General features: G+C 70.0%; 50 protein-coding genes, 4 tRNA genes, 1 other RNA gene and 1 pseudogene (2 of these 56 cut by a window edge). 27 read left to right on the forward strand and 29 right to left on the reverse strand.

Annotation, left to right across the window (positions count from 1 at the left end):
- Nucleotides 1-317, forward strand: partial view of a Leu/Phe/Val dehydrogenase gene (locus ACIPC1_RS36955; protein ID WP_402525378.1) — the final stretch only. It extends 787 nt beyond the left edge of the window; the window shows 317 of its 1,104 coding nt (coding positions 788-1,104); its start codon lies off the left edge, out of view; the stop codon is at nt 315-317.
- 280 nt (nt 318-597) lie between these two features.
- Nucleotides 598-855 (forward strand): DUF3073 domain-containing protein, encoded by a 258-nt coding sequence (locus ACIPC1_RS36960; RefSeq protein ID WP_384378440.1) that lies wholly within the window; start codon nt 598-600, stop codon nt 853-855.
- Between the two features lie 120 nt (nt 856-975).
- On the opposite strand, the gene purM is transcribed toward ACIPC1_RS36960, so the two are convergent.
- The 9 genes from purM to purS form a co-directional block, all read right to left on the reverse strand.
- Nucleotides 976-2,076: a phosphoribosylformylglycinamidine cyclo-ligase gene (gene purM / locus ACIPC1_RS36965; protein ID WP_402525381.1), complete on the reverse strand. Its 1,101-nt coding sequence runs from the start codon at nt 2,074-2,076 to the stop codon at nt 976-978.
- Between the two features lie 34 nt (nt 2,077-2,110).
- On the reverse strand, nt 2,111-3,640 hold the full coding sequence (purF, locus tag ACIPC1_RS36970) for an amidophosphoribosyltransferase (RefSeq protein WP_384378434.1): 1,530 nt from the start codon (nt 3,638-3,640) through the stop codon (nt 2,111-2,113).
- A 61-nt stretch (nt 3,641-3,701) separates the two neighbouring features.
- Nucleotides 3,702-4,505 carry an META domain-containing protein gene (locus ACIPC1_RS36975; protein ID WP_402525383.1) on the reverse strand — a complete coding sequence of 268 codons (804 nt, stop codon included), beginning with the start codon at nt 4,503-4,505 and terminating at the stop codon, nt 3,702-3,704.
- Between the two features lie 71 nt (nt 4,506-4,576).
- Entirely contained in the window at nt 4,577-5,377 is an 801-nt protein-coding gene (locus tag ACIPC1_RS36980; RefSeq protein WP_402525385.1) for a sterol carrier family protein, read from the reverse strand.
- 10 nt (nt 5,378-5,387) lie between these two features.
- Nucleotides 5,388-6,272 carry a M23 family metallopeptidase gene (locus ACIPC1_RS36985; RefSeq protein ID WP_402525388.1) on the reverse strand — a complete coding sequence of 295 codons (885 nt, stop codon included), beginning with the start codon at nt 6,270-6,272 and terminating at the stop codon, nt 5,388-5,390.
- A gap of 35 nt (nt 6,273-6,307) precedes the next feature.
- On the reverse strand, nt 6,308-6,805 hold the full coding sequence (locus tag ACIPC1_RS36990) for an ArsR/SmtB family transcription factor (protein WP_402525390.1): 498 nt from the start codon (nt 6,803-6,805) through the stop codon (nt 6,308-6,310).
- Between the two features lie 110 nt (nt 6,806-6,915).
- Entirely contained in the window at nt 6,916-9,174 is a 2,259-nt protein-coding gene (gene purL, locus ACIPC1_RS36995) for a phosphoribosylformylglycinamidine synthase subunit PurL (RefSeq protein WP_402525392.1), read from the reverse strand.
- Nucleotides 9,171-9,875, reverse strand: a complete 705-nt coding sequence (gene purQ, locus ACIPC1_RS37000) for a phosphoribosylformylglycinamidine synthase subunit PurQ (RefSeq protein ID WP_402525395.1) — start codon at nt 9,873-9,875, stop codon at nt 9,171-9,173. The genes purL and purQ overlap by 4 nt, the downstream gene beginning before the upstream one ends.
- Complete coding sequence (gene purS / locus ACIPC1_RS37005) at nt 9,872-10,135, reverse strand: phosphoribosylformylglycinamidine synthase subunit PurS (RefSeq protein ID WP_005482678.1); 264 nt, start codon at nt 10,133-10,135, stop codon at nt 9,872-9,874. The genes purQ and purS overlap by 4 nt, the downstream gene beginning before the upstream one ends.
- A 361-nt stretch (nt 10,136-10,496) precedes the next feature.
- Here purS and ACIPC1_RS37010 point away from each other — a divergent pair, with 361 nt between their 5' ends.
- From ACIPC1_RS37010 to ACIPC1_RS37045, 8 genes and pseudogenes are all read left to right on the forward strand, one after another.
- The gene (locus ACIPC1_RS37010) at nt 10,497-10,814 is read left to right on the forward strand and encodes an Lsr2 family protein (RefSeq protein WP_384378416.1); all 318 of its coding nucleotides are present in this window, start codon (nt 10,497-10,499) and stop codon (nt 10,812-10,814) included.
- Between the two features lie 224 nt (nt 10,815-11,038).
- Nucleotides 11,039-11,110, forward strand: a tRNA-Gly gene (locus ACIPC1_RS37015).
- Nucleotides 11,111-11,189: 79 nt separating this feature from the next.
- A tRNA-Gly gene (locus ACIPC1_RS37020) sits at nt 11,190-11,265 on the forward strand.
- A 181-nt stretch (nt 11,266-11,446) separates the two neighbouring features.
- A pseudogene (locus ACIPC1_RS37025) lies at nt 11,447-12,415 on the forward strand (ABC transporter ATP-binding protein); the annotation flags it as partial.
- A 323-nt stretch (nt 12,416-12,738) separates the two neighbouring features.
- Nucleotides 12,739-13,482, forward strand: coding sequence for an ABC transporter permease (locus tag ACIPC1_RS37030; RefSeq protein ID WP_402525536.1), 744 nt, complete (start codon nt 12,739-12,741; stop codon nt 13,480-13,482).
- A 23-nt stretch (nt 13,483-13,505) separates the two neighbouring features.
- Entirely contained in the window at nt 13,506-14,933 is a 1,428-nt protein-coding gene (locus tag ACIPC1_RS37035; RefSeq protein WP_402525538.1) for a sensor histidine kinase, read from the forward strand.
- A complete protein-coding gene (locus ACIPC1_RS37040; protein WP_402525399.1) occupies nt 14,930-15,559 on the forward strand; it encodes a response regulator in 630 nt (209 codons plus the stop codon). The genes ACIPC1_RS37035 and ACIPC1_RS37040 overlap by 4 nt, the downstream gene beginning before the upstream one ends.
- 23 nt (nt 15,560-15,582) lie before the next feature.
- Nucleotides 15,583-15,658: transfer RNA gene (locus tag ACIPC1_RS37045), tRNA-Gly, on the forward strand.
- Between the two features lie 57 nt (nt 15,659-15,715).
- Here the strand turns inward: ACIPC1_RS37045 and ACIPC1_RS37050 are convergent.
- The 6 genes from ACIPC1_RS37050 to ffs form a co-directional block, all read right to left on the reverse strand.
- Entirely contained in the window at nt 15,716-16,651 is a 936-nt protein-coding gene (locus tag ACIPC1_RS37050; protein WP_402525401.1) for a phosphoribosylaminoimidazolesuccinocarboxamide synthase, read from the reverse strand.
- 259 nt (nt 16,652-16,910) lie between these two features.
- The gene (locus ACIPC1_RS37055) at nt 16,911-18,506 is read right to left on the reverse strand and encodes a N,N-dimethylformamidase beta subunit family domain-containing protein (RefSeq protein ID WP_402525403.1); all 1,596 of its coding nucleotides are present in this window, start codon (nt 18,504-18,506) and stop codon (nt 16,911-16,913) included.
- 639 nt (nt 18,507-19,145) lie between these two features.
- The gene (locus ACIPC1_RS37060; RefSeq protein WP_402525540.1) at nt 19,146-21,116 is read right to left on the reverse strand and encodes a hypothetical protein; all 1,971 of its coding nucleotides are present in this window, start codon (nt 21,114-21,116) and stop codon (nt 19,146-19,148) included.
- Nucleotides 21,117-21,470: 354 nt separating this feature from the next.
- Nucleotides 21,471-22,724, reverse strand: a complete 1,254-nt coding sequence (gene purD, locus ACIPC1_RS37065; RefSeq protein WP_402525405.1) for a phosphoribosylamine--glycine ligase — start codon at nt 22,722-22,724, stop codon at nt 21,471-21,473.
- A 204-nt stretch (nt 22,725-22,928) separates the two neighbouring features.
- Nucleotides 22,929-25,265: a DNA polymerase III subunit gamma and tau gene (locus tag ACIPC1_RS37070; RefSeq protein ID WP_402525408.1), complete on the reverse strand. Its 2,337-nt coding sequence runs from the start codon at nt 25,263-25,265 to the stop codon at nt 22,929-22,931.
- Nucleotides 25,266-25,362: 97 nt separating this feature from the next.
- Nucleotides 25,363-25,461, reverse strand: an RNA gene (ffs, locus tag ACIPC1_RS37075) — signal recognition particle sRNA small type.
- A gap of 71 nt (nt 25,462-25,532) precedes the next feature.
- On the opposite strand from ffs, the gene ACIPC1_RS37080 reads away from it, so the two are divergent.
- Nucleotides 25,533-25,620: transfer RNA gene (locus tag ACIPC1_RS37080), tRNA-Ser, on the forward strand.
- A gap of 131 nt (nt 25,621-25,751) precedes the next feature.
- Here the strand turns inward: ACIPC1_RS37080 and ACIPC1_RS37085 are convergent.
- Nucleotides 25,752-26,237 carry a DUF5990 family protein gene (locus ACIPC1_RS37085; protein WP_402525411.1) on the reverse strand — a complete coding sequence of 162 codons (486 nt, stop codon included), beginning with the start codon at nt 26,235-26,237 and terminating at the stop codon, nt 25,752-25,754.
- 47 nt (nt 26,238-26,284) lie between these two features.
- Nucleotides 26,285-27,274: an organomercurial lyase gene (merB, locus tag ACIPC1_RS37090; protein ID WP_402525414.1), complete on the reverse strand. Its 990-nt coding sequence runs from the start codon at nt 27,272-27,274 to the stop codon at nt 26,285-26,287.
- Nucleotides 27,275-27,358: 84 nt separating this feature from the next.
- Here merB and ACIPC1_RS37095 point away from each other — a divergent pair, with 84 nt between their 5' ends.
- The 3 genes from ACIPC1_RS37095 to ACIPC1_RS37105 all read left to right on the forward strand — a co-directional run bounded on the left by ACIPC1_RS37095 (nt 27,359) and on the right by ACIPC1_RS37105 (nt 30,318).
- The gene (locus ACIPC1_RS37095; protein WP_402525416.1) at nt 27,359-27,766 is read left to right on the forward strand and encodes a heavy metal-responsive transcriptional regulator; all 408 of its coding nucleotides are present in this window, start codon (nt 27,359-27,361) and stop codon (nt 27,764-27,766) included.
- Nucleotides 27,767-27,812: 46 nt separating this feature from the next.
- A complete protein-coding gene (locus ACIPC1_RS37100; protein ID WP_402525419.1) occupies nt 27,813-28,718 on the forward strand; it encodes a Clp protease N-terminal domain-containing protein in 906 nt (301 codons plus the stop codon).
- A gap of 70 nt (nt 28,719-28,788) precedes the next feature.
- Nucleotides 28,789-30,318, forward strand: a complete 1,530-nt coding sequence (locus ACIPC1_RS37105) for an FAD-dependent monooxygenase (RefSeq protein WP_402525422.1) — start codon at nt 28,789-28,791, stop codon at nt 30,316-30,318.
- Between the two features lie 52 nt (nt 30,319-30,370).
- Here ACIPC1_RS37105 and ACIPC1_RS37110 read toward each other — a convergent pair whose 3' ends face one another.
- Nucleotides 30,371-30,784 (reverse strand): arsenate reductase ArsC, encoded by a 414-nt coding sequence (locus ACIPC1_RS37110; protein WP_402525424.1) that lies wholly within the window; start codon nt 30,782-30,784, stop codon nt 30,371-30,373.
- A 119-nt stretch (nt 30,785-30,903) separates the two neighbouring features.
- Here ACIPC1_RS37110 and ACIPC1_RS37115 point away from each other — a divergent pair, with 119 nt between their 5' ends.
- The 3 genes from ACIPC1_RS37115 (at nt 30,904) to ACIPC1_RS37125 (ending at nt 33,621) form a co-directional block, all read left to right on the forward strand.
- On the forward strand, nt 30,904-31,212 hold the full coding sequence (locus tag ACIPC1_RS37115; RefSeq protein ID WP_402525426.1) for an ArsR/SmtB family transcription factor: 309 nt from the start codon (nt 30,904-30,906) through the stop codon (nt 31,210-31,212).
- Nucleotides 31,209-32,321, forward strand: a complete 1,113-nt coding sequence (gene arsB, locus ACIPC1_RS37120) for an ACR3 family arsenite efflux transporter (RefSeq protein ID WP_402525429.1) — start codon at nt 31,209-31,211, stop codon at nt 32,319-32,321. Before ACIPC1_RS37115 ends, arsB begins: the two co-directional genes overlap by 4 nt.
- A gap of 154 nt (nt 32,322-32,475) precedes the next feature.
- A complete protein-coding gene (locus ACIPC1_RS37125) occupies nt 32,476-33,621 on the forward strand; it encodes a hypothetical protein (protein ID WP_402525431.1) in 1,146 nt (381 codons plus the stop codon).
- Here the strand turns inward: ACIPC1_RS37125 and ACIPC1_RS37130 are convergent.
- Entirely contained in the window at nt 33,552-33,929 is a 378-nt protein-coding gene (locus ACIPC1_RS37130) for an ArsR/SmtB family transcription factor (protein WP_402525434.1), read from the reverse strand. The genes ACIPC1_RS37125 and ACIPC1_RS37130 overlap by 70 nt on opposite strands.
- A 500-nt stretch (nt 33,930-34,429) precedes the next feature.
- Between ACIPC1_RS37130 and ACIPC1_RS37135 the strand changes: the two genes are divergently transcribed.
- The 3 genes from ACIPC1_RS37135 (at nt 34,430) to ACIPC1_RS37145 (ending at nt 36,631) form a co-directional block, all read left to right on the forward strand.
- Nucleotides 34,430-34,711, forward strand: coding sequence for a hypothetical protein (locus tag ACIPC1_RS37135; protein ID WP_402525437.1), 282 nt, complete (start codon nt 34,430-34,432; stop codon nt 34,709-34,711).
- Between the two features lie 368 nt (nt 34,712-35,079).
- Nucleotides 35,080-36,459, forward strand: coding sequence for an NAD(P)-binding domain-containing protein (locus ACIPC1_RS37140; protein ID WP_402525440.1), 1,380 nt, complete (start codon nt 35,080-35,082; stop codon nt 36,457-36,459).
- A gap of 28 nt (nt 36,460-36,487) precedes the next feature.
- Nucleotides 36,488-36,631, forward strand: a complete 144-nt coding sequence (locus ACIPC1_RS37145; protein ID WP_402525442.1) for a hypothetical protein — start codon at nt 36,488-36,490, stop codon at nt 36,629-36,631.
- A gap of 21 nt (nt 36,632-36,652) precedes the next feature.
- On the opposite strand, the gene ACIPC1_RS37150 is transcribed toward ACIPC1_RS37145, so the two are convergent.
- The 3 genes from ACIPC1_RS37150 to ACIPC1_RS37160 all read right to left on the reverse strand — a co-directional run bounded on the left by ACIPC1_RS37150 (nt 36,653) and on the right by ACIPC1_RS37160 (nt 38,481).
- Nucleotides 36,653-36,811, reverse strand: coding sequence for a hypothetical protein (locus ACIPC1_RS37150; RefSeq protein WP_402525444.1), 159 nt, complete (start codon nt 36,809-36,811; stop codon nt 36,653-36,655).
- A gap of 312 nt (nt 36,812-37,123) precedes the next feature.
- Entirely contained in the window at nt 37,124-37,810 is a 687-nt protein-coding gene (locus ACIPC1_RS37155; protein ID WP_402525446.1) for a DUF2218 domain-containing protein, read from the reverse strand.
- Nucleotides 37,811-37,887: 77 nt separating this feature from the next.
- Nucleotides 37,888-38,481 (reverse strand): class I SAM-dependent methyltransferase, encoded by a 594-nt coding sequence (locus ACIPC1_RS37160; RefSeq protein ID WP_402525449.1) that lies wholly within the window; start codon nt 38,479-38,481, stop codon nt 37,888-37,890.
- 204 nt (nt 38,482-38,685) lie between these two features.
- Here ACIPC1_RS37160 and ACIPC1_RS37165 point away from each other — a divergent pair, with 204 nt between their 5' ends.
- A complete protein-coding gene (locus tag ACIPC1_RS37165) occupies nt 38,686-39,321 on the forward strand; it encodes a TetR/AcrR family transcriptional regulator (RefSeq protein ID WP_402525452.1) in 636 nt (211 codons plus the stop codon).
- Nucleotides 39,322-39,343: 22 nt separating this feature from the next.
- Here ACIPC1_RS37165 and ACIPC1_RS37170 read toward each other — a convergent pair whose 3' ends face one another.
- On the reverse strand, nt 39,344-39,769 hold the full coding sequence (locus tag ACIPC1_RS37170; protein WP_402525454.1) for a heavy metal-responsive transcriptional regulator: 426 nt from the start codon (nt 39,767-39,769) through the stop codon (nt 39,344-39,346).
- Between the two features lie 77 nt (nt 39,770-39,846).
- On the opposite strand from ACIPC1_RS37170, the gene ACIPC1_RS37175 reads away from it, so the two are divergent.
- From ACIPC1_RS37175 to ACIPC1_RS37190, 4 genes are all read left to right on the forward strand, one after another.
- Nucleotides 39,847-40,554, forward strand: a complete 708-nt coding sequence (locus tag ACIPC1_RS37175) for a tRNA-dependent cyclodipeptide synthase (RefSeq protein WP_402525457.1) — start codon at nt 39,847-39,849, stop codon at nt 40,552-40,554.
- A 185-nt stretch (nt 40,555-40,739) separates the two neighbouring features.
- Nucleotides 40,740-41,120, forward strand: a complete 381-nt coding sequence (locus ACIPC1_RS37180) for a hypothetical protein (protein ID WP_402525459.1) — start codon at nt 40,740-40,742, stop codon at nt 41,118-41,120.
- 460 nt (nt 41,121-41,580) lie between these two features.
- The gene (locus tag ACIPC1_RS37185; RefSeq protein WP_402525542.1) at nt 41,581-42,354 is read left to right on the forward strand and encodes a polysaccharide deacetylase family protein; all 774 of its coding nucleotides are present in this window, start codon (nt 41,581-41,583) and stop codon (nt 42,352-42,354) included.
- 106 nt (nt 42,355-42,460) lie between these two features.
- Nucleotides 42,461-43,159: a 2-phosphosulfolactate phosphatase gene (locus ACIPC1_RS37190; protein WP_402525461.1), complete on the forward strand. Its 699-nt coding sequence runs from the start codon at nt 42,461-42,463 to the stop codon at nt 43,157-43,159.
- Nucleotides 43,160-43,227: 68 nt separating this feature from the next.
- Here the strand turns inward: ACIPC1_RS37190 and ACIPC1_RS37195 are convergent, their stop codons facing one another.
- From ACIPC1_RS37195 to ACIPC1_RS37210, 4 genes are all read right to left on the reverse strand, one after another.
- Complete coding sequence (locus ACIPC1_RS37195) at nt 43,228-43,482, reverse strand: hypothetical protein (RefSeq protein ID WP_402525463.1); 255 nt, start codon at nt 43,480-43,482, stop codon at nt 43,228-43,230.
- Between the two features lie 201 nt (nt 43,483-43,683).
- Complete coding sequence (locus ACIPC1_RS37200; protein ID WP_402525466.1) at nt 43,684-44,232, reverse strand: hypothetical protein; 549 nt, start codon at nt 44,230-44,232, stop codon at nt 43,684-43,686.
- Between the two features lie 655 nt (nt 44,233-44,887).
- Nucleotides 44,888-45,208, reverse strand: a complete 321-nt coding sequence (locus tag ACIPC1_RS37205) for a hypothetical protein (RefSeq protein WP_402525544.1) — start codon at nt 45,206-45,208, stop codon at nt 44,888-44,890.
- Between the two features lie 355 nt (nt 45,209-45,563).
- Nucleotides 45,564-52,436, reverse strand: a complete 6,873-nt coding sequence (locus ACIPC1_RS37210) for a type I polyketide synthase (RefSeq protein ID WP_402525468.1) — start codon at nt 52,434-52,436, stop codon at nt 45,564-45,566.
- Nucleotides 52,437-52,480: 44 nt separating this feature from the next.
- Here ACIPC1_RS37210 and ACIPC1_RS37215 point away from each other — a divergent pair, with 44 nt between their 5' ends.
- Complete coding sequence (locus ACIPC1_RS37215) at nt 52,481-53,449, forward strand: oxygenase MpaB family protein (RefSeq protein WP_402525471.1); 969 nt, start codon at nt 52,481-52,483, stop codon at nt 53,447-53,449.
- 160 nt (nt 53,450-53,609) lie between these two features.
- On the opposite strand, the gene ACIPC1_RS37220 is transcribed toward ACIPC1_RS37215, so the two are convergent.
- Together ACIPC1_RS37220 and ACIPC1_RS37225 are read right to left on the reverse strand one after the other, a co-directional pair.
- On the reverse strand, nt 53,610-54,806 hold the full coding sequence (locus tag ACIPC1_RS37220; protein WP_402525474.1) for an MFS transporter: 1,197 nt from the start codon (nt 54,804-54,806) through the stop codon (nt 53,610-53,612).
- 421 nt (nt 54,807-55,227) lie between these two features.
- Nucleotides 55,228-55,992 carry a hypothetical protein gene (locus ACIPC1_RS37225; RefSeq protein WP_402525477.1) on the reverse strand — a complete coding sequence of 255 codons (765 nt, stop codon included), beginning with the start codon at nt 55,990-55,992 and terminating at the stop codon, nt 55,228-55,230.
- Nucleotides 55,993-56,249: 257 nt separating this feature from the next.
- On the opposite strand from ACIPC1_RS37225, the gene ACIPC1_RS37230 reads away from it, so the two are divergent.
- A protein-coding gene (locus tag ACIPC1_RS37230; protein ID WP_402525480.1) for an endonuclease/exonuclease/phosphatase family protein crosses the window boundary here: on the forward strand, nt 56,250-56,651 show its 5' end (the start). 2,040 nt of this gene lie beyond the right edge of the window; only the first 402 of its 2,442 coding nucleotides appear in the window; its start codon is at nt 56,250-56,252; the stop codon falls past the right edge of the window.

The raw sequence follows: 56,651 nt of genomic DNA on the forward strand, positions 1-56,651 counted from the left end.
ACCAGTCCGTGCCGGCGCTCACCGCGAAGATCGTGTGCGGCGCCGCCAACAACCAGCTGGCACACCCGGGCGTCGAGAAGGACCTCGCGGACCGCGGGATCCTCTACGCGCCCGACTACGTCGTGAACGCCGGCGGTGTCATCCAGGTCGCCGACGAACTGCACGGTTTCGACTTCGACCGGTGCAAGGCGAAGGCCGCGAAGATCTTCGACACCACGCTGGCGATATTCGCACGTGCGAAGGAAGACGGGATTCCGCCGGCCGCCGCGGCCGACCGGATCGCCGAGCAGCGGATGGCCGAGGCGCGTCGGGGCTGAGCTCCGGGAGGTACCCGTCGGCGGGTGTTGGAGAGAACTCTCACGTCTGTCGGCGGGTCGGCCGCCAAGAAGGGGTTAAAATCGCGGTTGACCAGCGAGGACGGGGCTCCTCGCAGGTTCTGCGCACACGCGCGTCCTGCGGGCGACGTACCGTATGGGCGCGGGAGCAGGTACCGTGGAAGCCCTACGGACCGGTCTCTTCACGGAGAGCCCGTTCCAGATCATGAACGCGTGTCAAGACTCTGGGGCCACCGAGCCCCGTATCCGAGGGGGTCGAGCCATGGGGCGCGGCCGGGCAAAGGCCAAGCAGACGAAGGTCGCCCGCCAGCTGAAGTACAGCAGCGGCGGGACTGACCTCTCGCGTCTGGCCAATGAGCTGGGCGCTTCGACTTCGCAACAGCCGCCGAATGGCGAGCCGTTCGAGGACGACGACGAGGAAGAAGACGACCCGTACGCGCAGTACGCGGATCTCTATAACGACGACGATGATGACGAGGGCGACGAGTCCGGTCCCCAGTCGCAACGTCGCGGCGCGTAGCGTCGGCAGCGGGCTCAGCAGGTTCGGCGTTCTCGTAGAGCCTCACAGCATCTGCACCTCACCCGGTCCGGGGTGGTCTCACACCGGACCGGGTTTTGTGCTGCCCTGAGCCTGAGGGACTTACTTGCTGTAGTCGCCGATCAGGGCGGCGCCCGTGGCGTGCTCACCGCGCTCGGTGATCTCGCCGGCGATCCAGGCCTCCACCCCGCGGTCCGCGAGGGTGGCGAGCGCCGCGTCCGCCGACTCCTCGGGGACGATCGCGATCATGCCGACGCCCATGTTGAGGGTCTTCTCCAGCTCCAGGCGCTCGACGTCGCCGGTCCTGCCGACGAGGTCGAAGACGGGGGCCGGGGTCCAGGTCTCGCGGTCGACGATCGCGTGCAGGCCGTCGGGGATGACGCGGGCCAGGTTGGCCGCGAGACCGCCGCCGGTGACGTGTGAGAAGGCGTGCACCTCGGTGGTGCGGGTGAGGGCCAGGCAGTCCAGCGAGTAGATCTTGGTGGGCTCCAGGAGCTCCGCGCCGAGCGTGCGGCCGAACTCCTCGATGTGCCGGTCGAGCTTGAGCTGTCCGCGGTCGAGGAGGACGTGCCGGACGAGCGAGTACCCGTTCGAGTGAAGACCGGAGGACTCCATGGCGATCACCGCGTCACCCGTACGGATACGGTCCGCGCCGAGCAGCTGATCCGCCTCGACGACGCCCGTACCCGCGCCCGCGACGTCGAAGTCGTCCGGGCCGAGCAGGCCCGGGTGCTCGGCCGTCTCGCCGCCCACGAGGGCGCAGCCCGCCAGCACACAGCCCTCGGCGATGCCCTTGACGATGGCGGCGACGCGCTCGGGGTGGACCTTGCCGACGCAGATGTAGTCGGTCATGAAGAGCGGCTCGGCGCCGCACACCACGATGTCGTCCATGACCATGGCGACCAGGTCGTGGCCGATGGTGTCGTACACGCCTAGCTGCCGGGCGAGGTCGACCTTCGTGCCCACGCCGTCCGTGGCGGAGGCGAGCAGCGGGCGCTCGAAGCGCTTGAGGGCGGAGGCGTCGAAGAGGCCGGCGAAGCCGCCGAGGCCACCGAGGACCTCGGGGCGCTGCGTCTTCTTCACCCACTCCTTCATCAGCTCCACGGCACGGTCGCCGGCTTCGATGTCGACGCCGGCGGACGCGTAGGAGGCACCGGTACGAGGGCCCGCGTGCGGAGCACGCTGATCGGACTCAGCAGACATTGCCTGGGATCTTTCGGGTCGGGATACGGGGCTCTTACGGGCGACGGATCGCGTCGGCCGCGGCCGTGGCGGCAGGACCTGCCGCCAGCTCGGTCTCCAGGAGCTGCTTGCCGAGCAGTTCGGGGTCGGGGAGATCCATCGGGTACTCGCCGTCGAAGCAGGCGCGGCACAGGTTCGGCTTGTCGATGGTGGTGGCGTCGATCATGCCGTCGATGGAGATGTACGAGAGGGAGTCGGCGCCCAGCGAGGTGCCGATCTCCTCGATGGTCATGCCGTTGGCGATCAGCTCGGCGCGGGTCGGGAAGTCGATGCCGAAGAAGCAGGGCCACTTCACGGGCGGCGAGGAGATCCGGATGTGGACCTCCGCCGCGCCGGCCTCCCGGAGCATCCGGACCAGTGCGCGCTGGGTGTTGCCGCGCACGATCGAGTCGTCCACGACGACCAGCCGCTTGCCCTTGATGACTTCCTTCAAGGGGTTGAGCTTCAGACGGATGCCCAGCTGGCGGATGGTCTGCGAGGGCTGGATGAAGGTCCGGCCGACGTAGGCGTTCTTGACGAGGCCCGCGCCGAAGGGGATTCCGCTGGCCTCCGCGTAACCGATCGCGGCCGGGGTGCCCGACTCCGGTGTCGCTATGACCAGATCGGCCTCGACCGGAGCTTCCTTGGCGAGTTTCCGGCCCATTTCGACGCGGGAGAGGTACACGTTCCGACCGGCGATGTCCGTGTCCGGGCGGGCCAGATAGACGTACTCGAAGATGCAGCCCTTGGGCTTTGCCTCAGCGAATCGCGACGTACGCAGGCCGTCCGCGTCGATGGCGACGAACTCGCCCGGTTCGATCTCACGGACGAAGGAGGCGCCACAGATATCGAGGGCGGCGGACTCGGAGGCGACGACCCAGCCGCGCTCCAGGCGGCCGAGGACCAGCGGGCGGACGCCCTGCGGGTCTCGGGCCGCGTACAGGGTGTTCTCGTCCATGAAGACGAGCGAGAAGGCGCCCTGGACCTGCGGGAGGATCCTGGCGGACGCCTCTTCTATGGTCAGCGGCTTGCCGTCGTCGTCGACCTGCGCGGCGAGGAGCGCCGTCAGCAGGTCGGTGTCGTTGGTGGCCGCGACGCGCGGGGAGCGGCCGTCCGGCTGCTTGGGCAGGTCGGCGACCATCTCGGCGAGCTGCGCCGTGTTGACCAGGTTGCCGTTGTGGCCGAGCGCGATGGAACCGTGCGCGGTGGCACGGAACGTCGGCTGGGCGTTCTCCCAGGTGGAGGCTCCGGTGGTCGAGTAGCGGGCGTGACCGACCGCGATATGGCCCTGGAGCGAGCCGAGGGAGGTCTCGTCGAAGACCTGGGACACGAGGCCCATGTCCTTGAAGACGAGGATCTGGGAGCCGTTGCTGACCGCGATTCCCGCGGATTCCTGGCCCCGATGCTGGAGGGCGTAGAGCCCGAAGTAAGTGAGCTTGGCGACCTCTTCGCCCGGAGCCCAGACTCCGAAGACGCCGCAAGCGTCCTGGGGGCCTTTCTCACCGGGGAGCAGATCATGATTGAGTCGACCGTCACCACGTGGCACGGCACCGAGTGTAGGCGAGATCGACCACCGGTCCGAATTGGGGATACGGGACTCTGACGGTTCACTTACCGGCGACAGCCGTCACATTTTCGCCGTTTGCGCTGGTCAGCGTGAGGGATCGGTGATCCAACCCGTAGTCGACCTTGCCGTCGAAGAGGCCCAGCAGGGTCTTCTCGGTCTCCATGAGTGAGCTGTCGCACATCATGCGGGTGGTCTTCGGGGTCCCGAGGGTGATGTGTCCGCCCTGGACGGTGGCCTTCGCGGACACGTCGTTGCAGCCGAGGTGGCCTGTGACCGTGCCCTTCGCCTTGTCGAGGACGAGGTACGGCGCGGCACCCTCCGGGAGGGAGTGGGACACCTCCCCGGCACCAAGTGCCGTGACGTTCCACCTGGTGCCGTAGAGAGGCGCGGCCTGCTCCTTGGTGAGGTGGACGCGGTCGCCGGCGCCGGTGGTGAGGGTGAGCTCGTCGCCCTTGGCCGCCGTGGTGAGGGCGCCGTCGGCGAGCGTGCGCGCGAGGGTCTGCTCGAACTCCATGGGGACGTCCTCGCAGGCCATCTCCGTCATCGACGGGTCACCGAGGTCGATACGGCCGTCCTTGAAGGTCGCGGTCGCGCTGAAGTGGTTGCAACCGTAGTTCCCCTGGACCTTGCCGTCCTCGCCGAACTCGACGTTCGCTCCGTCGGGGGCCGAGTGACTGGTGCCGTCCACGGTGACGCTGTCGATGGTCCAGTGGGCGCCGGTGACATCCGCCTGGGCGCCGGAGCCGACCGAGCTGCCGCCGGTCCCGCCACCGGTTTCATTGCCGCAGGCCACGGCGAGCGGGATGAGGGTCAGGACGGTGAGGGCGAGTCGCTCCCTGTACATGCCGATGTGACGGGGCGGGTGGGGTATTTGGTTCCACCCAGGTCATGACGGGTGGCGGCCTCCCGAGCGGCTCAGCCCATGAGCGGCAGCAGCCCGCCCAGGTCCGCCCGCTCCCCGCTCGCGCTGACCTTGGCGTCCTCCAGCGCCGCCTTCCACTCCGTACGCCCCGTCGCGAGCCGGATCCAGGTCAGCGGGTCGGTCTCCACGACGTTCGGCGGAGTGCCCCGCGTGTGCCGCGGGCCCTCCACGCACTGCACCACCGCGTACGGCGGAATCCGCACCTCCGTCGAGGCGCCGGGCGCCTTCACCGCGAGCGCGTCGGCGAGCAGCCGGGTGCAGGCGGCAAGCGCCTGGCGGTCGCAGGGGATGTCGAGACCCGGCACGGCCCGGTTCAGGTCGTCCGTGTGGACGACGAGCTCGACGGTGCGCGTGACGAGATAGTCACCAAGGGTCATGACACCGGTGCGGGCGGCGACCAGTCGCTCGTCGGAGGCCGTGGCCAGCCGCTCCTTGATCCGTTCCTCGGTACGGGCGTAGAGCGCGTCGAGGTCGGGGTTGCTCCCGGCAAGCTCACGGGTGCCCTCGGCGATGTCACCGGATCGCGCGGCGGTCGCGAACGGCCAGTCGAGCAGGCCGAGTTCCCGCTTCCCGGGCTCCGGCCTGTCGATGTTCCGGCTGACGGACTCCACGGCCATGGCCACGTGCGCGGCCAAGTCCCTCACGGTCCACTCCCCGAGGTCCGTGGGCCGCGCCAACTCCTCGTCACCGAGGCCGCGTACGCCTTCCCTTACGTACCCGAACTGGGCCAGCACCGCGGCGCGGATCCTGGCGGAGTCGTACGTACGGGCGCGTCGTTTTTTGGCCGGGGGCATGACGGTGAGCCTAGTCGGAGAGGGAGACGGGGGCCTCGGACGCGAGGGAGGCGGAGGCCTCGGACGCGAGGGAGGGGGTCGCCGGCGCCGTGAACGTCTCGCCGCTGCCGGGCACCCCGATGCCCCGCCAGGTGAAGGGGATGCCGCGGGCCGCGTCCAGGTCCGGGCCGTCCATCAGCTGGAAGTGCACGTGCGGTTCGGTGGAGTTGCCGGAGTTGCCGCACCGGGCGATCGGCTGACCGGCGCGCACCCGGTCGCCGGGCCCGACGGTGAGGGAGCCGCGGCGCAGATGGCCGTACATCGCGTACACCCCGTCGCCCAGGTCCAGGACCACGTGGTTGCCGACGATCCAACTCGCGCCGCCGGTCTGCCGGACCCAGGCCTCGATCAGCATCAGATAGCCGATCGCCGGCAGGGAGTTGCGGCTGAGATGGTCGCGCATCCAGTTGCCGGCGTGCACCACCGTGGCGTCGGCCACGGCGAACAGCGGCTCGCCGTATGCGGGGAAGGAGCGGTTGCGGCGAGCGATCGGCCATAGCTTGGCGAAGCCAGGGCGGATCCGCGGACCGCCCTCGGGTTCCGCCACGATGTCGATCGCGTACGTCTGCCCGTACGCGTGGGTGCGATGGCTCGGCACTCTGCTGGCCGGGCTGTTCACGGCGGTCCAGCGGCCCCTGACCGGAGGCTCCACCTCCACCGGCGGACGGTCGGCGCGCTTGCGCGGGGGCCCGCTCCGGCTCAGGACCATCTCGAGGGGGACGGACAGCAGGAACGGCAGGAGCGTCCACCGCCCGTCGATCGGGTAGTCGGGCACGAACAGCTCTGCCAGGACCATGGCCATGAAGGTCAGTTGGAGCGACCGGTACACAACCATCGCGGACTTGCGGACTAACACGGTTCCCCCAATGTGCCGGAATGGTCGAAGGTTTCTCAGGCCGGGCGAGCCGTGGCGAGCGCCACGAGGAGAGGGACGACCCGCCCCGCCGGGATCTCGTAACGGCCGCGCCCCGCCTGCCGCAGCCAGCCCGCGGCGGTCAACTGCCGCAGGTGGTGGTAGATCTGACCGCTCGTCCCCACGTCGTCGAGCCCGGCCAGTTCGGTGGCCGTACATCGGCCGCCGAGGATCTCGCGCAGCAGCCGCAGCCGCAGCGGGTGCCCGAGCGCGGCGAACACCTCGGCCGCCTCGCTCCAGTCGGTGTCGAGCAGTTGCTCGGTGAGCAGCTGGTACTGCCACTCGTACCGTTCCTCGGTCGGCAACCGCACCGCACCCGTGAACAGCACTCCGCCGCCCGCCACTTGGGCGAGCTGCTCCTTGATCCCTTCGAGCGCCCAGAAGTCTCCACCGGAGGGAACGGGCACGGCGGGATCCGCACTCTCCAGGGCATCGAGACGCCGCTCCAGATCCGCGACGCGCTGCTCCAGGTCCATGACCAAAGATTACGTAATTACGTATAACCAAGCAAGAGGGTCACGGGCACGTCGAGGGCCCCGTCCGGAAACGGACGGGGCCCTCGATTACCAACAACAGCTGTAGGGCTCTACGCGAGCAGCGCCGGGATCGTCTCCTCGTGTGCCGTGCGCAGTTCGGTCAGGGGGAGGGTGAACTCGCCCTGGACCTCGACGGAGTCGCCGTCGACGACGCCGATGCGGGTGACGGGCAGGCCCCGCGCCCCGCACATGTCGTTGAAGCGGAGCTCCTCCGAGCGCGGGATGGCGACGACCGCGCGGCCCGCGGACTCGGAGAACAGGAAGGTGAAGGCGTCGAGTTCGTCGGGTACGACGAGACGCGCGCCCTTGCCACCCTGGAGCGCCGATTCCACGACCGCCTGGATCAGGCCGCCGTCGGACAGGTCGTGCGCGGAGTCGATCATGCCGTCGCGGGAGGCGGAGATCAGGATCTCGGCGAGCAGGCGTTCACGCTCCAGGTCGACCTTCGGAGGCAGGCCCCCGAGATGGTCGTGGACGACCTGCGACCAGGCCGAACCGCCGAACTCCTCGCGGGTGTCGCCGAGGAGGTAGAGCAGCTGCCCCTCCTCCTGGAAGGCGGCCGGGGTGCGGCGGGCCACGTCGTCGATGACGCCGAGGACGGCGACCACCGGCGTCGGGTGGATGGCCACCTCGCCCGTCTGGTTGTAGAGCGAGACGTTGCCGCCGGTCACCGGGGTGCCCAACTGCTGGCAGGCGTCGGCCAGTCCACGGACGGCCTCCACGAACTGCCACATCACCGCCGGGTCCTCGGGCGAACCGAAGTTCAGGCAGTCGGAGACGGCGAGCGGCTTGGCGCCGGTCGTCGCGACGTTCCGGTACGCCTCCGAGAGCGCGAGCTGGGCGCCCGCGTACGGGTCGAGCTTCGCGAACCGGCCGTTGCCGTCCGTGGCGATGGCGACGCCGAGTCCGGTCTCCTCGTCGATGCGGATCATGCCCGAGTCCTCGGGCTGCGCCAGCACCGTGTTGCCCTGCACGAAGCGGTCGTACTGGGAGGTGATCCAGGACTTGGAGGCCTGGTTGGGCGAGGCCACCAACTTCAGGACCTGGTCCTTGAGTTCAGCACTGGTGGCCGGGCGCGGGAGCTTGTTGGCGTCGTCGGCCTGGAGCGCGTCCTGCCACTCCGGACGGGCGTAGGGCCGCTCGTAGACCGGGCCGTCGTGCGCGACCGTGCGCGGGTCGACGTCGACGATCTTGCCGCCGTGCCAGTAGATCTCCAGGCGGTCGCCGTCGGTCACCTCACCGATGACGGTGGCGATGACATCCCACTTGTCGCAGATCTCCAGGAACCGGTCGACCTTCGCCGGCTCGACGACCGCACACATGCGCTCCTGCGACTCGCTCATGAGGATTTCCTCGGGCGAGAGAGTCGAGTCGCGCAGCGGTACGTCGTCCAGCGTCACGCGCATGCCGCCGGAGCCGTTGGACGCCAACTCGCTGGTGGCGCAGGAGAGTCCGGCCGCGCCGAGGTCCTGGATACCGACGACCAGCTTCTCGGCGAAGGCTTCGAGGGTGCACTCGATGAGGAGCTTCTCCTGGAAGGGGTCGCCGACCTGGACGGCGGGCCGCTTCGAAGGCTTGGCGTCGTCGAAGGTCTCCGACGCGAGGATCGAGGCGCCGCCGATGCCGTCGCCGCCCGTGCGAGCCCCGTACAGGATGACCTTGTTGCCCGATCCCGACGCCTTCGCGAGGTGGATGTCCTCGTGCCGCATGACGCCGATGGCACCGGCGTTGACGAGCGGGTTGCCCTGGTAGCAGGCGTCGAAGACGACCTCGCCGCCGATGTTCGGCAGGCCCAGACAGTTGCCGTAGCCGCCGATGCCGGCGACGACACCGGGCAGCACGCGCTTGGTGTCGGGGTGGTCCGCCGCACCGAAGCGCAACGGGTCGACGACCGCGACGGGCCTGGCCCCCATCGCGATGATGTCGCGCACGATGCCGCCGACGCCCGTGGCCGCGCCCTGGTAAGGCTCCACGTACGAGGGGTGGTTGTGCGACTCGACCTTGAAGGTGACGGCGTACCCCTGGCCGACGTCGACCACGCCCGCGTTCTCGCCGATACCGACGAGGAGGGCGTCCGACTGGGGGGCCTTCTCGCCGAACTGGCGGAGGTGGACCTTCGAGGACTTGTAACTGCAGTGCTCGGACCACATGACCGAGTACATGGCGAGCTCGGCGCCCGTGGGGCGGCGGCCGAGGATCTCCACGACCCGCTCGTACTCGTCCTTCTTCAGGCCGAGTTCGGCCCAGGGCAGCTCGACGTCGGGGGTCGCGGCCGCGTTCTCGACCGTGTCCAGAGGCGTGCGGCTCATGCGTTGACCAGCTTCTTGAGGATCGACGTGAAGAAGGGGAGGCCGTCGGTACGACCGGTACCGACAAGGGGGTCGACGGCGTGCTCGGGGTGCGGCATCAGTCCGACGATGTTCCCGGCCTCGTTCGTGATGCCGGCGATGTCACGGAGCGACCCGTTGGGGTTGCCGTACCCATCAGCGGCCGCGCCGTGGGCCTGGTAGCGGAAGACGACCCGCCCCTCGGCCTCCAGCTCGTCGAGGGTGCGCTCGTCGGCGACGTACCGCCCGTCCATGTTCTTCAACGGGATGTGGATCTCCTGGCCGGCCGTGTAGTCGGCGGTCCAGGCGGTCTCCGCGTTTTCCACCCGCAGCTTCTGGTCGCGGCAGATGAAGTGCAGGTGGTTGTTGCCGAGCATCGCGCCCGGCAGGAGGTGCGCCTCGGTGAGGACCTGGAAGCCGTTGCAGATGCCGAGAACCGGCATTCCGGACTTCGCCTGTCCGATGACGGTCTCCATCACCGGCGAGAAGCGCGAGATGGCACCGGCCCGCAGATAGTCCCCGTACGAGAAACCGCCCGGCAGCACCACGGCGTCGACCTGCTTCAGGTCCTTGTCCTTGTGCCAGAGAGCGACGGGTTCGGCACCGGCGAGCCGGATCGCGCGCTGCGTGTCCCGGTCGTCCAGGCTTCCGGGAAAAGTGACGACTCCAATACGAGCGGTCACTTTCCCGCCTCCGCGACTTCCTCGACCTTGACCGTGAAGTCCTCGATCACGGTGTTGGCGAGGAAGGATTCCGCGAGTTCGTGGATGCGGGCGAGCGCGGCGTCGTCCACCGGTCCGTCCACTTCCAGTTCGAATCGCTTTCCCTGACGTACGTCGGAGACGCCCTCGAAACCAAGACGCGGCAGTGCACGCTGCACCGCCTGGCCCTGGGGGTCGAGGATCTCCGGCTTGAGCATGACGTCGACTACGACGCGTGCCACTGGCACTCCCGGTGTGTGGTGCTGAGCAGGTCGCTTCAGACTACCCGCACAAAATTTCTACTCGCGTAGATTCGTAGAATCCTACGTGAGCCCGATCACGATCTCGCATCGACGCGGGGGCCTCCACGGAAAATCCTGGGAAAAACCGCAGAAGAGCGGCAGGACCCCATTGCCTCCGGACACGCGGAAGGATTTAGTCGGGCTTCACAATGCAATGCCGGGCACTGTACAAAGGAAATCGCAATAGCCGATACTTTGCCCAATAACAGCCGGACAGTCGGCAACTCCCCGACAACTCCGTGACGTCTCCGCACGTCATGACGCTTGATCGCAGGGGTGCCGCACGAAGGGACCGATATTCGTGGCGCAGCGTGTCGTGGTCACTCTCTTTGACGACATCGACGGCTCAGAAGCGGCGGAAACGATCGCCTTCGGACTGGACGGCAAGTCGTACGAGATCGACCTCAATCCAGCCAATGCCAAGAAACTGCGTAAGGTGCTCGCGCCCTACCTGGAGGCCGGCCGCAAGCAATCGAGGTCCGGGAAGGCGTACACCCACACCGCGTTGACCCCCGACCCGGCGGCCGTCCGCGCCTGGGCCCGCTCGAACAAGCTGGAGGTGCCGCCGCGCGGCCGCATCCCCAAGAAGGTCTACGAGGCGTTCGCCGAGGCGCACTGAAACCGGGGCTCCGTGACCGGCGGACGGCCGGTCGTCGGTCGGCCGACGGTCGTCGGCCGACCGACGACTGACCGGCTGCCGACCGGCCGCCGACCGGCCGAGGCCTCCGTCCGGCCGGTCATCCGCCCCTGGGCGAAGCCGACTTGCGCTGACCCCCCGCTGATCAGCTAGAGTCTGGAACACGCCGAGGGGCAAGGCCGAAAAGCCGAACCTCACGGGGTCACGCGGGTGTAGTTCAGTAGCAGAACATCCCCCTTCCAGGGGGAAGGCGCAGTGTGCAATTCCTGTCACCCGCTCTGCATCCCTTACCAACCATCCATTTGGATCAGGTAAGGTGGTGCCCGCGCCGATCGGTGAGAGCCGGTCGGGGGCAATGCGGACGTAGCTCAGTTGGTAGAGCGCAACCTTGCCAAGGTTGAGGTCGCCAGTTCGAACCTGGTCGTCCGCTCCAGAGAAAACAAAGGCTCCGGTCATCGACCGGGGCCTTTGTCGTGTCACCGTTCTCCCCTCGGTGTCGGCGTCCTCCCCTCCGTGTCACCGTCTTCCCCTCCGTGTCGGCGTCTGACATATGTCATGCGGAGTGATGACACCGCGCACTGCTGCCGGGGACCGTCGGCGGGGACGCTGAATCCATGAACACGAATGAGCACAACGAGCACGATGACGTGATCGAGGTCACGGATCTGCGGCGTGTGTACGGGGGCGACTTCGAGGCGGTGCGCGGAGTCACGTTCTCCGTGGGCCGCGGTGAGGTCTTCGCGCTGCTGGGGACGAACGGCGCGGGCAAGACCAGCACGGTCGAGCTTCTCGAGGGCCTCGCGCCCCCGGCGGCCGGCCGGGTGCGGGTCCTGGGACACGATCCCTACGAGGAGCGGGCGGTCGTACGGCCCCGGATCGGCGTGATGCTTCAGGAGGGCGGTTTCCCCTCCGAGCTGACGGTCGCGGAGACCGTACGGATGTGGGCGGGCTGCACCAGTGGTGCGCGCCCCACGGCGGAGGCCCTGGACATGGTCGGGCTCGCACGGCGGTCCGGCGTACGGGTGAAACAGCTGTCCGGGGGCGAGAAGCGACGCCTGGACCTGGCACTCGCACTCCTCGGCCGCCCCGAGGTCCTCTTCCTCGACGAGCCGACGACCGGACTCGACGCCGAAGGACGCCGGAGCACCTGGGAGTTGGTACGGGAACTGCGCGACGGCGGTACGACGGTGCTGCTGACCACCCACTACCTCGAAGAGGCGGAGGAACTGGCCGACCGGCTGGCGATCCTCCACGAGGGAGCCATCGCCACCACCGGCACCCCGGCCCAGGTGACCGCCTCCCAGCCGTCCCGGATCTCCTTCGAACTGCCCGACGGCTACTTCCTCGGAGACCTGCCCCCGCTCGCCACGCTCGGCGTCACCGGGCACGAGACGGCGGGGCGCACGGTCCGGCTGCGCACCCACGAACTCCAGCGGACCGCCACGGCACTGCTGGTGTGGGCGGAGCGGACGCGGGTCGAGCTGCGGGGGCTCGATGTGCGGTCGGCTTCGCTGGAGGAGGCGTTTTTGCGGATCGCTCGGGAGGCGGGGGGTGCTGCGGGAGCGGAATCGGGGAGTGGCTCGGGGGACGGTCGTTCGGGGGCGGGTCGTTCGGGGGCCGGTCGTTCGGGGGCCGGTCGTTCGGGGGCCGGTCGTTCGGGGGCCGGTCGTTCGGGGGCCGGTGGTTCGGGGGCGGGTCGTTCGGGGGTCGGTCGTTCGGGGGCGGGCGAGGGCGCGCGTACGGAAGGTCGCGGAGACGCGTGTACGGAGGCTCGCGGAGACGCGCGTACGGAAGGTCGCGGACACGCGTGTACGGAGGGTCGTACGGACAAGGAGGCGGTGGCGTGAGCGCGGTGGCTGTGACGAGTGCGGAGACGGCGGGGGCTACCACCACTGCCGTGGGGCGGATGAGCGTCCTGGCGCGCGCCGAGCTCACCCTGTTGGGGCGTACGAAGGCGACGCTTCTCGCCGCGCTGTTCGCGCCGATGCTGCTGCCGTTCAGCCTCAGTGCGAACGTCGACCAGATGGATCTGAAGGGCACCGGGCTGTCGGCAGGGTCGGTCATCCTGCCCTCCTCCATCGGCTTCTCCCTCCTCTTCGCGGTCTACAGCTCGCTGGTGACCGTGTACGCGGCGCGGCGCGAGGAACTCGTCCTCAAGCGGCTGCGCACCGGGGAGTTGCGGGACGCCGAGATCCTCGCGGGCGCCGCTCTGCCGTCGGCGGCGATAGCGCTGGTGCAGTGCCTGGTCCTGACGGCCGCCTGCGCCGTACTCCTGGACGTGGGGGCGCCGCCGGCACCCCATCTCGCCGTCCTGGGGCTGCTGTTGGGCCTCGTGATGTGGCCCCCGCTCGCGGCGCTCACCGCGAGTTTCAGCAGGAGTGTGGAGGGCGCCCAGGTGGCGACCATGCCGCTGCTGATGGTCTCGCTGCTCGGCTCGGGCACCTTCATCCCCCTCGAAGTCATGCCCGACCGGCTGGCCTCGGCCTGCGAACTGCTGCCCCTGACCCCGGTGATCACCCTGATACGCGGCGGCTGGACCGGCGACCTCTCCGCGCACGACACCCTCGGCGCCCTCGTCACGGCGGTGGCCTGGACGGTCCTCGCGGTGTTTGCTGTACGACGGTGGTTCCGATGGGAACCTCGGCGGTGAGGGGCGACAACAAGGGCGGGCGGATGCGGAACCCTGGGGTCTGGTGGCGGGGGAAGAGCACGCCGGCGAAGGTGGAGACGTACACCCGGTGGTCGTTTCACTTCTTCGCGGTGATCGAGATCGTCGGCATCGGGCTCCCGGTGGTCGGTCAGTTGGGGGCCCTGTTCGCGGGCTGGGCCCTGCTGGCGGTGTGCGCCCACAGTGTGTGCTGCGCCCTGACCGCGTCCCGTGCGCTCGACTGGACTCGGGGTACCCGTGACCGGCCCGTACGTCTGCTGTGGGCGCTGGGCGCGGTGACCGTACTGATCACGGTCGGCGCGGTCGTCCTCACGGAGCACGGTTCCGGCGGCCACGAGGCCGAGTCCGCGGCGGCCATGCTGTCCGTGACGGTGCCGGCGTTCGGCGTCGGGACCATCGCCCTCGGCATCCGCGACTGGCGGCGCGCGTTCGCCCTGGTGGTGGCCGCCGCGGCCGGCGTCGGCGGCCTGGTCTTCGTGGCGGGCGTCCCCGCGCCCTCGGCACTGGGCGCGGCGGGCGCGGAGTTGCTCATCGGCGGGATCCTCGTGTCCACCTCCGTCCTCTCCCTGTGGCTGCTCAACACCGTCTATGCGCTCGACGAGGCCCGCGAGACCCGGACCCGCCTCGCCGTCGCCGAGGAACGGCTGCGCTTCGGACGCGATCTGCACGACGTGATGGGCCGCAACCTCGCGGTCATCGCCCTGAAGAGCGAGCTCGCCGTGCAGCTGGCACGACGCGGGCGGTCTGAGGCCGTGGACCAGATGATCGAGGTGCAGCGCATCGCGCAGGAGTCGCAGCGGGAGGTGCGGGAGGTCGTACGCGGCTACCGGGAGGCCGACCTGAGCACCGAACTCGCAGGCGCCCAGGGTGTGTTGACCGCCGCCGGCATCGACTGCCGGATCAGCGGCTCGGCTCCGGGGCTGCCGCCGCAGGTCCAGTCGCCGCTCGGCTGGGTCGTACGGGAAGCCACGACGAACGTACTGCGGCACGGGAACGCGGGGCGGTGCGCGGTGTCGCTGCGGGTGGCGGAGGGGCGGGTGACGCTCACTGTCGAGAACGACGGGGTGCCGGATGGGGCGCACGATGGGGCGCAGGATGAGGGGTCGGGCTCCGAGCGCAGGAGGGGCTCCGGGCTCGTGGGGCTGCGGGAACGGTTGACGGACGTGGGCGGGGTGCTGCGGGCGGGGCCTGTCGGAGGTGGTGTGTTCCGGTTGACCGCGGTGGTGGCGCTCCCTGTGGCAGTTGGGGAAGCGGTGGCATCTGTTCCACCTGTGGCATCTGTTCCACCTGTGGCGGACTTCTCGGGAGGAGACCCGGACGGCGGGTGGCTTCCGGCTCCGGCTCCAGCTCCAGCTCCAGCTCCAGCTCCGGCTCCGGCTCCGGCTCCGGCTCCGGCTCCGGCTCCGGCTCCAGTGAGTGAGGTCACTTCATGAGTTCCCGACCGACCACTCCTCTCGTACGCCTTCTGCTCGCCGATGACGAGCATCTGATCCGGGGGGCGCTTGCCGCGCTGCTGGGCCTGGAGGACGACCTGGTTGTGGTGGCCGAGGCGGCGACCGGGCCGGAGGCACTGGTGATGGCGCGGGCGCACGCGCCCGATGTCGCCGTACTGGATCTTCAGATGCCCGGGGCCGACGGTGTGAGGGTGGCCACATCCCTGCGGACCGAACTGCCCGCATGCCAAGTGCTGATCGTGACGAGTCATGGGCGGCCGGGGCATCTGAAGCGGGCGCTTGCGGCGGGTGTGCGCGGGTTCGTCCCGAAGACGGTCAGCGCGCAGCGGCTCGCGGAGATCATCCGTACGGTGCATGCAGGAAACCGTTATGTGGACCCGGAGTTGGCCGCCGACGCGATCTCCGCCGGGGATTCGCCGCTGACCGCGCGCGAGGCCGAGGTGCTCGAATTCGCCGCCGACGGGGCGCCCGTCGCGGAGATCGCCGAGCGGGCCGCGCTCTCGCAGGGCACCGTACGGAACTATCTGTCGTCCGCCGCGACCAAGCTCGGGGCCGAGAACCGGCACACGGCGGTGCGTCTCGCGCGCGAGCGAGGTTGGGTATAGTTGCTCTCGCGCCACGGCGCAGCGCGGACGTAGCTCAGTTGGTAGAGCGCAACCTTGCCAAGGTTGAGGTCGCCAGTTCGAACCTGGTCGTCCGCTCCAGAGAAGCCAGAGGCCCCGGTCATCGACCGGGGCCTTTGCCGTGCGCCACGGCGTGCGTTACGACCAGCTCGTGCCCGTCAGGCGCTCGTACGCCTCGATGTACTTGGCGCGGGTCGCGTCCACGATGTGCTGGGGCAGGGCCGGCGGGGGCTGCTCGCTCGCGCGGACCCAGCCGGACTCGGGCGAGGTCAGCCAGTCGCGGACGAACTGCTTGTCGTACGACGGCTGCGCGTGGCCCGGCTCCCACTGCTCGGCCGGCCAGAAGCGCGAGGAGTCCGGGGTCAGCACCTCGTCGGCGAGGACCAGGGTCTGGGCCGCGGTGCCTCCGTCGGCACTTCTCTCGGCACGTCCCTCGAAGCCGAACTCGAACTTGGTGTCCGCGAGGATGATGCCCCGGTCGCGGGCGATGTCGCGGGCGCGACTGTAGACGGCCAGGGTCGTCTGGCGCAGCTGGGCCGCGGTCTCGGCGCCGACCTGGCGGGCGACCTCCTCGTACGACACGTTCTCGTCGTGCTCGCCGACCGCGGCCTTGGTGGCCGGAGTGAAGATCGGCGCGGGGAGTTCGGAGCCGTCGGTCAGGCCCTCGGGCAGGGCGAGGCCGCAGACCGTGCGGGTCTCCTTGTACTCGACGAGGCCCGAACCGGTGAGGTAGCCGCGGGCTACGCACTCGACCGGGACCATCCGCAGCGACTTGCAGATCAGGGTGCGGCCCGCCCAGTCGGCCGGGGCGCCAGGCGGGAGTTCGGTGCTCAGCACGTGGTGGGGGACCAGGTCGGCGAGCTGGTCGAACCACCACAGGGAGAGCTGGGTGAGCGTGCGGCCCTTGTCGGGGATCTCTGTGGGCAGCACCCAGTCGAAGGCGGAGATGCGGTCGCTGGCGACCATCACGAGGTCGCCCGCCTCGTTCTGGTACAGGTCGCGCACCTTGCCGGTGTGCAGATGCACCAGTCCCGGAACCTGAAGCGGCTCGGGCTTTTCAACGAATCCGGACACGGTTCCTCCCCGTGGTTCTGTCTGATTGGCTCGATTCTCCCGTATGGCGGGAGTGGCTCTGGCCAGGGGGTACGTGGGGTGCGCGGGGTGCGCGGTGCGGGGACCCGCGAGGGGGCCTTGCGAGGGGCCCATGTGAGGGCCCATGTGAGGGGGCCTTACGCCTTCAGTCGTGATTACAGAGGGTGCCGTGCGCCTTCAGTCGTGTTTGCAGAGGGTGCCGTGCGCCTTCAGTCGTGTTTGCAGAGGGGGCCATGCACCTTCAGTCGTGTTTGCAGATGCGGTCCAGGAGGTTGGCGGTGGCTCGCTGGATGCGGGGGTCCACGTGGCCCGGGCGGTCCAGGGCCGGGGACCAGGCGAAGGTTCCCGAGGCGAAGACCAGGGCGCCGGAGGGGGCGCGGTAGAGGGAGGTCTCCTGGTGGCGGGGGGTGCCCTCGCTGTCGGCGTACGGGGAGTGGGCCAGGAGGATACGGCCCTGGTGCTCGGGGAGCGGGGTGCGCGGGAAGTAGCGGTCGGCCTCGCCCGCGACCATGCCGGTGAGCTCGTCGCCCTCGTGCGCTCCGGTCGCCTCCCACAGCCAGTGGTCGGCGTTGCGGACGACGAGGGGGTGGGGCTCGGGGACCCTTCCCGCGTACTGGATGCCGATGAGTTGCTGTTCCGGCCGGTCGATCTCACGCCACAGGGCCGATTTTCCGGGGCCTCTGCGCTTGCGACAGGTCAGCAGGCGGTTGGCGACGCCGGACGGGGACGGGCCCAACTCCACTTGCCAGTACATGGTGTTGGCCGAGAGGAAGACCAGCGAGGTGCCGTGCTCGCGGGCGAGTTCCGTGGTGCGGCGCATCGCCGGCGACCAGTACTCGTCGTGGCCCGGGAAGACCAGGCCGCGGTAGCGGGTGGGGTCGATCCGGCCGGCGTGCAGGTCGCGGGCGTCGGCGTAGGCGAGGTCGTAGCCGTAGCGCTCGGCCCAGCGGATGAAGTCGTAGGCGTGGCCCACGTGCAGGGGGAGGCCCGCGCCCGCGTACGGGCGGTCGAAGGAGACCGTCGTCGCGGCGTCGGACTCACCGAGCAGACGGCCGTTCTCGTCCCAGGCGTGGTAGAGACTCGCCCCCGTGTGGCCATCCTCCGGGTAGAGGTTGTACGCCTGCCAGGTGATGTCCGGCAGAAGCAGGAGCAGGTCCGCCGGGTGGTCGTCGCGGATCGTGAAGGGGATGTGGGAGCGGTAGCCGTCCGCGGTGGTGAGTACGGCCACGTACGCGCCGATGTTCCAGTAGCTCGGGATCTGCAGGCGCCAGGACAGCCACCAGTGGTGGCAGGAGACCGTGCGGTCGGCGGTGAGCGGCGGGGGCTGGACGATGCCGGAGAGACGGGGGCTGGTGGTGATCTTCGAGGCTCCGTCGCCTCCGTAATGGCCGATGCGGTAGATGTCGACGCCGAATTCCTGGGGCGGGTCCACCGTGATGTGGAAGTCGATGGACTCGCCGGGGGCGGCCGCGCCGGTGGAGGCGAACCCCTTGATCTGGCGGTGGACGTCGTCGGCCGAGCGGGGGCCTCCGGCTCGGGGGTGGGGGATGGGTCCCTTGGTGGCGTGAGTGTGGGTGTGGGTGTGGGTGTGAGCGTGGGTGTGGGCTGAGGTCGCGGGCCTGCGGTCGTGCCCGGGGTCTCGCCCGGCGTCGCGTTCCGCCTCGGGGAGGCGGGTGGCGCCCGGGGCGTTGTCGATGTACCACGGGACCATGTGGCCGGTGTCGTCGAAGTACTGTTCGTCACCGCGGAGCCAGGGAACGGGCCCCTGGCCGAAGGGGTCCGTGACCGCGTGAGCGAGTGCTCCCGACTCCCAGCGGCGAATCTGCTCCGACCCCATGCCAGCTCCCCTCCCTGTTGCCCCCGTCGTCCTTGTCAGCCATTGCCATGTGCGCGATCGGTCCCAGCACATCACATTACGCACGCACACCGTCACCGTTCGTCGCTAATTGGCAGGAGTGGAACGAGGGGCTCCGCCCGGTGTCCGGTGATCGGTGTGTGGTGTCCGGTGCGGGTGTGGGTGCGTTGCCGTCCGGTGCGGGTGGGTGTGCCGTCTGGTGGGTGGGTCGGGGGCGTGCCGGTACGTCCCGCCCGTCGCCGACGGATCAGACCTTGGCGCAAGGGTGCGGGGGTCCGGTGACGCGGGCGTACGCGACTGGCATCTGGACGTACCAGCACGCCCCCTTCCGCCGTCGTTCGGCTGCGGGCCGTGGGGCGGCCGCATCGCTTTTCGGCTCCGGCCCGGCGGTCGTCATCTCTTCAGTTCCGGCGGGGCGAGAGATTCTTGACCCCCAACCCGCGGAGCTCCACTCTCCAACTCCGGGCGGGTGAGGGCCTTTCAGCCCGTCCGGCGTTTGAGGACGAGTGCGTTCAGCGCGATCCGGGGGTCTGGGGGCGGAGCCCCCAGGTACGGGATGGGTAGGGGCGGAGGGGGCGAGGAAAACCATCCCCCCTCACGCCGGGAAGGCGACCGCTGGGGTCAGATCAGGCGGACCGGTTTCTCGGGGCGGACGCCGAGGTGGCGGAGCCAGTCGCGGAGGGGGGCGGGGTCACCCGTCTCGACGAGGGTGAGGACACGGGGACTCAGATCGGCGGCACGCTCGCCGTCGACGATGAGAGACGGCCCATCGAGCCAGTCGAGCCCCGGCGCAGCCCCCGCCGTGTCCATCGCGGCACAGCACACCATGGCCGTCACATGATCGGCCAACAACTCACGACCGGTCCGCGGCGGCTGAAGCGGAAAGAGGGGAAGAAGTCCGTCGTCCCAGAAGGCCAGGTCGGGCCCCTGCTGCTCGGTGCCGCCCCCGGCCGGCGCCCCGGACGCCAGGGCCGGCGCCGCCGCCTCCTCGCGCGCCAGCTCCGCACTGAGCCCCGCCGCGAGCGCAGCCGTCCGCTCGTTCCCGAGGGCGAACTCCGCGTCGTCCTCGTCCAGGCCTATGCCCATCTCCTCGTACGCGCCCCCGCGATTGACGGCAACGAGGCCGTCGGCATCCGGGTCCGTTGCCGGGTCCGGGTCCGGGTCCGGGTGGTCGGGGTGCGTGTGGTCGGGGTGCGTGTGGTCGGGGTGCGTGTGGTCGGGGTGCGGGTGCGGGGCCCGACTTGATACGTCCGTGTCGTCGTCGCCCGACGCATCCCTGTCGTCGTTCGGCGACGCCATCAGGTGATCCATCACCCGCGCCAGCGTGGGCCCGCCCGCGTCGGGCGTCGCCGGGTTCGTGGAGTGCCCGATGCCCAGCGCGTCCAGGACCCGGTGAAGGCGGGCAGCGTCGGCGCGCCATTTGCGGTCGACGACCTCCTCCGGGTAGTCCAGCCAGTCCACGGGCGCCCAGTCGGGACCGGCCTCGGCGGGACCGCCATGGAAGAGGCGGGCGGCGAGCAGTGAGGCCGCCTCGTCCACCGTGCCGGGCTCTTCGAGCAGGTCACAGGCGGGGCGCTCGCCGAGCCGTGAGGTGAACCCCTCGGCGAGGCGGTCGCGGCGGGACAGCTCGGTGAGGGCCGCGACGACGCCGGCGTCCAGCCGGTTCGGCCAACGGCCCATCCGCCAGGCGGGCAGCGCGACGCGGGTCAGCAGTCGGTCCCAGCCCGCGTACGCAAGTCCCACCTGTTCCTGCGCGACGATCCGCAGGCCGTAGTCCACAGCCTGTGCACGCTCGGCCGCCGCGGCCGCCACGCCTCGCTCCATTTCGGCCGCATGGCCCCGACAACTGCGCAGCAGCAGACGAGTCACCCAACCGACGCCGCCCAGGACCATCCGGGACAACGGACCGCGGGTGGGCGCCGAGGTCACGGCCACGGCCGCGTCCAGGCCCCGTACGAAACGACGCGCCGCTGCTATGTCGGGGTGCGCCGACGGGCCCGTACCCGCGACGACCGGGGCGAGGACCGCGCGCAGTTCTCCCACCCGCATCCACCACAGGAAGGGCGACCCGATGACGAGGACGGGGGCGGCGGAGGCGGCTCGACGGGAACGCGTCGACAGCCCGCGTATACCGCGCAGGCCCCGCGCTCCTTCTGTTTCGTCGCTGTCCTCGGGCGCCGGTCGGCCGTGCGACAGGTGGGTGCGGTCCTCCAGCCAGCTGTCGCAGTCCGGGGTGAGCGCTATCGCCGAGGGAGCGGGGACGTCGAGGCGGTCCGCCAGGTCGCGGACCATGCGGTAGAGGTCGGGCGCCGATTTCTCGGCGATGGCGACCGTGGGACTCACGGCGGGCCGGGCACGAGCGACGACGAGCGCGATACCCGCGGCGGCGAGCAGGACCAGGGCGGCGAGGACGGTCACGATCCCGCGCGCGGTGTCCCAGCCTTCGCCGGTGATGTGGCCGGTGGAGCCGCCGGCCAGCAGGACGACGGCGACGGCCGCGGGCAGCAGGGCGACGGCCAGCGCCCTGCTGCGGATGCGCAGCACGGCGAGAGCCCGGGAACGCGCCGACTGCGCGCCCACCTCCACACCCATACCTGTCACGACCGGACCTCACCCCCTACGGTCCGCCCCACCCGGGCTGTCACGCAGCCCGCGCCGGCGGATGTCCTGGCGTTGCTCACTCCCCCACTGTGGCACCCGCCACTGACATCGCAATGCCGGTGGGCCAAGTGCCGGAACGCTTTCGCCGCACCCTAGTTGGGGCCTCGGTTCCCGTCAGCCGGATGGGGCATCGGTCACTCGATGGAATGGCTTTGGGGAAAGGTGGATGACGGTGGGCAATGATCAGGCCCCGAATTCCGTGGGGAATCCGGGGCCCAGGGTGCTGCTGACGAGGTACGCACAAGTCAGTGGCGGCCGATGGTCGGCCAGTGCGCTGACCAGGCTCTATGCCTCTGCCGCCGCCTTCGCCGCGATGTCTGTGCGGTGCTGCGAACCGTCGAGGCCGATACGGGCGACCGCCGCGTACGCGCGTTCGCGGGCCTCGGTGAGATCGGTACCGGTCGCCGTGACGGAGAGCACACGGCCGCCCGAACTGACGACCGAGTCGCCGTCCCGCTTCGTCCCGGCGTGCAGGACGTACGCGTACGGGGCGTCCTCGGCCGCCACCTCGTCGAGCCCGGTGATCGGGTCGCCGGTGCGCGGAGTGTCCGGATAGTTGTACGAGGCGATGACCACGGTGACGGCCGCGACGTCGCTCCAGCGCAGGGGCGCCAGGTCGGCGAGGGTGCCGTTCGCCGCGGCCAGCAGCACCCCGGAGAGGGGCGTCTTCAGGCGGGCCAGGACCACCTGGGTCTCGGGGTCGCCGAAGCGGGCGTTGAACTCGATGACCCGTACACCTCGGCTGGTGAGCGCCAGACCCGCGTACAGAAGGCCGGAAAACGGGGTGCCCCGGCGGCGCAGCTCGTCGACGGTCGGCTGGAGGACGGTCTGCATGACCTCCTCGACGAGCTTCGGGTCGGCCCAGGGCAGGGGCGAGTACGCACCCATGCCGCCGGTGTTCGGACCCTCATCGCCGTCCAGCGCGCGCTTGAAGTCCTGGGCGGGCTGTAGCGGGACCACTGTCTCGCCGTCCGCGATCGCGAAGAGGGAGACCTCGGGGCCGTCCAGGAACTCCTCGATGACGACGCGATCGCAGGCGTTGGCGTGGTCACGGGCCTTCGCGAGGTCGTCGGTCACGACGACACCCTTGCCGGCCGCGAGCCCGTCATCCTTCACGACGTACGGGGCACCGAAGGCGTCGAGCGCCTCCTCGACCTCATCCGGCGTCGTACAGACGTACGAGCGTGCCGTCGGAACGCCCGCCCCCGCCATCACATCCTTGGCGAAGGCCTTGGAACCCTCCAGCTCCGCGGCCTCCTTGGAAGGGCCGAAGCAGGGAATCCCCACCGCTCGCACGGCATCGGCGACCCCTGCGACAAGCGGGGCCTCCGGGCCCACGATCACCAGCTCGGCGCCGAGCTCCGCGGCCAGCGCGGCCACAGCAGCGCCGTCGAGGGCGTCGACCGCGTGCAGTTCGGCCACCTCCGCGATGCCTGCGTTCCCGGGGGCGCAGTACAGGGCGGTGACGTCGGGGTCGAGGGACAGGGAACGGCACAGGGCGTGTTCGCGGGCGCCACTACCGATGACAAGGACCTTCACGGGGGTCAGCCTATCCGCCGGGGGCGGGTGCCTTTGTGGGGGCCGCTGAAGGAGGGGTGCGGGGGATGGTGGGATCAGCCAAGGCGGGTGGCCGGATGTACGAGGGGTACGAGGCCTCGTACTCGCTATCCATTACTCGCTTACGCGCTGCCTGTACTTGCGGTTGCTACTCGCTTACGCGCTGCCTGCACTTGCGGTTGCTCGCTACTCGTTCGAGAACTCCTCCACCACCGTCGCCCCCAGTTCGCGGACGATCAGGTCGTAGCCCGAGAGGGCGGACTCGACGAGGTCGGGGTCGTCGTCCTCGGGGGTGTCGTCCTCGGGGGCGACCGGGGGTGGTTCGGGGGCGGCGGGAATCCGGGGGGACGCCGAGGCGGGTGCGGACGGAGCGTGGCTCGCGGACGGACCCGGCGACGCGGCGGGGCGGGAGGCCGGGGCCGACGGCTGCTGGGGGCCGGGACGGGGGGCTGCCGGTGCCCCGCCATAACCCCCGCCGGACCCGGGGCCGGCCGGAGCGGGCGGCACCGAGCCTCCTGAACCGCCCGGGCCGCCCGAGCCGCCCGAGGTGTCGACGATGGCGTCGACCTTCCACTGGACGTTGAACTGCTCGGACAAGGCCTGCCGCAGCACCTCTTCGCTGCCGCTGCTAGCGAAGTTGTCCCGGGCGCCTGCGTTGACGAAGCCGATCTGCAGAGTCGTACCGTCGAATCCGGTCACCTGCGCGTTCTGGCTGAGCAGGATCCAGGTGAACCGGCGACGGTTCTTGACCGCCTCCAGGATGTTCGGCCACAGCATGCGGGGGTCGGGCCCGCCGCCGACGGGAGCCTGGGCGGCAGGGGAGGCGGCGGCTGGAGCGGGGGCGGATGCAGCTACCGGCGGCGCCGGGGTTGTGGGCGCGGCCGGTGGCTGCACCCCGCCCGTGGGCGCCGCCGTCGGCCACCCACCGGGACGCCGACCACTGCCCGCGGCCGTCGGTGTGGGCCAGGAGCCGGGAGCGCCGCCCGACGGAGCGGTGGCCGCGGGCGGAGCGGCGGGAACCGCAGGAGGCGCCGAAGGCTGCGGTTGCTCAGCTACAGGAGGAGCGGCCGCGGGGGGAGCGGCATGGGTGGCCGCGGGAGGGGCGAGTGGGGCTGCCGGTTCGCTGACCGGCTCGGGCCCCACCGCGCGCACCGCAGCCCGCGCCGCCGCGACTCCACCCCCAGGAGGAACGGCCTGACCCGGAGGATCCGCCTGGCCCGCGGGACCGGCCTGGCCGACCGAGGCCGGAGCCTGTGCAAGCCCCTGCCCCTGCCCCTGCCCATATCCGTGCCCGTGTCCTTGTCCGTGTGCATCAGCCCCAGGGACGTACCCCATGGCAGGGCCGCCCCCGCCGCCGGAGAAGTTCACGCCGCGCTCGATACGGTCCAGCCGGGCCATGACGGACCGCTCGTCCCCGTACGCGGTGGGGAGCAGGACGCGCGCGCAGATGAGTTCGATCTGGAGTCGCGGTGAGGTGGCGCCACGCATCTCCGTCAGTCCCTCGTTGACGAGATCGGCGGCGCGGCTCAGCTCGGCGGCGCCGAAGACGCCCGCCTGGGCCTGCATCCGCTCCACCACGTCGACAGGGGCGTCGATGAGTCCCTTCTCCGCGGCGTCGGGCACGGCCGCGAGGATCACGAGATCCCGCAGCCGCTCCAGCAGATCGGCAACGAACCGCCTCGGATCATTGCCGCCCTCGATGACCCGGTCCACGACCTCGAAGGCCGCGGCGCCGTCCCCCGCGGCGAAGGCGTCGACGACCGAATCGAGGAGCGAGCCGTCCGTGTACCCGAGCAGCGAGGTGGCCATCGCGTACGTCACACCGGCCTCACCCGCACCGGCGAGCAGCTGGTCCATGACGGACATGGAGTCACGTACGGACCCGGCACCGGCCCGTACCACCAGTGGCAGCACCCCGTCCTCGACGGGAGCGCCCTCTTGCCCGCAGACCTCACCCAGGTACGTCCGAAGGGTTCCCGGCGGCACGAGCCGGAACGGGTAGTGGTGGGTCCGCGACCTAATCGTCCCGATGACCTTCTCGGGCTCGGTGGTGGCGAAGATGAACTTCAGATGCTCCGGCGGCTCCTCGACGACCTTCAGCAGGGCGTTGAAGCCGGCCGGCGTGACCATGTGGGCCTCGTCGATGATGTAGATCTTGTACCGACTGCCGGCGGGCCCGAAGAAGGCCTTCTCGCGCAGGTCACGTGCGTCGTCGACGCCGCCGTGCGACGCGGCGTCGATCTCGATGACGTCGATCGAACCGGGCCCGTTCCTCGCCAGGTCCTGGCAGGACTGGCACTCCCCGCAGGGCGTCGGCGTCGGCCCCTGCTCGCAGTTCAGGCACCGGGCCAGAATCCGCGCACTGGTGGTCTTCCCGCACCCGCGCGGGCCGCTGAACAGGTACGCGTGATTGACCCGGTTGTTCCGCAGCGCCTGCTGCAACGGGTCGGTTACATGCTCCTGCCCGATGACCTCGGCGAACGACTCCGGGCGATAACGGCGGTACAGCGCGAGAGACGACACACATACGAGGTTATAGGCGCCCACTGACAACAGGGACCGCCCGGAGACCCGGGCCCCTGCACACACCCGTACAAGCCCCGTACAAGTAGTGGAAGCAAACGCAAGCGCCCCCCACGCACCCGCCAGAGCCAACCTACCCTTGCTGCCTTCCGGCCCTGGGGGAGTTCAGTCAGATAGCGCCACGTGAGGGGCTCCGCACAGGGTACAGGATCCGAGCGGGGGGAACGAGTTCGCTAGCACTCCTCCACGTCTTGTATTGTTTGCCGCGGAGGATTCGCCTAGTGGCCTAGGGCGCACGCTTGGAAAGCGTGTTGGGGGCAACCCCTCACGAGTTCGAATCTCGTATCCTCCGCCAGTGCCTCACCGGGCACGATGTCGAAGGGCCCCGCTGTTCGCAGCGGGGCCCTTCGTCGTGTGTGGTCTCAGTTGCTGTGATTGGACTGGGGTGGACTTCGGTGAACAGTGGGTCTGGTTCACCAGTGACGGTCACTCCTCCTCGGCGGGTTCGGCGGTCCAGGTGATGCGCGGTGGGACGACCCGTGCGCACAGCGGCCCGCCGCGCGCGTCAGTCAGTCCGAGGCGGCCTACCAACAGGCCGGTGAGTGCGGCGGCATCGAGTACCTCGGCGGGCACGGCGTCGAGCATGAGCTTGGCGCGGCGGAACATCGTGAAAGTGCCGGAGTCGTCAACGGTGCCCCACGACAGGTAGATGAACCGGCCGCCCGGACGGCCCTGGACATAGGGGCCCTTCACATCGGTGCCACTCGGTGAGGCCGACGTGGCGCACTCCAGGGTCCAGGTGGCGGACGCGGCGTCGCCCGGCTGGGAGTCGAGGAGTTCGGTGGGGCGCTCGCGGCGTTGCACAGCGACGTGGATGTTGCGGTAGGCCGGGACGTCGTTGCCAGGGATTGCCTCGGGGGAACAGGCAAGGCCGGGGAGGTCTACGGCGTCGATGCGGATGCGGATGCGCATGCCGGCCATCATCCGCACTCTCGTCGGTAATTGGTGCGGCTCAGCCTTCACGGCCGGGTTCCCGACGCTTGGACAGGCTCCGCTTCTGTCAGGAGCGAGCCGAAGACAGACCGCCCCAAGACTTCGGCGTGGGTCTGGTCGATGGCCTTGCCGGTGAAGTCGGGGTGCTGCTTGGCCCAGGTCCGTGCGGTGCGGCGGCCGGTGAAGAAGTTCAGTGCTCCGCAGGCGATGTCGGCGGCGGGTCCGGTGCAGGAGCGTTGGCCGGCGTAGACCACGGCGGTGGAGGGCTGCCAGGTCAGGTGCCCGCCGATGGAGGTGACGGTGATGGTCTCGCCGGTAACCGGGTCGGCGGAGGTGATCACGGCGTCGGTGCCGAGCATGCCCGGGATGCCGAGCGCGTCGATCGCGCACATCGCCCACACCTCGGTGCCATGGGCGAGGTCGACCCGGTGGGCGGTGGGGCTGGCGGAGAAGGGATACGCCGCCTGGATGTGTCCTTGGTCGTCGAGGGTGAGGAAGTCCTCGGCGGCCAAATCTGCCAGGACCTCGCGGAAGTCCCGCCCGGAGGCGCTTGCCACTTGCTCCAGGTCGGCCGGTTCGAGTGCGTGGCCGGTGGTCGCGAAGGACCGCAGAATGGCTTGCTGCAGGGCCCGGAGACCGCCGGTGACGGGTGCGAGGCGGCCTCGGCCGCCTCGGCCTGCCGCGTCCATAGGCGGACCGTCGCAGTCTTCGCCGGCCTCGGCGACGTAGAAGGCGCGTTGAAGGTCGGCCACGCTCGGCGCGCCCTCGATCCGCCCGTCAAGGCCCCGGTACAAGCGGCAGGAGACAGACGCGGCAACCCCCGGTACGGCGAACGGGTCGGTGCCGTCGACGAGGACGGTCGGGGAGCCGGTCATCCCGAGCCGCGCCGACTGCGCTTCGTCGGCGACCTCGATCAGCTCCACCTCTGCGGCCTGTCCGTCGAGCGCCTGGTCGATCCGCTCCCGTGCGAGAGGCGCGTTGGGGCAGTCGGGCACCGTCAGAAGCGTGATGCGCATGGCCGCGTCCTTCCAGGTCACTGCTGATGCGACCGACGTTAGACCTTCCAGCGCACTGGAAGGTCAAGGCGTAGCCTCGGCCGTATGCGCATCGGAGAACTGGCTGCCGTGAACGGGCTGACGCCCAAGACGATCCGCTTCTACGAGCAGGCCGGACTGCTGCCCGCCCCGCCTCGCACCCCGGGCGGCTACCGCGACTACCCGCCGCAGACCGGCAGCCGGCTGGCTTTCGTCCGCGACGCCCAGTCGGCCGGACTGACGCTCGCCGAGATCCGCTCGATCCTCGCCCTACGCGATTCGGGCGAGGCGCCATGTGCCCACGTCACGGGCCTGATCGAGCAGCACCTCATGGACATCGAGCGGCGCATGGCCGAGCTGCGCAAGACCCGAACTGCCCTGCGCGGCCTGGCCGAACGCGCCGCCACCACCGACCCGAGCGCGTGCACGGACGCGGACATCTGCAGCATCATCGGCGGCCCGGCAGCTTCGTGACAACGAAGGATTGTCAGTCAGTGAGTGACAATCTACGGTTGTCAGCATGAGCGAAGAACCCACCGTGGAGCAGCTCATCGCAGCGGCCCACGCCCGTGCCGGAAGCGACGACGAACTCGCCCTGCTGGATGCCGTCATCGCCGTCACCCAGGACCTGACCGGCCACGCGGACGAGGCCGTCGACCAGGTCGTACGCCAGGTGCGCACCGCCGGGCATTCCTGGACCGTGATCGGCGAGCGCCTCGGTGTCTCCCGTCAGGCCGCACGCCAGCGCTATGCCGACCGCGTCGAGCGCATCCAGGAGCTGCCGACGGCCGGCGGCCTGATCCGTGGCCGTGACCTGAAGAGCGGCCTGTCCACCGCGCTGGCCGCGGCCGAGGCGGACGGCCTGGCCGAAGCCGGCACCGAACACCTTCTGCTCGGCCTGCTCACCGACGGCGTGGCCGCCGCCACCCTCGAACACCTCGGCGTCACCCGCGACAAGATCCGCGAAGCCGGCCGCCGCCTCTTCGACTACCCCGCTGCTACGACGGGTTCGGGGCAGCCGGTGTTCTCAGGCGAGGCGACGGCTGCCCTGGCCGCCGCCGAGCAGCTGGCGACCGAACGCACTCCCACCTGCGCGCCGGTCGTGGTCAACACGCCGCAGCTGCTCGCGGTCATCGCGACCAACCCCGGCTCCCGGGCCCGCCGCGTCCTGAACGACATCGGCGTCGACCCGGCGGACATCAAGCGTCAGCTCCACTGCTACGTCAACGTCCCCCGCACCGCGTTCGGGCGCCGTAGCCGCCGCAGGCGCCGCCCCGACGACACATCCGCCCACTGCTCCTTCTGCGGCCACGCACGGAGCGACGAACGCCGCCTGGTCACCGGCCCCGACGTGTGGATCTGCGCCGACTGCGTCGTGCTGTGCGGTGAGATCCTCACCCAGCCTGCGGGCGCGGGATCCAAGTAACACGAGGCGATACGCGGGCCGCGGCACTCGGTGCTCTCAGGTCGAGACGAACGAGCGCTACCGTGGGCTCATGACGGCACCCTTGGACGTGCTGGTGGTCGGTGCGGGGCCCACCGGGCTTGCGCTCGCCGCGGAACTGCGCAGCTACGGGACCGCGTTCCGGGTCGTCGACCGTTCCCTGGACCGGACGCATGAGTCGCGCGCGTTGGCCATCCAGCCCCGCACCCTGGAAGCACTGGCGGGGTTCGGCGTGGCAGGTGAGTTGGTCGCCCGCGGCAACCCTGCGATGCAGCTGAGGATGCACCTCCCCCAGCGGGTGGTGCAGATGCCGCTGTTCGACATCGGGCTGAGCGACACCGCGTATCCGTTCCTGTTGTTCCTCTCGCAGGCGGAGACCGAGAGCATCCTCACCGAGCATCTGGCGGCGCAGGACGTGGTCGTGGAACGGGACACGGAGCTGGTCCGGCTGGAGCTCGGGGGCTCGTCCGTCATCTGTCGGATCCGGCATGGCGATGGCTCGGAGGAGACCGTGGAAGCGCGGTACGTCGTGGGCTGCGACGGTGCGCACAGCACCGTACGCACTCAGGCGAGCATCGGCTTCGAGGGGTACGCCTATCCGCAGACCTTCCTGCTCGGCGACCTGGAGGTCGACGGGCTGGAACCCGGTGCCGTACACACGTACATGACCGGGTCCGGGATGCTGTTCTTCTTCCCTCTTGGCTCGCCAACGACCTGGCGGATGCTGGCGATGCGACCGCCAGGTGTTCCGGAGGCCGAGGTGACGCTGGGACTTCTGCAGGAGATCACCGACGAGTACACGCCTGACCGGCTGGTGCTGCGGGACCCGGTCTGGATGACCGAGTTCCGGCTTCACAACCGCGGCGCCGCCCACTACCGCTCGGGCCCCTGTTTCCTTGCCGGTGATGCGGCCCACATCCACAGCCCAGCCGGCGCTCAGGGCATGAACACCGGCATCCAGGACGCCCTCAACCTGGGCTGGAAGCTCGCCCTCGTGTGCCGGGGCAGGGCACCGGCGGAGCTGCTGGAGACGTACGAGACCGAGCGCGCCCCGGTCGGCCGCAGCGTGCTGCGCTTCACCGACCGCGCCTTCACGATCGGCACCAGCCGGACCCCGCTCATCCGCTTCGCCCGTACTCAACTGGCCCCGCGCCTGGCCCCATTGGTGCTCCGCGCGACAGGACCTCGTGGGCGGGTCTTCCGTACGGTCTCCGAGTTGGGCATCCACTACCGGCGAAGCCCTGCCTCAACTGCCGGGTCGCGGCCACCGAGGAAGGGGCCGCGAGCGGGAGACCGGCTGCCCGACCTGCCGCGCGGGCTTCAAGCGCGGAGTGCAGGGCCGGGCTGGCACCTGTTTCTGTCGGGACCGCCCGCACTCTGGCCCGCCGAACGCTTCGCCTCAGTCCTGCGCGGACGGGACGACGTGATCAGCATCCACCGGCTTGGTGCGGAGAGCCCGTGGCCGGACGCGGTCCAGGGGCTCGTACGCCCTGACGGCTACCTCGGCTACGTCGCGCGCGGTGCCCAGTTGGAAGGGATCCGCGCTTACCTCGAACGTTGGCTGCCCGTTCGGCACGGTTGATTCGTACGGGCGCAGAGCTGTGTGGGTCCGGCCTCCGTACGCCCACACACAGTCAGTGCTGTGCCGGAACGCCGAGGTCGTCGAGGAGACCGCGGACGCGGCGTTCGATGCCGTCGCGGATGGGGCGGACGTTGTCGACGGTCTCGCCTGCGGGGTCGTCCAGGGTCCAGTCGAGGTAGCGCTTGCCGGGGAAGACCGGGCAGGCATCGCCGCAGCCCATGGTGATGCAGACGTCCGACTCCTTGACCGCGTCGACGGTGAGGATCTTCGGGACCTCGCCCGAGATGTCGATGCCGACCTCGGCCATGGCCTCGACGGCGGCCGGGTTGACGCCTGCGCCCGGGTCGGAGCCGGCGGAGCGGACCTCGACACGGTCCCCGGCCAGGTGGGTCAGCCACGCGGCGGCCATCTGCGAACGGCCGGCGTTGTGGACACAGACGAACAGCACGGAGGGCCTGTCGGACATCAGAGGTCTCTCTTGTCTCACGACGACATCAGGCGCAAATGACATCTGACGTCTGACATCTGACATCTGATATCAGCACCTGGTGGTGTCAGTCACCACTGATGTGACAGTATCAGCCCATGATGACGTCAGTCGACACTGATCTGATCCGGGTTCTGGCCGACCCGCTCAGGCTCCGGATCGTGACCTTGCTCGCCCGAGAGACGCTGTGTACCACCCACCTCGTGGAGGAGACCGGTGCACGGCAGACCAACCTCTCCAACCACATGAAGGTGCTGCGCGAGGCGGGGGTCGTCGAGACGGAGCCGTGCGGCCGGTACACCTACTACCGGCTCAAGCCCGACGTCCTCGCCTCGCTCGCCGGCCAGTTCGCCGAGTTGGCCGAGTCCGCGCGCGCCGCCGCCGAGAACAAGAGGGCCTGTCCGTGACCGCAGCCGAAGCGCCCGTGACCACCGCCGAGGACGCCTCGGTCGTCGCGAAGCTGTCGACGCTCGACCGCTTCCTCGCCGTCTGGATCCTCGCCGCCATGGCCGTCGGTCTGGGGCTCGGCAGGCTCATCCCCGGACTGAACGACACCCTGGCCAAGGTCGAGATCGGCGGCATCTCCCTGCCCATCGCCGTCGGCCTGCTGATCATGATGTACCCGGTCCTGGCGAAGGTCCGCTACGACAAGCTCGACGCCGTCACCGGCGACCGCAAGCTCATGGTCTCGTCGCTGGTCATCAACTGGGTCGTTGGCCCCGCGATCATGTTCGCGCTGGCCTGGATCTTCCTGCCGGACCTGCCCGAGTACCGCACGGGTCTGATCATCGTCGGCCTGGCCCGCTGCATCGCCATGGTCATCATCTGGAACGACCTGGCCTGTGGCGACCGCGAAGCCGCCGCCGTCCTGGTCGCCCTCAACTCGGTCTTCCAGGTCCTGGCGTTCGGCCTGCTCGGCTGGTTCTACCTCGACCTGCTGCCCGGCCGGCTCGGCCTGGGCGACGGCGAGCACCTCGACATCTCCATGGGGAAGATCGCCCTGAACGTCGTCATCTTCCTCGGCGTCCCGCTGCTGGCCGGGTTCCTCACCCGCCGTATCGGCGAGAAGAAGCTGGGGCAGGAGCGGTACGAGTCCAACTTCCTTCCCAAGATCGGCCCTTGGGCCCTGTACGGCCTACTCTTCACGATCGTCATCCTCTTCGCTCTACAGGGCAGGACGATCACCTCGCAGCCGCTGGACGTCGCCCGGATCGCCCTGCCGCTGCTCGTGTACTTCGCGGTCATGTGGTTCGGCACATTCGCCCTCGGCAAGGTCATCGGCCTTGCCTACGACCGCACGGCGACGCTCGCCTTCACCGCGGCGGGCAACAACTTCGAGCTGGCCATCGCGGTCGCCATCGCCACCTTCGGCGTCACCTCCGGCCAGGCCCTGTCGGGTGTCGTCGGCCCGCTCATCGAGGTACCGGTCCTGATCGCGCTCGTCTACGTCTCCCTGGCATGGCGACGGAAGTTCGGCGCCGACCGGCAGCTGACGGCCGCGCCTCAGGAGAGCTGACGCACTGTCTGGACTGCTCCGGCATCGGGGCGCAGGCCGCCGCCATCGGCGTCCTGATCAGCCTTCATCCGCGTTGTGACGGTTCATCCAGGACGACGACCCCCAACCCCCCAACGCATTCACGCTCATCGTTGACACCGCGAACGGGCCGTACGTGCGGCGCATACCTCCGGCGTTGCCCCTGCCGTCCGGCGTGGAGCACGGCCCGGGTGCCGAAGCGGCTGCACACACCGCGGCAGCCACCTGGTGCTTGCCGGACTTCGTCTTCCAGTCCGCCTACGCCGGCAAGGGCTCCGGGCGGCGCGAGCTCGGCGACAGGCTGCTGCTCGTCGGCGGACGTGGCGCAGTGGTCCAGGTCAAGGCACGTACCGTCCAGCCCAAGGAACCGGCTGGAGAGGTTGCCTGGAGCCAGAAGGCGGCGACCAAGGCGATGCGCCGGGCCAAGGGCACCGTGCGCCAACTGCGGATGCTGCCCGCCGACATGGTCAACGGCCGCGACCGCACCCTGTCCGTCGACGGCAACGCCTTCGAGTGGATCGGGGTGTTCCTGCTGGACCACGGGCAGGTACCCGACGGCACGATCTGCTCGTTGGAGCCGATCGGCATCCCCGCGATCGCCCTGACGCGGCGCGACTGGGACTTCCTCTTCGACCAGCTGCGCTCCACCACCGCCGTACTGGACTACCTCTTCCGCGGCGCCGCCGAGCCGCCGATCGCCCTGGGCGAAGAGCCCGTGCGGTACTACGAGTTCGCCGCGGCCGACGAAGAGGCGCCTCCTGCGGACGTCGACACCGAACTCGTCGGCCCCAGTGGCCGGTTGTTCTCCACACCGCTGTTACTGCCGCAGACACCGGTCGGCGCCACGGGCACCCGCGCCCACCCGGTGCTGCGCCTGGTCATGGAGGACATCACCACCAGCCCGCTGCCGGACCACGTCGGCGAGGCGGACCGCCTGGCGATCCTCTCCGGATCTGGACCAACTCCCCGTTGCGATCTTCGGCAGCGACGTGCAGCTCCGCCATCACGAGGTCGCCGAACGCATCAGCCGACCCGATGGACTTGTCACCGTCGGAGTGATGCTGACGCCGGGCCGCAGCGGCGGGCGCCCGTGGGACACCACGATGATCCGCGTCCACGGGTCCAGCACGTTGACGGAAGGAGGAGCCGCGGAGTTCGCCAAGATGTGGAACGTCAGTGCCGCGACAGCCTGATCCCCGCGCCCGGTGAAGGTCAGGCCGCAGGGACAGCCGCGGTCAGCATCTGCCCCATCGCGGCCACGACCGACGGCTCGACCCGGTAGTACACCCACGTGCCGCGCCGCTCGGACGTCAGCAGGCCGGCCTCCCTGAGCTTCTTCAGGTGGTGGGAGACCGTCGGCTGCGAGACGCCCACGTCGGAGATGTCGCACACGCAGGCCTCGCCGCCCTCGTGCGAGGCGACCAGGGAGAACAGGCGCAGGCGGACCGGGTCGCCGAGCGCCTTGAACATCGCGGCGGTCCGCTCGGCCTCCTCGGCCGTCAGCGGCCTCTCGCTGAGCGGTGGGCAGCAAGGCACGACACCCTCGGCAACCTCGGGCTCCAGCAGCGGCAGCACCTTGATGTTCGACATACGTCTATGTTGACATACGTCGAACCAGAGCGGCCAGGCTCCGCAGTCTCAGCGGCCAGGGTCCGCAGTCTCATCAGCCTCGGTGCACGTACGCCGCCGGGCGCCGTGCGATCCGGCTCGCGTCCCTGCCGACCCCGCGGAGGGAGTTCGAGGACAGACTGCGCTGCCACTCCAGCCCCACGTAGGCGACGCAGGGGTGGGTGAGCGAGACACCCTCCCGGTGGAGTGGGCGTCCGTGCTCGTCGAGCGCGCCAAGCGGGGCCGGGCAACCGAGGTCGGGGCGGTGACCGGTGGCCAGCGGGATCGTGTCGACCTCCTCCCTTCTGCCGTCGGCCAGGTGGCCTTGGGGCCGTCGAGACCCGTGAACACCGGACGCCGGTCCAGTACGCCGGCGACGACGACGGCCCGGTATCGGCCGTCATCGATGACCGCTGGGTCGGCGGAGTGCGCAGAAATCGGCCGAGAGGCAGGGTGTCGGCCCCGGTTCGATTCAGCCACCCGTGCAGATCCCGGCCGAGCGTGCGTTGTGCCGCGAAGCGCACCGGGCGACGCACGGCAAGGGTGACCTGGGTATGCGGGGCCGGTTCGGCGGCAATCTGCACGGCGGAGTTCCCACCGCCGACGACCACGCGCTGCCCGGCGAACGGGACCACGCGCCGCGCGGACAGCTCGTCCCCGCCCTCCAGCACGAGGGTGAAGGTGCCGCCGGCGGCGGCCCGGACCCCCGTACCTCCTCGACGCGCGTCCCCGTGCGGATGTCGGCGCCCAGGCGGTTGACGTAGCGCAGCAGATATACGACGACCTCGCCCCGGTGCGGATAGTGATCCAGGCCCCCGATGAAAGGCGTTCCGGCGCATCCCGGGAAGAGAGCCGTCTCCGGCGGGAGAGAAGAGCGTGGGGCTGTCGTAGCGGCGCGGCCATGCATGAGCCGGTCGGCTGCGGACGCCTCCGGGACCACGGGCTCCAGTCCCTGCTGGCGCAAGGCATGCGCTGCGGTCGGTCCGGACCGGCCGCCCCCGATCACCGCGAACGTCAACCCGTTCCCTACCCAGTCCCCCAGATTCGATGAATGTCTATGTTGACGCTTATCGATACAGGTGCCATTCTGAGACGCAAGAGATTGACGGATGTCGAAACAAAGGGGAACGTCGTGGCTGCGTCCATTAACAGCGTGCTCACCACCGACCAGCTGCCCGTCGTGGTCATCGGAGCCGGCCCGATCGGCCTGGCCGCCGCCGCCCATCTCGTAGAGCGCGGCATCGAACCCCTGGTCCTGGAAGCCGGCCCGACGGCGGGCAGCGCCGTACGCGAGTGGTCCCACGTCCGGCTGTTCTCCAACTGGGGCGAGGTCATCGACCCGGCCGCCGAGAAGCTTCTCGCCCCGACCGGCTGGGTCCGCCCCGACGCCTCCACCTTCCCGACCGGCGGCGACTGGGCAGAGCGCTACCTCCAGCCCCTGGCCGACGTCCTCGGAGACAAGGTCCGCTACGGCGCCACAGTGACCGGAGTGGCCCGCGCCGGCCGTGACCGCATCGTCGACGCGGGCCGCGATGAGCAGCCCTTCACCGTGCACATCCAGTCCGCCGAAGGCCACGAGGAGCGGATCACCGCCCGCGCGGTCATCGACGCCTCCGGTACCTGGTCCACCCCCGGTCCCGTCGGCGCGGACGGCCTGCCCGCCCTCGGCGAGAAGTCGGCCACCGACCACATCTCCTACCGCGTCCCCGACCTCAACGAGGCGGCCGTACGCGCCCGTTACGCGGGCAGGCGCACCGCCGTGGTCGGCTCCGGCGCCTCCGCCTTCACCGCCCTCGCCCTCCTCGCCGACCTCGCGAAGGAGGAGGCCGGCACGCACGCCGTGTGGATCCTGCGACGCCGCATCGGCTCGAACACCTACGGCGGCGGCGAGGCCGACCAGCTCCCCGCGCGCGGCGCACTGGGCCTGCGCGCCAAGGCCGCTGTCGAGGCCGGCCACGCGAGCGCGGTCACCGGAGTCCGTACACAGGCTGTGGAACACGACGGCGACCAGCTCGTCCTGGTCGCGGAGGACGGCCGCCGCCTCGACCCGGTCGACGAGGTCATCGTCCTGACCGGCTTCCGCCCTGACCTGTCCTTCCTCTCCGAGCTCCGCCTCGGCCTCGACGAGCGCCTCCAGGCCCCGACCGCGCTCGCCCCGCTCATCGACCCGAACGTCCACTCATGCGGCACGGTCTACCCGCACGGCGTCAACGAGCTCTCCCACCCCGAACAGGGCATCTACCTGGTCGGCATGAAGTCCTACGGCCGCGCCCCCACGTTCCTCGCGATGACCGGCTACGAGCAGGTCCGCTCCATCACCGCCGCCCTCGCCGGCGACCAGGAAGCCGCCGAACGCGTCGAGTTGACCCTCCCGGAGACGGGCGTGTGCGGCGGCGCGGGCCTCTTCGACGAGCCGGAGAACGCCGAGCAGTCCGGCGGCGGGTGCTGCGCCGCCCCCACCACCCTCCAGATCGGCATCGCCGCCCCGGCCACCACCTCCGGTGGCTGCTGAACTCCCCGCCCACCCCGGGAGGTTCGCCATGACGTCCCGCGTCCAGGATGTTCCCGGACTCCGCCTGCTCAAGGTCGGTGACGGCTGGTACCTGGTACGGATGCCCGCGGAGGTCGGCTTCCCGGCGCTCGCCCTGCTCCAGCCCGGTATACCGGGCACATCGCTGGGTTAGGCGGGGCAGGAGGGGCCGCGGTCAACTGCTTCGGGTTGCGCCGCGCCGCCGCTGTGCGGGCGGAGGCGGCGAGAAGGTGTCTTCCTCGTCTTCCAGTGGCGGCAGTTCGACGGTGTAGCGCGGCTGGAGAAACAGATCGTGGTACTGCGGCGCAGCCGACGAGTCTGCTGCGTTCTGCATGGGGCGCGCGGGATCGCGGTGGGGAGAGGTAGCAGGCATGCACAACCATCCGAAGTTGGGGGGCCGCTCGATTCCATGCGGAGCCGTCGACCGGTGACTACCGGTATCTGTTTGCTCCGCGCGGCAGCCCCATTAGATCGTATGAGTGGTTGACGGAACGTGAGCGCGTGGCATGAGAAGCGATGCAGTACGGAGATCCGGTCGCCGCGCCGACGTACGCGCCCCCACCCACACATACCTGACCGGCCTGGTCCTCGCCATCTCTGCGATCAGTAGGACGAGTGGTGGGATCGTGGATCGTGGGCTTCAGTGTCACCTGCCGCGCCGATGGCCGCGCAGGGTCGCGAGGCTTCCCACTCCGATGACCTTCACAAGGATGACGGCCAGGACGATGGCGCCGGCACCCCATCCCAGCCATCGCGAGGCCGCGAGCGCGGATCCGCCGAGCACCAGGTGCGTACCGACGGCGACTGCGGCGGCTCCGCCTATCGCGTTGAGGGACCAGCGTCGCGTGGTGCCCTGGGTGTGCCTCAGCCCCTCCTTCAGGTGCGGGTCGTCGGCCTCGCCGGCTTCGTCCGGCTGAACGCTGAGCGCTTCAGATCGTTGCCAGGTCACTGCCAGGTGGTCGCGCCTGCCGATCTTTTCGAGGCGTCCGGCGACGAGGTCCTGGATCCGTTGCAGGTCTTTCTCGTCGGCGGCTTCGGCGCGTAGCGTCAGCGTGCCGGGGGCGGCCTGCATGGTCCACTGGCCCCAGCTCAGGCGAGCGGTCCCGTAAGTCTCGGTCCATTCGATGTGCTGGACTTCGGGGGGCGATTGCGTGTCGCCACCGTGAGCGCGCGGTCGATGGCCGAGGGGTCGGCCCATTTGGCTGATGTGTCGGCAGAGTTGGACGAGGTACCGGCTCGGGCGTTCGGTCTCGACATGGGCTTCGGATGTCAGCATGGCATTCCTTTGTGGGTTTCCTTTGTGGGTTTCCTCCGCTTCGGCGAGCGCCTTCAAGCGCACCGACGCCAGACCGCAGAGGTGATGCGAAGAGAGTTCAGCTGATGACCAAGTCGGCTCGCCTCGGCCGAAGTTCAGACCCTGGCGAGGGCAACGATCCAGGCCCGGATGCCGTCCGGATCGGTGGTGATGTCGATCGTGCTGGATTCGATGGAGTCGATCCGCCATCCGTCGGTGAACGTGGCTTCGATCTCGTCCTGCGTCACCCGATGCACCCGCTCCCAGCCGTCGCTGGACTGCTGGTCGCTGGACTGCTGGTCGCTGAAGCAGAGCATGAAGTAGCGGGCGCCCGGAAGCACTGCGGACCGAAGGCCGTCGGCATAAGCGGCGCGGTCATCGTCGTTGAATAGGTGAAAGAGCCCGCAGTCGAGCACGGTGTCGAAGGACTCGCCCAGCTCGGCCAGCTCGGCCAGCTCGGCCAGCTGCCGGGCATCCCGCAGCAGGAACCGCGCCGTGAGCCCCCGTTCGCGCGCTTTTCCCTCGGCCGTCTCCAGGGCCCTGAAAGCGAGGTCGATGCCTGTGGCGTCCAGGCCGAGGCCAGTGGACATGAGTACGTGCTCACCGGTCCCGCAGCCGACGTCCAGTACACGTCCGCGAATGGCACCCGCGTTGGCGAGGGCGAGGAACGCAGGTTGGGGCCGGCCGATGTCCCAGGGCGGCGGGGTCACGTACAGGTCCTCGGGCCCTCGCGGCGGCTCGGGTCCGGGGTGGGGCGGAGGGTAACGAGGTGAGGCAGCCATGCAGGTGTCCTTGCCCTCGCGGGTGACTGTCCGGGCCTTCGCCCGGATCTTCTGCGGTCACCAGCTTTATCGATACACTATGTCTCCGTCAAGTCATAGTGTATCGACATCGTCATCGCGTACGCTATGGACGTGCCGAAGCTGTGGAACGAGACGATCGAGGCGCACCGCGCGGCCGTACGCGACGCGATCCTGGAGACCACTGCGGCGCTGGTGGGCACGCATGGGCCGACGTCGGTGACGATGTCGCAGATCGCGGCGGAAGTCGGCATCGGACGGGCGACGCTGTACAAGTACTTCCCGGACGTCGAAGCGATCCTGTTCGCCTGGCACGAGCGCCACGTCAAGGACCACCTCGAACATCTTGCCCGCGTCCGGGATCAAGCCGGCGACCCTGGCCAGCGGCTCGGAGCTGTGCTCGGCGCCTACGCGCTCATCACCTACGAGCGTCCCCACGGCACCGAACTCGCGGCACTCGTGCACCGAGGCGAGCACGTCGCCCACGCGCAGCAGCACCTCAGCAACCTCGTCCGAGACGTCATCGCCGAGGCCGCGGGAAGTGGCGATGTCCGGGACGATGTCGCGCCCGACGAGCTCGCGGGCTATTGCCTCCACTCCCTCGGGGCAGCCGGCACCCTGACGTCCAAGGCCGCGGTCAGCCGACTCGTCAACGTCACTCTGACCGGGCTGCGCCCTCCACGCCGACCTCGGATGAACCGGCCCGCCGCTGGGGACCACCCGGGAGCCGAACTCGGCACCGACTGCTGAACATCAGCTCCGCATAGGCAAGTTACGACCCCTCAGGCTCCGCCGCCGGGGCCGCGTTCTCGATGATCCGGCACACCAGGGCCTCGTCCCCGCGGTCCACGGCCTGGTCCGCCTGGGCACGGGCGCGCTGGAGGGTCGTACGGAGGGCTTGGAGGTCGGCGATGCGGCGTTCTATGTCGGCGAGGTGCTTGTCGAGGAGGTCGGTGACGAGGTCGCAGGGCCGTTCGCCCCGGCGCTGGAGGTCGAGGATGTCCTTGATCTCTTTGAGACTGAGGCCGAGGGCCTGGGCCTGGCGGATGAAGCCGAGGACCGGGACGGCGTCGTCGGTGTAGGTGCGGTAGCCGGCGGCGGTGCGCTCGGGCGGGTCGATGAGGCCGCCTGCCTCGTAGAGGCGTACGGCCTTGGGGCTGAGCCCGGTCCGGGCGGCGATGCGGCCGACGGTGAGCATGGTGGGGCTCCGTTCGTAAGGCGTGTCTCCAGTGTCGGCTTGACCTTGCCCTATGGGCAAGGTTTTAGCGTCCGGACATGAACACGGATCAAGGAGCCGGCTGTCCGGCGATGACAGTGGAGCCGCTGAGCGCTGCATGCGCGGCCGCGGTGGAGCAGGGCGAGCACGCCTGCTTCGGGATCAGCCCGTTCAACAGCTACTTCTCCACCGGCCGGATTCGCGAGCTGGCGGCGTGGGGGCTCGCCCGCTTCGAGCGCGTGGACTTCTTCGTGCCGGATGCGCCCAGCGCCTTCACCTTCGAGGCGTTGGGGTACGCGCCGGAGAAGGCCGCGTGGAAGGCGCGCCGACAGGGTCAGTACACCCGCAACAAGATTGCTGCGGCGCTGGGTTCGCTCGGAGTGGCCGACCCCGGGGCGAGGGTTCTGGGCTGGGCCGAGTTGGAGAGCAACGCGGCCTTCGGGCGGCTCCACGAGCAAGGGCTGAAGCGGTACGTCGAGGACGCCGACTTCCGGGACGCGTGCCGTGACGCCACCGGCTGGGTGCTGGCCGGGAAGTTACCCGCCGGACAGACGCCGGACGAGGAGCAGATCGAGCGTGCGGTGCGCTACTTCCTGGCCGAGCTGCCACTGTTCCTCGACACCCCCTCCATCGTCGACTCCGGGATGTCGGTCTTCTGCTACCACCAGCCCCCCGCCGTGCTGCGGCGCCTGTACGCCGGTGAACTGAACTGGCGGCCCGCCGCCGGACAGGGTTTCGCCGTGGTCACACCAGCGGGCCCGGAATGACTAGACAAGGGACATCCATCATGGCTACCACAACGGATACCCGCCCCTAGAACTGGAGCTCGCGATCACCGTGTCCTGCGAGGATGAGGGCGCATATGACTTCCAACTACCCCTTTTTTAAAGGGACTTGAACGTATGCTCGGCTGCGGCCTCTCACCGGGAGGGGCCGCAGCAGGGGGAGAACTGTGTCAGAGATTTCCCGGCGGGCCATGCTGGGCGCCGCCACCGGCACGGCCACAGCGGCAGCGCTTCTCACCGCGGCAGGGACAGCGCAGGCAGCCGCCACCGTGGACGACAAGAGCGAAGACACCCGGCAGGCCACGAACCAGGAGACCGATACGCCCATGGCCGTCACTACCGAAGAGCAGAAGTACGAAGCCTATGTGGCCAGCAGCGAGGACGAGTGGCTGACCCACGCCATCTTCGACGCCCACTCCGATAGCGGCGACATGTGGGCCTTCGTCGACGCGGCCCTGGCCCGCCTGCGACAGAGGTACCCGAACATGACATTCACCGGGAACGTTCGGCGGTACGACCAGGTGGTCACTGACATCGCACACCCGTAAGGACTCGCTTCCGGAACGGGCACAACGCGAGCCGGATCGAACCCGGCAGTGCCGTACCGGCTGCTGGGCGTGCTGGATCCGACAGCCGGCCGACGGCTGTGGCACCGGCGCTCTGGGGACCGAATCCGCCTGATGCGGTCGGTCTCTCATCGCCGGACGGTTCCACCTGCCGGTTCCGACTGCCGGTTCCGACTGGCGGTTCCACCTGTCCACCTGGTCAACCCCGATTTCGAGTGCCCCCGGCGATCTCGCATTCCAGACAGTGTTTGTCCCCTCAGCTGAGGGATTCGGGCCAAGTGGCCCGGTTCCGCCCGCTGCTCGCTCGGGGTGTCCGGGAACTACCCCAGGATTGTCCTTGATCGGTAACGGACGCATCCTGTGGCCGTCGTTCCTCGTCCTGTCAGGTGGTTACGAGGTGACCAGGGATAGCGGCGAGGAACTGCGGGAAAGCGGGGCGGACATGGCGCGGCACGGTGGCGGGCGAGGCTGGTACGGCAAGGTGCTCGGCGCGGCGCTCGGGGTGACGTTGCTCGCCTGCGGTGCCTCTGTGTGGACCGCGCAGGCCGGTGCCGTGAGCGGCTCGTCGCCGAAGGCGACCACGTCGGCCACGCCGGGCGATGACGTCAAAGCGGTCGCGGTGACCATCGCGCACGCCTCGGACAAGGGGGCGCGCGGCGTCAACCTCACCATCGACGACGGACCCGACCCCGTATGGACCCCTCAAGTGCTGGACGTGCTCCGGGAGTACGGGGTGAAGGCCACGTTCTGCATGGTGGGGACGCAGGCGCAGGCCTACCCGGATCTCGTGAAGCAGGTGGTCGCAGAGGGGCACCGACTGTGCGACCACTCGGTGTCGCACGACACCACCATGGACAAGAAGTCCGAGGCCTACCAGTCGCAGGAGATACTCGACGCCGAACGCATGATCACCGAGGCGTCCGGGGGCGTCCGACCGATGTACTACCGGGCGCCCGGCGGGGCCTTCACCCCGTACAGCCGCACGCTCGCCGCCTCCCGTGGCATGCGTCCGCTGGGCTGGAACGTGGACACCAAGGACTTCGAGCGGCCGGGTACGGACGCCATCATCGCCACAGTCGAGCGGGAGCTGCCGAGCGGGCCGACGCTCCTCTTCCACGACGCGGGAGGCGACCGCTCCCAGACCGTCGAGGCCCTGCGCCGGATCCTGCCCCAACTCAAGGAACAGGGTTACTCCTTCGGCTTCCCGGTGCGCTGAGCCCCGGCGCCGGTCGAACTCGGCTCTGCGACAACCGCTGACGGCGCAGAGCCCGACATCATTGCGCATGACGGGGCCGAAACCGTCGTTGCTTCAGAATGGTGCGATGGATCATCAGTTCGTTGGCATCACGGAGTTGACCGGCGTTCCCCGTGTTGCGGTCGTCATCGACGTCATGCGCGCCTTCACCGTGGCCGCCTGGGCCTTCTCACGTGGTGTCGAGAGGATCGTCCTGGCCTCGACGGAGAGTGAGGCACTTGCGTTGAAGGAAAGCCACTCGGGTTGGCTGGCGCTGAAGGACGGAGCGCCGGCAGCGGGCTTCGACGCGGTGAACTCACCTGGCTTGCTCAGGTCACGCGATTTCGCCGGTCGCACGCTGGTGCAGAGGACGACGGCCGGAACCGTGGGCGCACTCGCCGTCGCGGACGCGCCGCTGGTCCTGTGCGCGAGCTTCGTGGTGGCCGGCCCGACCGCGCGGTTCTTGCAGGCCAAGGATTCCGGTCCCGTGACGTTCGTTGTCACCGGCGAGGGAGGCCAGGCCGACGAGGATCTGGCCTGCGCCGAATACATTGGCCACTGTATGGCCGGAGGCGACGTCGAGGCGGCCCCGTATCTCCACCGCGCGAGGACCTCTCGTGCCGCGGCGGACCTCGCCGGTGGGCTGCGGAGCGGATACCACCCGGACGATGTCGATCTCTGCCTGGAAGTCGACAGGTTCCCCTTTGCGATGGTGGCTCGCAAGGAAGAATCTCTGACGGTGCTCCGTCCTGTTACGGTGCCTGACTCCCCGTCCGGTCTCCGCTGAGCCAGGACCGCGCACCACAGGCACGCCGGGCAGTTCGGCGTCCGGGGATGCCCGGCGTCCGCCTCTGGTCATCCGTCCTTCGGGCGGTCGAACGTCTCCCCTGCTGAGCGGAAAACGCCCGGTGGCGACAGTGCGGGGGTGATGAGGACGACAAGGTCGGGGAGAGCGGACTTGGACGGGGTGCCGTCATCTTTGAGGCTGCCCGGTTCGTCTTTCCATGCAATCAGGTGGATCACGACCGGGTGTCGGACCGCGGGCAGGGCGAACTCCACTGTTTCAGGCCATGCTTCGGCGCCCACCGCCTTGATGCCGCTGAGCCACATCTGCCCTGGCTGACAGTTCGGCGGACCGACCGACGGCACCTGCGCGGACCTGGGCTCCGAAGTTAGTCGGCCGGATCGCGTTGACCTGCGTGGACTGGATTGACTGAGACGGCTGCGGGTCGCCCCGGCGGCCGTCAGGCCGCCGGGTGTCGGGTCTCGGCGTACACCTCTAGTTGCTCCGCGGAGTACAGGTGACGGTGCTCAGGGTTGAATGGGTTGGCCGGGAGGCCGAGTGGGGTCGTAGTGCGTGCGGGCGAAGGTGTCGTTTGCGCGGTGGACAGTGTCGGGTTGCGGCGGTGCCGGCCAGACGCTCATAAGGTGTTCTTCCACAGGAGTGTCGCCTTCGTGTGCATCGCCTTCATCGCGTCCGCGTGCCTGAACACGGACGCGGTACCAGCCCGCCCCGGCCGTGGCGAAGTTCCCGGCGTCCTCCTCGACATCCCCGCCCCACCGGAACAGCCGCAGGATGCCACTCGTGCTGCAGATGCTCACGTCCACTACGGTCTCCCACTCCCGCCCCGGCAGGAGTGGTTCATCCGCGCAGTGCTGGGTGGTCAGTCGTATCCAGCCGGTGTGCGTGCCCGCGAGCACCGTGAGGTGTTCTGGGCCCCCGGCTGCCAGGCTGTTTCCCGCGAAGATCCGCCCAACCGTGTCGGTGTCGTCGTACTCGCTGAGAAAGTCGTCGCCCTGGAGGTAGTACTGCCCATAGGAGACGAACATGCGATCTGAAGTCCACTTCGTGTAGCGCATCCACCGGATCATGCCCTGCCCAACTGACAGCGCTGCCTTGGGAAACTCCGCGATCCGGGCAGTGGGCGGAACCTGCCTCCCACTCCCGCTCATTGGGCACCCCGGCCGACCGAGCTCACGACCGTGCGCGGCCCCGTCAGCTCGATCGACAGACCCGTGAAGACCAACTTCCGCGTCCTTCGGCTCATCCGCTCGTCCGCTCGTCCGCTCATCCGCGCGGACGTCGGGGACCACCGGCGAGCCATCCACGTGGCGGGCGAAGTAGTCCGGAGCATGCCGACGCTCTCGTTCGCCGTCGTGCCAGTGCAGCCAGAACGGTTGCGAGGCAATCCGTGCCACCCTTGGGTCGAAGTCCATGAGCAGGAGCTGGTCCCGCTCCAACCAGGACTCGAAGCCGACGTGCCGCCCGGTACCAGCCCGCGAAGTGACGCTCACCGCGAGATGTAGGGCCCCGCAAGATCCAACCCAGCTGGTACGGCCGTCAGCACCCCCAGCGCGATCACCTACACGCCTAGGTTCACGGAGACAGAAGGCGAAACGACTGGGTTCGCTGGACACCGTCTCGGCAGGGTGCGGAGAAGCAGTCGTCCGGGAATCCTGGCATGCACGAAGTCCGCGCCCCTGCCTCGCTTCCGGGGCGACACGACGCCGTTTCCTATGCCGGGCCGGGAGTGTCGAGGAAGCGATGCAGTACGGCGGCCTCCGCGCGGAGGCGTGCGGCGTGGTCGGCGTGTGCGGGGGCGGTGAGTTGTGCTGCGACCTCCAGTCGTTCGGCGGCCTCGGCGCGTACGACGGCCACCACATCGCTCTCGCTCAGCTCACGCCGCGCCGCTTCGGTGGTGCCGACTCCGACCGGTGACTGTTCAAGGGCCACGCCACGGAGCTCGGCTTCGCCCACGGGCACGGCCTCGGCGTTGTCCAGCGCGGCAAGCGTTGCGCGCAGGGCGCTGACCGCGGCCTTGTCACGAGCGCGCATCGCTTCCGGCAGTGCTTGACGCATACGAAGACGTAGAGACATGCCGGTGACCTTATGGGGGCCGCCCCTGGACCCACAACGCCCGTCGGCCACACGCCACCCGGTCCCGAGGCCTCCGTCCCGATTCCACCCGGCCCCGATTCCACCCGGTCCCGAGGCACCCCGTCCCGAGTCCACCCGGTCCCGGTCCCGAGGCCACCCGGCGGTGCGTGTGCGAGATCCCGGCCCGGCCCGGCCCGTCCAGCGCGATGCAGCCGCCCGTCCAGCGCGATGCGGCCGCCCGTGCAGCGAGGCAACCCAACCGGTACAGGTACGCGGAGGAGTTGGGGTGAGAGGGAACGGGTGGCGGTGCGGATCAGGCGTTTCGGCGGGACAACTCGTCGTGCAGGTGGTCGGCCAGTTCACGGGCTGTCGGGCTCTCGAACAGGACGCGCGCGGGGAGGTCGAGCCCGGTGAGCAGGTTGAGGCGGGTGCGGACCTGGATGACCGCCAATGAGTCGAAGCCGAGGTCGGTGAACGGCCTGTCGTCGGGGAAGGCGGCCGGGTCCGGTTCGCCCAGCACGGCGGCGAGTTCGGCGCGCAGGAGTTCGTACAGCTCCGGTTTGGACATCCGTGCGGGCCAGCTCTGCCGGGCCGGAGGCAGGTGCCGCCGCACGAGGCCGCCGACGATCGGGGGCGGGGCTGCCGCCGCCGGGTCGAACAGGACCGGCACCAGCACGGGTTCGGCCGAGCCGATCGCGGCGTCGAACAGCGCCAGCCCCTGCTCCGCGCTCAGCCCGGCGATGCCGGACGCCTGCATGCGACGCCGGGCGAGGTCGGAGATCCGGTCGCCGAGACCGCCGCCCGGTTCCCACAACCCCCACGCCAGGGACACCGCAGGCAGGCCGAGCGTACGGCGGTGGCAGGCCAGGGCATCCAGGAACCGGTTGGCGGCGCCGTAGTTGGCCTGGCCCGCCTTGCCGAAGACGCCGGCGATGGAGGAGTAGAGCACGAACGCCGACAGCGGAAGGTCTCCGGTGGCCTCGTGCAGCACCCAGGCCGCGTCGGCTTTGGGCTTCAGCACGGTGTCCATGCGGGCCGGAGTCTGGGCGGCGAGCACACCGTCGTCGACCACGGCCGCGGTGTGCACGACCGCCGTCAACGGCGGATCGCATGCCGCGATCAGCTGTTCCACCACGGTGCGGTCGGCCACGTCGCCTGCGACGATCCGCACGTGCGCGCCCAGTTCGGACAGCTCCGTCCGCAGGCGCTCCGCGTTCGGCGCGGCCGGGCCGCGCCGGCTCACCAGTACGAGATGGCGGATGCCGTGCTCGCACACCAGATGCCGGGCCAGCAGGGCGCCGAGCGCGCCGGTCCCTCCGGTGATCAGCACGGTCCCGGCCGGGTCGATCGGGCGGGTGTCGCTCGGGGCCGCCCGGGTGATCCGTAGCGCGTGCGGCACGCCGTCACGGATGGCGAGTTGAGGTTCGAGGCTCCCGCCGACGAGCTCCAGTACACGCTCCGCCGACAGGCCGGCTGCCAGGTCAACAGGCGAGCTTCGTTGCGGGTGTTCGGCGACGGCCGTGCCCACCACACCGCTTACGGCCGCAGACCCGAGCCCCGAATCGGACACAGCGACACCCCCGGTGACAACGTCAACCAGCAAGACCCGCTCCGGATACTCGGCAGCCGCCGCACCCACCACACCACCGACAGCCGCGGACGCGAGGTCCGGATCGGGTGCGGTGGCATTCCTGGTGACGACGACGAGCCGGCCCGCACCCTGCCCGTGCCCTTGCCCCGGCTCGTGCCCCTGCCCTTGCCCTTGCCCTTGCCCTTGCCCTTGCCAGTCATGCAGCGCGGCCAGTGCTCGGGTCGTCAGTGAACGGACGTCGTCGCCCGGTTCGTTGACGATCTCGACGATCGTCGTCTCGCCGGTGGCCGGTACGGGTGGCAGGGCAGGCACGGGGATCCAGCGTGGACGGAAGAGCATGGTGTCCCCGGGTGCCATCGGCCTGGTGAACATCGATGCCACCCTCGCGACCGGCTCGCCCGCGTGATCGAAGATGTCGATGGCGACGGTGTCGGATCCGGTGCGGACACAGCGGATCCGTGCGTTCCGCACGCCGGGCGCGTACAACTCGACGCCGTTCCACAGGAACGGCACCCTCGCCCCGCCGCCCGGACCCTCGGCCAGCGCAGCCGCGTGCACGGCCGCGTCGAGCAGTACCGGATGCAGGCCGAACCTGCCGCCGACGCCCTCCGGCAGGCCGACCTCGGCGAACAACTCCTCGCCCCGGCGCCACAGAGCGGTCACCGCCTGGAACGCCGGCCCGTACCCGAGGGTGTCGTAAAGGCCCGCCAACTCGACCGGGTCGGCATCGGCAGGCGGCCACGTCGCGCCGTACGACTCGGGTGCCGGACCCCGCGGCCGCAGTCGGCCCGACACGTGCCGCGTCCACCGGTCGGCCGCTCGCTGCTTGGCGTATACGTCGATCCGCTCCCCGTCGACGACGACCTGGAGCTGGACATCCTCGGCCGGAGTCAGTCGCAGCGGCGCCTCGATCGTCAACTCGTCGATGCCGCCGCCCGTTGGCGGCCTGGCCCCCGCGTGCAACGCGATGTCGACGAACGCGGTCGCGGGCACGACGACCGAGTCGCCGACGACATGGTCGGCCAGCCAGCCGTGGGCGCGGACGCCGACCGAGCCGCCGTACACGATCCGTGGTGAGTCGGGGGCGACGAGGGCAGGGCCGAGCAGCGCGTGGTCGAGGCCGCCGCCGCCCGGCTGCGGGGGGTCGAGCCAGTAACGCGTGCGCTGGAAGGGGTAGGTGGGCAACGGGACCGGCCGGGCGCCGCTGCCCGCGAACACGGATCGCCAGTCGACGGCGATCCCGGCCGTGTGCACCGCGCCGAGCGCCGCCAGCAGCGCCTCACCCTCGCCGTGACCGGCGCGCGTCGCGGGTACGGCGGGGAGTACGGCGGCCGCGGCACGGCTGAGGACAGCGTCGGGGCCGATCTCCATACAGGTGGTCACGCCGGACTCGACGAGAGTGGACAGCGCGTCGGCGAACCGGACGGTGTGCCTCGCGTGCCGCACCCAGTACTCCGCCGAGCACATCTCGTCGGAGCCGGAGGGCCTGCCGGTCAGCCCGGAGACCACCGGAATTCCTGGGCGGCGGTACGCCAGGCTCTCGGCGACCTCGCGGAACTTGTCGAGCATCGGCTCCAGCAGCGGCGAGTGGAAGGCGTGGCTGACGCGCAGCCGGGTGCTGCGCCGGAACCGGCCCGCGATGGCCGTCGTCGCGGCCCCCTCGCCGGACAGCACCACGGCGTGCGTACCGTTGACCGCCGCGATCGACACCCGGTCGGCGACCTCGGCCACCAGCGGCGCGAGCTCGGCCTCGGTGGCCTCCACCGCGAACATCATGCCGCCGGCGGGCAGTTGGGCCATCAGCCGTCCACGGGCGCGGACGAGCCTCGCCGCGTCCTCCAGCGACATGACACCGGCGACGTGCGCGGCGGCGATCTCGCCGACCGAATGCCCGACGAGCACGTCCGGCCGTACGCCCCAGGACTCCAGCAGCCGGTGGAGCGCCACCTCGAACGCGAACAGGGCGGCCTGCGCGTGGTCGGTACGATCCAGCAGGTCGCCCGCCCCGACCGGTTCGTCGCCGAAGGCGATCTCCCGCACCCGGCCCCCGAGCGCCCGGCACGCCTGCTCGAACGCCTCGGCGAACACGGGGAAGCGCTCGGCGAGTTCTCGGCCCATGCCCGCCCGTTGGGCGCCCTGGCCGCTGAACAGGAAGGCGAGGTGCGCGTCGGCCCGCACCGTCGCACCAGGGCGTTCGCCGGAGGCCAGCGCGCGCAGGGCGGCCCGGTCGCCGGCATCGACCATGGCACGGTGACCGAGTGCCGTACGCCCCACCGCCAGTGTGTGGCCGACGTCGAGGTCGTCCGGCAGGTCCGGCGCGTCCAGCAGTGCGCCGGCGACGGCGCGCAGCGCGGTGCCGTCGGCGGCGCTGAGCAGCCATGGCACGGTCGGGAAATCCCGCCGCGCGTCCCGGTCCCGGTCCCGGTTCCGGTCCCAGTCCCGGTCCCGGTTTTCGGGCGGGGCCTCCTCGATGATCACGTGTGCGTTGCTGCCGCCGATCCCGAACGAGGACACCGCTGCCCGCCGGGTCCGGCCGGCCGCGGGCCACGGCTGGGCCGTGGCGAGGAGCGATACGCGGCCTGCCGACCAGTCGATCCGGGGACTGGGCCTGTCCGCGTGGAGCGAGGCCGGCAACTGCCCGTGCCGCATCGCCTCCACCATCTTGATCACGCCGGCCACGCCGGCCGCCGCCTGGGTGTGCCCGAGATTGGACTTCACCGAGCCGAGCCACAGCGGGCGGTCCCCCTCCCGGTCCCGGCCCTGGCCATAGGTCGCGAGCAGCGCCTCCGCCTCGATCGGGTCGCCCAGCGGCGTCGCCGTACCGTGCCCGTCGACCGCGTCGATGTCGGCCGCGGACAGCCCGGCATCCGCGAGCGCGGACCGGATCACCTCGCGCTGTGCGCGGGCGCTGGGCGCGGTGAGCCCGTTGGACGCGCCGTCGGCGTTCGTCGCCGACCCCCGCAACACCGCGAGCACCGGGTGCCCGTGCCGACGGGCGTCGCTGAGCCGTTCCAGCAGGACGACCCCGGCGCCCTCCGACCAGGCCGTACCGTCGGCGTCCGCCGCGTACGACCGGCAGCGGCCGTCCGGCGACAGACCGCGCTGCCTGCTGAACGCCAGGAAGGTTCTCGGCGTCGACATCACCGTCGATCCACCGGCCACGGCGAGCGAGCATTCGCCCGTACGCAGGGCCTTCGCCGCCCAGTGCAGGGCGACCAGCGACGACGAGCAGGCCGTGTCGACGGTGACGGCGGGACCGGTGAGCCCGAAGGTGTACGAGATCCGCCCGGACGCGACGGCGTGCGAGGACCCGATGCCGAGACGCCCCTCCAGCTCATGCGCCTCGAACCGGCTCGCGTAGTCCTCGTTCATGACACCGATGAACACGCCCGTACGGCTGCCGCGCAGTGTCGTGGCGTCGATGCCCGCACGCTCGAACAGCTCCCACGAGGTCTCCAGCAACAGCCGTTGCTGCGGGTCGGTCGCGAGGGCCTCGCGCGGCGAGATGCGGAACATCCCGGCGTCGAACTCGGCCGCGTCGTAGAGAAACCCGCCACGCCGGGTGGTGGAGCCGCCGATCCTGTCCGGGTCGGGATCGTAGAGGTTGGCGAGGTCCCAGCCCCGGTCGGCGGGGAAGTCGCCGGTCGCGTCGACACCGTCGCGGACGACTCGCCAGAGGTCGTCCGGTGACCGGACACCACCGGGATACCGGCAGGCCATCGCCACGATGGCGATCGGCTCGTCGAGGGCGGCGGCCATCGGTTCGTACGCCGACAATGGCGCCGACACCGACACCGATACGGGCACGGGCGCCGGAGACGACACGGGCGCCGATACGGGCTCCGGTACCGCCGGCGGCTCGGTGGCCACGAGCCGCGCGAGTTCGGCGATCAGTTCGCCGGGGGTCGGGAAGTCGTAGAGAAGCGAGTGAGGCAGGTCGACGCCGGTCAGTGCGGCGATGCGGTGCCGCAACTGCACGCCGGCCAGCGACGACAGCCCCAGCTCCGTGAAGGCGCGATCCCGCCAGCGGTCGCCGCCGTCTCCGCCATCGCCGATGGCCTCGCCGACGTCCTCGCCGCACAGAGCGGCGGTCTCCTCACGTACGAGTACCTCCAGCTCCGCCGGGCCCAACGCGCCCCGTCCCGCCACCCGTCCCGCCATGACCTTGCGCAGGGGCTTCCCCGAAGACGTACGCGGAATCGTCTCGACTCGGCGGAACTCCACCGGCACTTTGAACAGTGAAAGCCGTCGCAGGCACAGCCGGCGCAGTTCCTGGGAATCGAAGTCGTCCGCGGCGGGCACGACGAACGCCACCGGGACCTCACCGACCTCGTCGTCGGGCCGCCCGACCACGAGCACGTCACGCACGGACGGCGATTGGGCGAGTACGGCTTCGATCTCCAGCGGGTGCACCTTCTGGCCGCCGCAGCTGATCACGTCGTCGATCCGGCCGGCGATCGTGAGTCGACCGTCGTCGTCGAGTGAACCGGCGTCACCAGTCCGGTACCAGCCGTCGTCGGAGACGACAGCTGCCTGCCCGTGATAGCCCAGCATGAGTCCCGGCGTGCGTACCAGGACCTCCCCGTCCGCGATGCGGATCTCGACTCCGTGCACGGGCACCAGCCCGTTCCGCCGCCCGGTGGGCCCGCCCTCACCCGGCAACTGGACGGCGATTTTTCCGCTGGTCTCGGTGGCTCCGTAACAGTCCAGCAGCTCGGTGCCGAACAGGTCCATGACCGCGGCGCGGGTCGCCGGGCCGCAGGGCGCGCCGGCGGTGACACACAGCCGTGGCGATACGGCCAAGTCCCTCATCTCGGGTTTCTCGTGCGCGAGTTGAAGATAGGTGGCCGGCACGCCGGCGAGGACACAGCCGGGGTGCTCCGCGAGCAACGCGGCCAGGTCGCCGTCGGCGATCCGCGTGTGCGCGCCGATCGCCACCGTGCCGACGAAGGCGAACGACAGCGCGAAGCAGTGGTGCAGCGGCAACGGCCACACGATGGTGTCGTGTTCGGACAGCCCGAGCATCGGGCCGTAGCACGCGGCCGCCGACCACAGCATCGCTCGCTGTGTGGTCAGCACTCCCTTCTGCGGGCCGCTGGTGCCCGAGGTGTAGAGCAGCCAGGCCGGCTCATCCATGCCAAGGTCGTCGGCAGGCGGACCGAGATCGTCGGCAGGCGAACCGGACGCGGCGGTTGGGCGCTCCTCGACGATGAGTACGCGCAGGTGCGGCCGTCGCTCGCGCAGCCGTTGCGCCATCGCCGCGTGCCGCGCCTCGGTGATGAGCAGCGTCGCCCCGGAATCGTCCGCGTAGTACGAGAGTTCCGCCTCCGTCGAACGCGCGCTCACCGGTACGCCGACGGCGGCGGACCGCAACACGGCCAGGCAGTATTCGACGAACTCGACGCGGCTGCCGACATGGATCAGCACCCGGTCACCGCGGGCCACACCCAGTCCCGCGGCGAGCAGCCCGCTGCCGGAAAGCAGTTCCCCGTACGTCAGAGTGCGGCGACTGTCGGTGAAAGCGGGCCGGTCGGCCGGATGACCGGACAACGACGTCACCAGCGGTCGTAGGAGCTCGCCCCGAACTGGTGTCACTGCACAACCTTCCGGAATCCGGCGCGGACGGGCATGGTCTGACAATGAAAGCGATCAGTCAAATACCGCCCGAAGCGCGGGAGTTGGCACCCAAGGAGCCGGAACCGCTCGGACCGGACTCGCTGACCTGGAAGTATCTCGGCGACTGGCGCGGCCTTCTCACCGCGCTGTGGGCCGGGTCGATGCAGAACATGCATCCCGGTCTGGGCGCGGGCGTCGAGCAGCATTCGCGGTTCTTCGAGGAACGCTGGCAGCGGCTGTTGCGCTCGCTCTATCCCATCAGCGGAGTCGTCTACGACGGCCCGCACGCCCGCCGGACCGCGCTCGAAGTACGCGGTTACCACGACCGGATCAAGGGCGTCGACGCCCAGGGCCGTCGCTACCACGCGCTGGATCCCGACACCTACTACTGGGCGCACTCCACGTTCTTCGTCAGCACGATCCTGATCGCGGAGCACTTCACGGGCGGCATCGGAGAGACGGAGAAGCGCCGGCTGTTCGACGAGCATGTGCAGTGGTACCGGATGTACGGCATGAGCATGCGGCCGGTGCCGGAGAGCTGGGAGGACTTCCAGCGCTACTGGACATACATGTGCGTGGAGGTGCTGGAGGACAACAGGGCCACCCGGGAGGTGCTCGACATCGCCGGAATCGCGAGGCCGCCGTTCCTGCCGTGGCTGCCGAATGCCCTCTGGCGTCCGGTCGGCGCGCTGATCGGACGGACCTTCCTCTGGTTCACCATCGGGCTGTACGACCGGGAGGTCCGCGACCTGCTCGGCTTCACCTGGGCGGAGCGCGACGCCCGGCGGCACCGCAGGACCTGCCGGCTGATCAGCACCGTCTTCAAGCTCGTCCCGCACGACCGCCGCTACCATCCGCGGGCCCGGGCGGGTTGGCGCCGCGCCCGCGGCGAACTCGCGCCGAACGCCGAGCCGGTCGAGACACCACGCCGAAACCTCCCACCGCTGTCCGAACGCGGAAAGCCGGAGCACTACGCGCCGGATCTCCCCTAGCTGCGGGCGATGGCGTGGTCACGGCACGGACTTGCGTGTCATCGACCGGACTTGCCTGAACACCGCACGGACTTGCCCGTCAGCCCACGGCCTAGCCTGATCACCCCACGGGCTTGCCCGTCAGCCCACGGACTTGTCTGTCACCCCACGAACCTGCCCGTCACCCCACGGACTTCACCCGCAGGACAGCAAGCCCACCCAGGAGGCCGAGGACAGCCGCGGTCGGGAAGATCAGCGCGTACGAGTCCGTGCTCACCACGATCGCGCCGGCCACCGCGGGAGCCAGGATCTGCGGAGCGGTGGAGGCGAAGTTGACTACGCCCAGATCCTGGGCGTAGGAGGCGGACCGGGGCAGGACCTGGGTGATGAGCGCGGTGTCGACGGCCTCGAAGCAGCCGAAGGCCAGTGAGCCGAGGGCCGTCATGAGCAGGTATCCGGTGACGGTCGGGCTGATGAGCGGGATCAGCATCGTGCCGCCCAGCGCTGTGGCCGCACAGGCCACGAAGACCTTGCGGCGCCCGATCCGGTCGGAGACGATGCCCGCCGGGACGACCGAAAGACAGATGCAGAGGGCCGCGACACCGGCCACGACGGGGACGACGTCGACCGCGTCGTCCCCCAGCCCTATGTAGTCGTCGAGCAGGTAGAGGCTGTAGGCCTGCACGAGGAAGAAGCCGGTGTAGGTGAGGGTGCGGCTGGCGAAGGCCCACCAGAAGTCCGGGTGTTCCCTCGGGGAGACGAGGAAGGACCGCCACCCCCGCGTCCGCGTCGGATCGGGCCGGACACGGGCCACGGACCGGTTGTCGGGGTCGGGTGCGATGAACAGCCGCGTTCCGGCAAGCGCCACCGGTATCAGGCCGAGGACCAGGTAGGCGACGCCGTAGTCGGACGAGATCACCGAGCCGAGGACGGTTCCGCCGACGGAACCGAGCATCATGCCGAGACTGAGGGCGGAGCTGAACCGGCCTCGTCGTTCGACCGGCACCCGGTCGGGCAGCACGGCGGCCAGCGGCCCCTGCGCGGCGCTCAGCACGAACTCCGAGGCGACGTACAGGACGGCGAGCGTGGCCGGCGACCCGGCCCCGCCCATCCCCCACAGGAACGGAACGGCAAGAACGCTGCCGCCCACGATGAAGGGCGTACGACTCCCCGAGCGGGTGCGCGTCCGGTCGGACAGCGCTCCGGCGAGCGGCTGCGCCACCATGGCGGCGGCCGCGCCGAGAAGCGTGAACAGGCTCAGGACTCCGGCCTTGCGGTCGTCGCCCACGAGGTCCTGGACCTGGAGCGCGAGCAGCACGCCCGGCACCGCGCCGTACACGACGGAGATGCCGAACTGGGAGGTGCTGATGGACACCATCAGGCGAAAAGGCGCGGTACCGGTACGCGAACCGTCCGCGGACGCGCTACGCACCTGCGGGAGGGGAGCGGGCGAGGCAGGCAAGGCGTCTCCAACGAAGTCGAGGGATACGGCGCGGGAGGCGTGCTGTCGAGGTGCGGGGCCGTGCACTCTCGCCGGCAGGCATCCACGTCGTCGCCAGATCCCGTACCCGCGCGTCAGGCCTGCATTTCGACTACAGCGTATCCATAATGAGTCAGGCGGGTAAATGGGCGCGTAGGGACCGCTTCCGGCAAGTCGGCGGCACCCGCAAACGGGCGGCCATGATCGTCAACGGGCCGGCACCGCACTCCCGTGCCTCCCGGGCACAACGCGAAGGGCCCCACCGCGAACGGTGGGGCCCCTTCAACACTCTCCGACCGACCAGGCGACAACCAGGCGACTACTCCCAGCCGATGACCTTGAAGTCCTTGTCCACGAAGACGTGGTGCGGCCAGTTGATGCTGACGTTGTGGACCTCGTACTCGCCGCCGCTCAGTTCCACGACCCGGTTGGCGACGCCTCCGGGGACGACGGCCTGCGCGGCCTTTACCGCCTTGTCCGCCACCGTCCCGCTGAGGATGGTCCCCTCGCCCTCGGTGTAGTCCGGGATCGTGCCGACCGACTTCACCGGTGACGGCGTTCCCGGCTCGAAGGGAATCACCCCTGCCGCCGCGGAGGCCGCGACTCCGCCGTCGCCCTTGGGCTGCACGATGACCTGTGTGGCGGCGATGGTCGCGCTGTCGACCGTCCCCAGGACGAGGACGCTTTCGCCCTCCTTGACGGCCTTCGCGGTGGTGCGGTCGGTGCCCTTCGTGTACTTCGTGGTGGACGCCACGTCGACGGTCACCACCACGCCGGTCGCCGTCGAGAAGGTGAAGCCCGTCGAGGACTTGGAGTCGACGATGCCGGTCGAGCCTCCCTCGGAGGGATCAGCCACGGGGCCTCCGGTGGGCGTGGCCGTGACATCCAGGGGCGTCACGGAAGCCGCCGAGGCGGACGTGCCGCCGGCGAGTCCGGCCACCGCGCAGGTCAGTCCGGCGGCCACGATCAGCCCGCCGGTCTTCTTCGACAGAAACCGCCGTGCGTGCGACCGACGGGCTTTCACGGCCAGGGTCGCCGGGGCGGGTTCGGCGGACGACTGGCTGGTGGGGTCGTAGTCGTTCATGACGACACTCCTCATCGCTGTGGGGGGTAACTGCGATGAGACTGCTCGCCGTTCATACGAGGAGGCTGTGGGTGCCCTTAAGAACTCCTTGCAATAGTCGGCGACATCGTCACCCACTCGTTCCCCAGATTTAACGCACGACGTCTTGGCACCCATGATCTACGCGCGTAACTTGAGCCGACTCCCCACACCAGCCACTCCATGTGCCGCCCGCCGGTGGCGCGTTGCCGTTCGTGACGTACGAGGAGACAGTCGGCGTGTCCAGAACTCCACACAGCAGACCCCGTTGGCGCCATCTCGCCTACCCGCTCCTCTCGACCGGAGTGGCCGGGGCGTTCGTTCTGACCGCGGTGCCCGCGGCCTCCGCGGTGCCTTCCACCGGCGCGTTGATCACCGAGGTGTACGGCGGCGGGGGCAACTCGGGTGCGACGCTCACCCGGGACTTCGTCGAACTCGGCAACGCCGGTTCGGCGTCGCAGGACCTGTCGGGCTACAGCGTGCAGTACCTGCCCGGTACGCCGTCCGCGTCCTCCCAGTGGGGAGTGACCGCGCTCACCGGCTCCGTCGCACCCGGCAAACGCTTCCTGACAGCCGAGTCCGCGGGCACCGGCGGGACGACGGCGCTGCCCACCCCGGACGCGACCGGCACGCTCGCGATG

This window comes from Streptomyces sp. NPDC087263 (assembly GCF_044744645.1).
Classification (GTDB): Bacteria; Actinomycetota; Actinomycetes; order Streptomycetales; family Streptomycetaceae; genus Streptomyces.

What these genes read in the sequence shown, in the direction of transcription:
- ACIPC1_RS37105 (WP_402525422.1), top strand. Translation starts at nt 28,789, where the DNA reads ATGACGGCACCCTTGGACGTGCTGGTGGTCGGTGCGGGGCCCACCGGG.
- ACIPC1_RS37040 (WP_402525399.1), top strand. Translation starts at nt 14,930, where the DNA reads ATGAGTTCCCGACCGACCACTCCTCTCGTACGCCTTCTGCTCGCCGAT.
- ACIPC1_RS37035 (WP_402525538.1), top strand. Translation starts at nt 13,506, where the DNA reads ATGCGGAACCCTGGGGTCTGGTGGCGGGGGAAGAGCACGCCGGCGAAG.
- merB (WP_402525414.1), bottom strand. Translation starts at nt 27,274, where the DNA reads ATGCGCATCACGCTTCTGACGGTGCCCGACTGCCCCAACGCGCCTCTC.
- ACIPC1_RS37195 (WP_402525463.1), bottom strand. Translation starts at nt 43,482, where the DNA reads ATGTGGCTCAGCGGCATCAAGGCGGTGGGCGCCGAAGCATGGCCTGAA.
- ACIPC1_RS36990 (WP_402525390.1), bottom strand. Translation starts at nt 6,805, where the DNA reads ATGGACCTGGAGCAGCGCGTCGCGGATCTGGAGCGGCGTCTCGATGCC.
- ACIPC1_RS36980 (WP_402525385.1), bottom strand. Translation starts at nt 5,377, where the DNA reads ATGCCCCCGGCCAAAAAACGACGCGCCCGTACGTACGACTCCGCCAGG.
- ACIPC1_RS37200 (WP_402525466.1), bottom strand. Translation starts at nt 44,232, where the DNA reads ATGCGCTACACGAAGTGGACTTCAGATCGCATGTTCGTCTCCTATGGG.
- ACIPC1_RS37060 (WP_402525540.1), bottom strand. Translation starts at nt 21,116, where the DNA reads ATGGGTGTGGAGGTGGGCGCGCAGTCGGCGCGTTCCCGGGCTCTCGCC.
- ACIPC1_RS37095 (WP_402525416.1), top strand. Translation starts at nt 27,359, where the DNA reads ATGCGCATCGGAGAACTGGCTGCCGTGAACGGGCTGACGCCCAAGACG.
- ACIPC1_RS37100 (WP_402525419.1), top strand. Translation starts at nt 27,813, where the DNA reads ATGAGCGAAGAACCCACCGTGGAGCAGCTCATCGCAGCGGCCCACGCC.
- ACIPC1_RS36975 (WP_402525383.1), bottom strand. Translation starts at nt 4,505, where the DNA reads ATGTACAGGGAGCGACTCGCCCTCACCGTCCTGACCCTCATCCCGCTC.
- ACIPC1_RS37185 (WP_402525542.1), top strand. Translation starts at nt 41,581, where the DNA reads ATGGCGCGGCACGGTGGCGGGCGAGGCTGGTACGGCAAGGTGCTCGGC.
- ACIPC1_RS37225 (WP_402525477.1), bottom strand. Translation starts at nt 55,992, where the DNA reads ATGAACGACTACGACCCCACCAGCCAGTCGTCCGCCGAACCCGCCCCG.
- ACIPC1_RS37030 (WP_402525536.1), top strand. Translation starts at nt 12,739, where the DNA reads ATGAGCGTCCTGGCGCGCGCCGAGCTCACCCTGTTGGGGCGTACGAAG.
- ACIPC1_RS37215 (WP_402525471.1), top strand. Translation starts at nt 52,481, where the DNA reads ATGAAAGCGATCAGTCAAATACCGCCCGAAGCGCGGGAGTTGGCACCC.
- ACIPC1_RS37150 (WP_402525444.1), bottom strand. Translation starts at nt 36,811, where the DNA reads ATGCAGAACGCAGCAGACTCGTCGGCTGCGCCGCAGTACCACGATCTG.
- ACIPC1_RS37205 (WP_402525544.1), bottom strand. Translation starts at nt 45,208, where the DNA reads ATGCGCGCTCGTGACAAGGCCGCGGTCAGCGCCCTGCGCGCAACGCTT.
- ACIPC1_RS37110 (WP_402525424.1), bottom strand. Translation starts at nt 30,784, where the DNA reads ATGTCCGACAGGCCCTCCGTGCTGTTCGTCTGTGTCCACAACGCCGGC.
- ACIPC1_RS37145 (WP_402525442.1), top strand. Translation starts at nt 36,488, where the DNA reads ATGACGTCCCGCGTCCAGGATGTTCCCGGACTCCGCCTGCTCAAGGTC.
- ACIPC1_RS37085 (WP_402525411.1), bottom strand. Translation starts at nt 26,237, where the DNA reads ATGCGCATCCGCATCCGCATCGACGCCGTAGACCTCCCCGGCCTTGCC.
- ACIPC1_RS37190 (WP_402525461.1), top strand. Translation starts at nt 42,461, where the DNA reads ATGGATCATCAGTTCGTTGGCATCACGGAGTTGACCGGCGTTCCCCGT.
- purL (WP_402525392.1), bottom strand. Translation starts at nt 9,174, where the DNA reads ATGAGCCGCACGCCTCTGGACACGGTCGAGAACGCGGCCGCGACCCCC.
- ACIPC1_RS37130 (WP_402525434.1), bottom strand. Translation starts at nt 33,929, where the DNA reads ATGTCGAACATCAAGGTGCTGCCGCTGCTGGAGCCCGAGGTTGCCGAG.
- ACIPC1_RS37170 (WP_402525454.1), bottom strand. Translation starts at nt 39,769, where the DNA reads ATGCTCACCGTCGGCCGCATCGCCGCCCGGACCGGGCTCAGCCCCAAG.
- ACIPC1_RS37175 (WP_402525457.1), top strand. Translation starts at nt 39,847, where the DNA reads ATGAACACGGATCAAGGAGCCGGCTGTCCGGCGATGACAGTGGAGCCG.
- ACIPC1_RS37220 (WP_402525474.1), bottom strand. Translation starts at nt 54,806, where the DNA reads ATGGTGTCCATCAGCACCTCCCAGTTCGGCATCTCCGTCGTGTACGGC.
- purM (WP_402525381.1), bottom strand. Translation starts at nt 2,076, where the DNA reads ATGTCTGCTGAGTCCGATCAGCGTGCTCCGCACGCGGGCCCTCGTACC.
- ACIPC1_RS37055 (WP_402525403.1), bottom strand. Translation starts at nt 18,506, where the DNA reads ATGGGGTCGGAGCAGATTCGCCGCTGGGAGTCGGGAGCACTCGCTCAC.
- ACIPC1_RS37115 (WP_402525426.1), top strand. Translation starts at nt 30,904, where the DNA reads ATGATGACGTCAGTCGACACTGATCTGATCCGGGTTCTGGCCGACCCG.
- ACIPC1_RS36960 (WP_384378440.1), top strand. Translation starts at nt 598, where the DNA reads ATGGGGCGCGGCCGGGCAAAGGCCAAGCAGACGAAGGTCGCCCGCCAG.